The sequence below is a fragment of the Vibrio sp. B1-2 genome (genome assembly GCF_963888445.1).
GTDB classification, from domain to species: domain Bacteria; phylum Pseudomonadota; class Gammaproteobacteria; order Enterobacterales; family Vibrionaceae; genus Vibrio; species Vibrio anguillarum.
Genome location: NZ_CAWPJH010000042.1, coordinates 173,015 through 230,685 on the forward strand (window position 1 = coordinate 173,015; position 57,671 = coordinate 230,685).

Genomic DNA, 57,671 nt, shown 5'->3' on the forward strand with positions numbered 1-57,671 from the left:
CACCACTTGCCACTCTTCTTCTTCAATTCCAAAACCATTTTCGACACCCGCTGGTACCACAATTAATGAGCTCGGTTCCAGTAAGTAACGGTCAGTTCCACTCGTTAGCCAACCTTTTCCCTTCACCGTGTATAACAGCATATGCACGCTCTGATTTTTCCGATAAACAGAAAACATTTCGCGGCAGGTTGCAATTCCGCATTGCACAATGCCGCTTTGCTCCAATGCTAAGACGCGACTTTGGTCAATAAATTCTTGATGTGTTTTATCTGAGATGGAATACCGTTCTTGCTTGTCTGACATATGAGAGTTTGGCAAAAGTTATAGAGGTATTGAGAGAATACAAAAATTACGATTCGATTTACACTTGCCGCATATCAAAATGAGGTAATGCAGCATGTTTATGACTCCCTTTCATCAGCTAGACCGTCAATTTTGGCGCAAATTGATCGATATTGGCGTACCGGTATCCCTCCAGTCAATGCTGTTTTCACTGTTAGGTGTAGTGGATATTTTTATGGTCAGCCAATTAGGTGAATCCGCTACGGCGGCCGTTGGTGTTGGCAACCGAATATTTTTCTTTAATCTCATCGTTATTGTTGGCGCTAGCGGTGCAGTAAGCGTGTTAGCTTCGCAATATTTTGGTGCAGGTAACATCGAGGGCATAAAACGGACATTGGCTCAGTCTTGGATAGTGGCTCTGCTGTTTACACTCCCCTTTATGCTGCTCTATTTGTGGATACCTCAGTCTGTTGTTTCTTTAGTGGCCAATGATGCTCAATACGTCACACTAGCCACGGATTATTTATGGATCACAGCACTTAGCTTATTTTGTACCGCATTAGTAGTGCCACTAGAGAGCGCACTACGTTCTGTCGGCGTGGCAAAGTTGCCAACTCAAGTAAGCATTCTCGCCATCATTATTAACGCAGTCTTAAACGCTTTACTCATCTTTGGCCTGTTCGGCTTTCCAGAATTGGGGGTTGTGGGTGCAGCGATTGGCACAAGCATCTCACGCGGCTGCCAAACCATGCTGCTTTTTTGGCAAGTAAAGCGACATTACGCTCATCTATTGCCCAATCGCGAAAACTGGCAGCAAGCAAAAATGAAACACCATAGACAGCGCTATTTGAAAGTCGCAAGGCCAATGATTATTCACGATTCAGCATGGGCGGCTGGCATTTTGATTTACAACGTTATTGTCGGCCAGTTGGGCGTTTCTGAACTTGCGATTATCTCACTGCTTTCCCCCATTGAAAGTGTACTCATTTCCGCCTTTCTTGGATTTGCCGTGGCCGCCTCTATCTTGCTTGGACATGAAATTGGTGCACAGCGTTACGAACGTGCCGCGCAGACTTCTTGGTGGTATGTACTTACTAGCTGCGGGCTGGCGTTGCTGCTGGCATTGTTCTGCTTTTTGGCTGAACCTTGGATTTACGCTTTGATCGAAAAAAGTCCACTGCATGATACACAAATGGCCGTGAATGTTTGCTTAGTAATGGCGTTTGGGATGGTACTACGGGTATTTAATATGGTCGGTATCGGTGGCGTGTTAAAAAGTGGCGGCGATATTAACTACAGTATTTTCATTGACTTATTTGGCCAATGGGCGATTGGCATTCCGTTGGCTTATTACACAGGGTTGGTTCTTGGCTGGCCTTTGCATTGGGTTATGATGGTTATTATGCTTGAAGAGGCCGTCAAAATTATCCTTACAACACAACGGATCTATTCCAAACGTTGGATCAATAACTTGGTCAACGAGACAGAGCCTTCAACGCTCCAAGCATAGTTAAACCGAGTATAACTCTATGCTTGGAGCGAATGTAACCAACACAGTTGCTGATTAAGTAGGAAATGTCTTAGTGTTACGCCTTATATTTGAACTGAGCAATCTCACTATTTAGTGTCTCTGCTTGCCCAGAAAGGTCGGTAAGCACTCCATCAACATCATTCACTTGTCCAGAAACCGACAGTGAAGCATCGGCAATCGAAGTAATGCTACTGCTGATTTCATCCGTTACTGATTTTTGTTCTTCTGTCGCGGCAGCAATTTGCACATTCATGTCATTCAATTCGGTTAACATCGACATGATTTGAGCAAGCATATCCGTATTCAAATGGCAGGTTTCAACCCCTTTCACCACGGTTTTATTGGCCTTTTCAATTCCCTGCGACACACTGTTTATTTCATGTTGTAGCGAATCGATTTTTTTACGGATCTCTTCAGTAGAAGTCTGCGTGCGCCCTGCTAATGATCGCACTTCATCGGCAACGACCGCAAAACCACGCCCCTGCTCACCAGCACGTGCTGCTTCAATCGCCGCATTAAGGGCCAGTAAGTTGGTCTGCTCGGCGATAGCTTGGATAACATCAAGCACTTCAGCAATAGAATTACTTTCACTATGGAGCCGCTCAATAGCTTCCACCGCCATCCTCATCTCATCGCTCAACAAACTGATTTCATTTCCCAACGCTTCCCCGACGTCGACACTTTGTGACCCTGTATCATTAGCTGATTTCACATAATCGGCAGCTCGGCTAGCAAACTGCGCTACCTCGCCAATTGAAGCACTCATTTGATTTACCGCCGCCGCGACCGATTCTGTTCTCATACTCTGCTCGGCAACGGCGCCTCGCGTACTCTCCATATTGGAAGACATACGATGAGTGCTGCCGTTGAGTGACTCCGTCGCCCGCGCAAACTGCTCAATGGTTTTCTGTAAGCTGCTAAATAGCTGGTTAAAGGCAACCGCAACTTCCGCCATTTCATCTTTACCCTTTTCACTTAAACGCGCGGTTAAATCATTCTCCTGATTAATCCGATGCAGCTCTAACGACGCACTGCGGATAGGTTTGGATATACCACTTCCTACGACGTAAGAAATAAAGAGTGAAAGCACCACAAGAACAGCAATGCTAATCAACACAGTCTGCAGTACTGAACGCTCTAAAGTCGAGACATCTTGTAACGCCTCAGATTGATCGATTTCAGTTAATATGGCCCATTTTTGTCCCAAAACATCCAGAGGTGCGTAGGCCGAAAGTACTTCAACATTGCGATAGTCTTTGATGGTTTCTAGGCCTTGTCCACCCGCCAATGCCTGTCGTACCGCGTCGGTCTTGATGCGTTGACGTCCAATGGCCGAACCCTTGGTTTTGATTTGCTCAATGGTGGCAGGCTCAACACCAATATCAGTTAAGGTTTGAAAGTATTGCTCAGGATCTTCTAATAAAAACCGCGATTGGCTACGCAATAAACCATCTTGCCCCACAAGGTAAGTTTCTCCGCTTTTACCAAGCCCCGCATCATCCCAGCTACCGCCAAATGTCATGATGTTGTTGATCACATCGATCGGCATCTGAAAGATCAGCGTGCCTACCCGCTGCTGTTCTTTGAAAATTGGGGCCGAAATAAACGAAGCCGCTGCCTCATAGGAAGGATAATAAGGTGCAAAATCTTCGAGGTAGGATTGCCCCTCTTGCAAGTTTTTTGCCTTAGCAAATGCATGGCCTAGCCCCGAATTTTGATATGCGCCAGTTGATAAATTGGTCGCAAAATCCAGTTCTTTAAACACGGTATAAACCACGTTGCCTGACAAATCGACAAGGAAAATATCGTAATAGCCAAACGCTTCTAAAAATCGCCTAAATGAGGCGTGATAACGCCGGTGAGCTTCATCATAGCTGCTGCCCAATGAATCAAAATCCAAGTGATGTTTGGATCCAAGCTCGTTAGGGTTTACGCCGATGTAGCGAGCCTGCAGTGCTTTTCCCTGCTCTGAAAGCTGTGCAAATGCACCAAGTTCATTTGGCTGACTGCCATTGTTTTCCTGACGGTAAGTACGACCAAACTGATCACGATAATACCGTTCTAGCGCATCCATATCTTGGGGCGTTATACGGTGGGCAGGATAACGAGAGAACGAACGAGTAAAAGAATCCATTGCTTCTTGAGTCGATACCTCGGAAGACAAGGTCTCAATTTGCAGACGGATCTGTTTGAAATAGTTAGTTATTTCACTCTTTTTGATTTCGCGTACGGAGGTAAGTTGATTTGCGGCTCGGTCATAAAGTGCTTGGCTTGAGAGCTCTGATGCTCGCCACCCAACAAAACCACCGCTGATTACCACGCCAACTGAACACAAGATAGTACATGCCGCAATGATTTTCGTTGATATTTTCATAGTCAAACCCTACGCATATAAATGAACAACTTTTTGTAAAGCCATCGTCGCCCCCAGCCACTGGGTTTATATGAAATTTGTATTATGAGCTTTTCAAAGTGTAGGTCACGGTTTGGCTTTTGCGTAGAAAAACGACCGGATACATCCAAACAACTTGTTGAAGTTGCAGGTAGGCGGTAAGTGAGCTCATCCCCATGAGCACAAGTAAACTCTATGCTGGGGTGAGCAAACGTAGCCAGCATTGCTGCAGCTTCAAGTGCACAACGAAGGGAAAATAACCACCAGGTCGAGTTATAAACCTAAAACATTGATAATATTAACTTTAATCGATTAATCCATCACATTTTGCGGCGCAGATAAAATCGTTTTTGTGCAGTCCTTTGATGGAATGGCTCCACCAAGTCACGGTCACTTTGCCCCACTCTAATAACAAACTGGGGTGGTGGAATTCCGCTTCAGCTAATTGAGCAACTTGGTTAGAAAATGCCCATGCCAACTTGAAGTTTTTGAACACATACACTTTTTCCAACTGGGGGATGCCATCACGTACAACAATAGACCACCCCTCAAGTTCAGTGAGTAGTTGCTGCTGCTCGGGGATCGATAATGCTAGCGCATCAAGGCTACAAGCTTCACAACGTAATTCTTCAAGCATGGGTCTCTTCCTTGGGTTGAAATAAGGGGGCCAACAAGCCTACCTGCATGGCACTTTCTACCTGCTGTACAAGATTTTCTTGACTCAAATGGTACAGATCTCGTAGATCATCCAACACATAGTAAATGGGTTGCATTATATCAATACGATATGGCGTTCTCAGCACTTGTTGGATGTCAAATTTTTCACGTATGGCCGTTTGATTATCAAGGCTATACACGGTTTCAGCGGGGGAGGATAAAATACCTCCGCCATAGATTTTTACACCGTCACTTTCTTGCACTAAACCAAATTCGACCGTAAACCAATAGAGCCGCGCCAAATAAGCTCTCTGTTTTGGGCTCGCGTTAGCCCCAAGCTTGCCGTAAACCTGAGTAAATGATGCAAAATCAGGATGAGTAAGCATCGCGCAATGACCAAAAATCTCATGAAAAAAATCCGGTTCTTGCAAATAGTCAAACTCTTCACGGCTACGCAAAAACGTGGCAACTGGAAATTTTTTCTCTGCCAATAAGGCGAAAAATCGATCGAAATTAATTAAAGCGGGCACCGGCTCGACTTGCCATCCGGTTTCACGTTGCAAAATACGGTTGATATCGGGCAACTGAGGAACCTGATCTTTAGAGAGTTGCAGCATCGCTAACCCATCCAAATAGGCTTGGCATGCTCGCTGCTCAACGACGGTCTCTTGACGTGCGATCAGATCATACCAAATCCGATTCTCTTCGTTACTCCAGTCAATGAAACCTTTGCTATTTAATGGCTTAGAATGATACTGCGTCATACCACAACCTTTTAACAAACCGATTACATTAAGCCTATCGCCTCGTGAAAAGTCTGCCAATCTTAGGCTCGACATCTGACGACGCTCACGCGTAACAAATATTTTACATTTATGGTTTTTTTACTTAGATATCATGGATATGATTATGGCCAACCCGTTTGACTTTACGGCATTCGCCGACAACACTAAACAGTGCCAACAGATCAGAAAATAAACGGATATATACCCACTTGTAGGGAACGCGATTATGTTTGAAGAAAATTTGACGCCGCACACACCGCTTTGGGTCCCTAGCCAAGACCGCATCAAAGCGTCCAATTTAAACCAGTTTATTGAGCACATTAATATGCAAGGTGAGGCGATAGAAAGCTACTCACAACTGCATCTCTGGTCCGTTGCCGAGAGAAAACAATTTTGGTTAGAAGTGTGGCAATTTTGCGATGTGATCGGCTTTCGTGGTAACTGCATTTACGGTGAGGGGATTGCGAGATGGGACGACTTCACCGCCGCCAGAGACACAATTTGGTTTCCCCAAGCACAATTGAACTACGCGGAAAATCTGCTCTCTTATGCGTTTCAACAACCAGAAGGCATTGCCGTTTGGTTTAAAAATGAAAATGGGCAAAGCAAGAAGCTAACATGGCAGCAACTCAGTGATCAGGTTTCTATTATCCAGCAGTGGTTAAAACAAAATGGAGTTGAAAAAGGTGATGTTGTCGCCGGTTACTTACCCTATATGACCGAAACTTTAGTGGCTATGTTAGCGACTACTAGCTTAGGAGCCGTTTGGACATCAACCTCTCCTGATTTCGGAGTCGACAGCGTAGTAGAACGTTTCGGCCAAGTACAACCCAAAATTTTATTCTGCTGCAATGGGTATACGTTTAATGGCAAAACCCATCTCATGGAAGAAAAAAACGGTCAGATTGCCGATGCTATTTCGAGCCTACACAACATTTGTCAGATCGAATATTTACAGCAACGCTCACTCACGGCTGATTTTAACGACGCTTTTTCTGATTGGAATGCGATTCTCGCAAGTTACCTTCCACGTGGGCTACGCTATGAACGCATTGGCTTCAATGACCCACTGTTTATCTTGTACTCATCAGGTACGACAGGTAAACCCAAATGCATCGCCCATTCGGTTGGCGGTACGATTTTAAATCATCTCAAAGAGCATCAATTACACTGTGACATTCAACCGGGCGATCGTGTGTTTTATTACACCACTTGTGGGTGGATGATGTGGAACTGGCATGTTTCGGCGCTCGCTAGCGGTGCTACGTTGGTTATTTATGATGGTAGCCCAATGTATCCGCAACCGGGTGTATTGTGGGATTTGGCAGAAGAAGCCAACATCACTTTGTTCGGTACATCGGCCAAATATTTAGAGGCACTGCAAAAAACCGCGTATTCACCGAGCGATTACTGCCCTCTCTCCTCACTGAAAACATTATGTTCAACAGGTTCGGTTTTGTACCCAAAACAGTTTGATTATGTATACGCCAACATAAAAGCGGACTTACACCTCGCCTCTATCTCGGGTGGAACCGATATTTGTGGCTGCTTCGTGCTTGGCAACCCCATATCGCCGCTGTATCGAGGAGAATGCCAAGGCGCAGGCTTAGGACTTGATGTCGCCGTATTTAACGACCTTGGTCAACCCGTGATACAACAACGGGGAGAGTTAGTCTGCCGCAACAGTTTCCCTAATCAACCCATCGGGTTTTGGCATGACGATGGCCAACGTTATCACGATGCGTATTGGAGCAAGTTCTCTGGTGTATGGCACCACGGTGATGAAGTTGAGTGGACCGACAATGGGGGAATACGTTTTTATGGGCGCAGTGACACTACCTTAAACCCTGGAGGCGTGCGTATCGGTACGTCGGAAATTTATCAGCAAGTGAATAGCTTGCCTGAAATACAAGATTCGGTCGCAGTGGGTCAGAAAATCGATAATGATGAGCAGATCATCCTTTTTGTACAACTGACTCCACAGTGCGAACTCAACACCCTACTGGTGAACACCATCAAACAGCGCCTAAGAGAAAACTGCTCCCCTCGTCATGTTCCTGCGCAGATCCATTCCATCAGTGATGTGCCACGTACCAAATCCGGAAAACTGGTAGAACTCGCGGTGAAGCAAGTACTGCATGGCGAGACAGTCAAAAACTTAGGTGCAATTGCTAATCCTCATGTATTAGAAGAAATCCACGCGCTGTTTACATAAACATTATTCTTGAAATAAAGGCGATTGAACTTGATGTAGGCGCATAGCGGTAAATATTTCGGCAGCTTGTCAAATAACCCGCATCTTTTCGTGTAATTTGTCAGTATGTCAGTGATATGCTTTTGAAAAAGTTTGGAGGAACCGCCTTTATTTATGGATTATATTCACCTTTCAAGAATCAGTTTAAAACACTTAACAGCGCTACACGTCATGCTCAGTACCCGCAGCGTCACGCAGACAGCAGCCCAGCTCTGCATTAGCCCTTCAAGCATCAGTAAAAACTTGTCGCAATTGCGCATTCTCTTGGAAGATGAACTATTTTATCGTGACGGTACACATTTGATACCTACCCCTTTCGCGCTACAAATGGGCCCCACTGTCCATTCAATCCTCTCTAGCATGAATGGATTGCTGCATCACTCAAATTTCGAACCTCAACATTATCAGGGGAAATACCGCCTTGCGATGCGAGAAAGTGCCTTTGAGTTGTTTGCTCCTATTTTGACAAACGTAATAAAAAATCATGCACCGCAAGCTTCCTTTACTATCTACTCGAAAGATCACTATGGCTTCGATGCCCTGCAAAGCGGGCTGATTGATTTCGTCATTTTGCCACACGATATCAGCCAGCCCCCAACGCGAGATAAAGAACTCGTGTGGGAAGTGATTGCTCACGATGAAATGGTCTGCTTAATGCGTAGTGATCATGCTTTAGCCAATGAAGTACTCACTATCGATCACTACCTTGCTCAATCGCATATCGGCATCATGGACAAAGAGCTGGCTGAACCTTTTTTTGAACAGAATTTAGCTCAATCTCATCGAGCTCGTCATGTTCCGGTTGTTGTTGCTGACTTTGGTGCGGCCGCCATCTTATGCAAGCATACTGACTCACTCTTTACTTGCTCCAAACGCTGGGCGGAACAAGCGATGCAAGCTAGGGAGTTGCTCATCAAACCGTTACCTTTCAATTATGGGAAAGTGGCTTACAGCTTAGTGTGGAACAAGCCCAGTATGAACGACCAAGCTTTGAAATGGTTGTGTGATCAACTCAAAAAACCACACAGATGTTTGTGAATCAACATTGAAAATTTAGCTCAATGCTCAAAATAAAGTAGCTCAATGCTTAAAATAAAGAAGGCCAGCACTATTTTGCGCTGGCCTTCTTTATTTATCTTCTGATGTGTTTTTATTTTTGCTTAACCCTAGCCATGAGTTATCAGTCAACAAACAGAATTATTCGTGATCAATGCCTTATAGTCTTCTAGGGAGAGTGACTATCATGACACTTATCAACAAGCTAGAGCTTACGCAAGTTGGTCATTATGGAACAGTGAAATAATGTAAATAAGCCATTCTCAATCTGGAAAACCATCAACTTTATGATGTTATTTCCTACCAATGCCCATCACTACTGGCGCTAGACCTTTTGAATTTTTAACCTTAAACGCAACTGCGGTTTCCACTTGGCTAAAACCTGCGCTTTTCAGTTGTGTCTCAATTTGGTTTTGGCTAAGACCATAGTCAGGATCATCTTCTTCAACCAACCAGTCCCAATGAATAAAAATGCCATGCTCATCTAATAGAGAATGAATGATGGTAAATACTTCATTAAGATTCGGCACAAACGCGCACACAGATGACGCCACAACAAGATCGAATTGTTTGCGAAAGGCCGGATGTTGCGCGACTAGACCACGGGTCAGAAAATCCACCACGGGTTCAACGTTGACCAACTCTTTTTTATCCAACTCTTCAATCATGGCCTCAGAGCCATCGAGCGCGACAATATCTCTGGCATGGCGAGACATCATTTGGCTCAGCAAGCCCGTACCACACCCGAAATCAAGAACATGTTTACCTTCGAGAGTGACCCGTTTCTGCAATTGCTGAAACACATTTTGAGCAAAAAGCGTTGTGGATTCGTCCTGCTCCCACTGAGCCGCACACTCATCCCATTCGTTCGCCATCATGGCCTCCGTGTTACTTCTTGTATTGGGGAAATTTTCCCAAGAATAAACCAAAACTGTGTTACGTTCATAGAGTTACAGCTCAATCTTGACTAAGAAATGATGAACTGGCTTTGATTGGCGAGAAAACCGTCAGTTGGTAGAAGAACATCAGATAGGCAGTGGTACTAAAATTGTTTATGATCAACCCATTATTGTGCCTTAGAGAACGTTATGAACCTTTCTCAAATTGAAGCATTTTTCTCTGTCGCGGACACTGGCTCAGTCTCCGAAGCGGCGCGACAATTAGAATGTAACCGAACCAAACTCAGCATGGCGATTAAAGCGTTGGAGAAAGAGCTCGATACCGCTCTTTTTGTGCGCACCGGCAACAACCTGACTTTATCTGAAGCGGGGAAAGCAATTTATAAAGATTGTGAAAGTGTTTTGGTGACCATTGCGCGAATAAAACACACCTGTACGCAAATATCACGGGGCTTCAACGCCGAGATGTGGATTGCCCGTGATGATTCTCTTCCTGATGCCTTGTGGCAAGATTTTGCACACCAGCTGAATAATCGTTTTCCCGCGACCTCGTTTAACCTTGTATTGGCTTCAAGCGGCGACTTAGCCAACTTGATTGCCACTCATCAAGTCGATTTTGCTTTTGGCGTCGATTACGAAAGAATCAACGACCCGCGGATCACTTATCAACCTTTGGGTAAAATCCGGATGATGTCGGTGTGCAAAAGTGACCACCCGCTAACTAAAATTTCGCGAGTCACCGACGAAGAACTGCGCAGAGCAATGCAAGCCGTGATGGTCTATTTAAACGAAAAAGATAACCCCGAATTACAACCTTTCTCTCGTCGCTACATTGGCTTCTCCAGTTTCGATTACATGCTCAATACCATCTTGACTGAGAATGCATGGGGCGTATTGCCAGAACCTTTAATTCGCCACTTCCTACGTGAACAAAAACTAACGGTGATTAAGCACACCTACGGTCTCACTCAAGAAGATTACTGCATGTTTACGGCCACGGGCATGGCCGAACACCCTGGCATGAACTGGTTAGCCGATAAGTTGCGTGACTATTTGTTTGATTTTTAATTTTCGTTGTTTAGCTTTCAAGATGCCCACATTTCAAACAATCTAAAGCGAAGACAGTCAGCGTCAATTATCCTGACAGGCAAATGACAACATAACTATTTGTTTTAATTAAAAATAAACTTAACCCCCAATATTCAAGCCAACGACCAATGCACTTAGAGATTGTCAAAACCGTGCTTTAAGCCAAAATAACAGCATGTTTTCAACAGGTAGTCTTTTATGTGTGCTCGAACAAGAAATAATGAAAATCGCATTTTGACGATTTCGGCCCTTTTAGCTTCTGGCTTTGCTGGTGGCGGACTTGTGGTTGGTATGCTTGTCGGTTCACTGGTTATCGTGTTTGACGGTGTGTATTCACTGGTTAGTTTGCTGTTAACATTATTGTCGCTGGTGGCGTCACGCTACATTCGTAAACCTTCTGACTCAACTTTTCCCTTTGGACGCGCGGTGCTAGAACCTGCGGTTATTGCTATCAAAGCCAGCGTTATTTTGTTAGTCGTGAGTTATTCTTTGTACTCGGCTGTCATGGCATTGTTTAGCGGTGGTCGAGAAGTGGATGCTTCTATCGCAACTGTTTTTGGCACAGTGAACGTGATTGGTTGTGCGATTGCGTGGTGGTTCATGGTCAACAAGAGTAAACGTTACTCTTCTGGTTTGATTGACGCTGAAGTAAAACAGTGGCAAATGGACACGCTATTAAGCGTCGCGGTAACGGTCGGTTTCATTGCCGCTTGGTTGATGACCTTGTCTCCTTGGGCAAAATATGCCGTCTATGCCGACCCAATCATGATGCTATTAATGTCGTTTTACTTTATCAAAGTGCCTTATGACATGCTTAAATCGGCAACACGTGAATTGTTGATGATGTCACCAAGCAAAGAGATTTGTAAAACCGTGGATCAAGGTGTCATTGCCGTAGGTGAAGAATCAGAGCAAGATATCGAGTTGACTGCGGTGACTAAAGTCGGTCATGAGCTGTGGGTCAATGTCGATATTCGCCCTGATGAGAATGAAATGATTGCACTCGAAGATATCGAAAGTACTCGTCGCTCGCTACATAAGCGTTTATCAAAGCTGCCATTCGTACTGCAATTAACCATGAACGTAGCTCGTTAATCAGTCTCAATTAAACGGAAAAAGCCCTCTCGTTCCCGAGAGGGCTTTTTTATACATAGCAAAGCTGTTGCGATATCAGGCTATTGGCATTTTCTCTTGCACCGTCGATTGACGTTCTCTGGTCGCCCACCAACAAATTAAAGAACCCATCGTCACCATAATCACACCTTGCCAAAAGCTTACCCCAAGCGCTACACCTAAGATTAGCGATGAAAGCAAGGTTGAAATCACTGGCGTAAAATAAGAAAGAGTCGCCAATAGAACCATGTTGCCACGCAAGATTGCCACATTCCAAAGTGCATAACCGCTGCCCATCACCACACCCGTTAACGCTAAATTCAAGGTTGCTGGAACGGTAAACACTAAAGTGCTTTCGCTGCTAAGAAAATACTTAATCCAGAGGGCGATAGCAGTAGTCATAAAGAACAGGATAATGGCATTTTGTCCATTGGCTAACTGTTTGGTGATATTGCAATAAACAGCCCAAATAATCGCCCCGCCAAACGCCATGCTATAGGTTAAGGGATTAGTCGCAATATTGGCTGATATTTGCATCACCGAGAATCCACTATCACCAGTAATGGTCCAAGCAACCCCGACAAATGCGAGCGCAACGCTTGGATACACCAGAATATGGACGGGTTTACGGCTGAGAAATACCGCAAACAACACCGTCAAGGCTGGCCACAAATAGTTAATCACCGCCATCTCGAGCGCTTGATGGCGATCATTGGCCATACCTAACGCTAATGCTAAGCAGATTTCGTAGCTCACAAAAAGCGCGCCACCGATCAGAACATAACGCAGAGAGAAGTGTTTGAATTTAGGCACGCCCATGACAAGCATCAGAAATACTGAGCTCACAGTGTAAATCAGTGCCGCCCCACCAATTGGGCTAAATTGCTCGGTGACCGTTCTGATTAGCCCCATTAGACAGCTCCACAGCAAGATAGCCGCAACACCAAATAGTGTATGTTTATGCTGCTTCAATGATGCCCTTCCTTAACTGAACTATGCAGGTCAGATGTTCCATTCATTTCTTTTAATGAACGGAGCACTCTCGCTGGTGTGCCTCCGACTAGGCTATCAGCTGGTACATCCTGATTGACCACTGAATTTGCCGCGACAACCGAACGCGCACCAATCGTGACTCCTTGATTAATCACAACGTTGCCACCAATCCATACGTCATCTTCAACCGTAATCGGCTTACAAAATGTTTCCCACAAGCGGCGGCTGCGATAATCCAAAGCATGCGCTGGTGTATAAAACTGGGTGTTAGGGCCAATCAAAACATGATTACCAATCGTGATTTTAGCGCCATCAAGCATAGTGACATTCATGTTGATAAAGGTTTCATCACCAATGGAAATTGTTTCACCGAATTCACAATAGAAAGGAGGCTGCACCACACTTTGTTGGCCAATTTGACGATATAGCTGAGTTTGCAATTGATGGCGGGCTGTAGCATCGGCGCATTGGTTGATCTGCAACAGTAAATGTCCTGCTTTGCTACGAATAGCTTCCATTTCTGGGTCTGCACCGTCAAACACCATACCATTCATCATTTTTTCCATTTCGGTCATGAGCCGTTCCTCCTTATGCATCTAGTTTATTTAGACTACTTGGATAAACAAAAGAAAAAAGAGAAAAGCTCACTGTTTCACTTTCCTCTTTAATTTCAACCAACCTGTAACGCACAGGAAAAGACAAGATCAGAGCATATTGCTTTTTCCTAGTTTTATTGATTGAATGGCTTAAACAATCGACCAACTGTGAGTCATTGTGACACCTTTGCCTAACATTAAGCAGACAGAACAGTACTTTTCTAATGAATCGGCCGTCACTTTTTCAACGACATTAGGGTCAAGATCAACGCCTGATACGTCGAAATGGATATTGACTAGCGTAAAAATCCGCGGTGCGGTTTCACGGCGCTCAGCCGTCAATTTGGCGTTACATGCCGTGACCTGTTGATTGGCCGATTTTAAGCCATCAACCACATCCACAGAGCTACAACCTCCCGCAGCCATCAGAACCATCTCCATCGGGCTAGGCGCGGTTGCACCACCACTGCCATCCATCACCACCGAATGACCAGATTGGGATTGGCCCAAGAACTTGAAATTTTCGACCCACTTTACTTCAGCTTGCATTATTTTTGCTCTCTTCTCTGTGCGATGAAACTACAGGTTATCGGTTGGAAAAATCACGCCCGTTTGGCGGCGTATTTCTGTCAATAATTTGGAAACGGTGAGTGAGCGTAATTTGCATTGCTCATCTATTGTCTTGTTCTGTATCTGATCTGCAAATTTTTGTGCTTCGTAAAACATGCGGTTGGCGTGTTGCTCAATACTCAGATCTTGGGTTTGACCACCACGGTTAATTCTCGTGATGCGGTTGCAGGTAGAAATCATCTCAACATGCAGTGCGGCCTCTTCACCTTGAATTTCGCTCGGCAAATAGGAGTCACTGGTTTTTGAATGCATTAATAGCACATCAAAACCGTCATATCCTAAGATCACACTGCCGTTACCATCAACCCCCGTCTCCAGTAAATGCGCTTGGGCTTGCACCGATTTAGGCTCACCAAACAGTTCAATGGCTGAGCCCAAACAGTAATAACCAATATCCATGATCGAACCATTAGAGAACTCGGGCAAAAAGGTATTGGGCATCTCACCCTTGAGATATTTAGGGTAACGAGAGGAATACTGGCAGTAGCTGAGCACCGCTTTACGGATAGCGCCAATCTGCGATAGCTCTTGTTTGAGAACGGAAAAATTGGGCAAATGTGGGGTTATAAAGGCCTCGAATAATACTACGCCATGCTGTTTGGCAACTTGATACATCTGCTGTGCTAATGAGAAATCAGAAGCCAGCGGCTTCTCACAGATAACATGTTTGCCCGCTTGCATCATTTGAATCGACTGTGGACCATGCAGTACATTCGGGCTGGCGATGTACACGGCATCCACATTGTCACTCTCACCTAGGCTCTTAAGGTCAGTAAACAAAGCAGGAGCATCGTATTTTTCGGCAAATTGTTTCGCCCTGTCCAGCGAACGGGAATAAACCGCTACTAGCTGAAATTCCCCCGTTTTTAATGCCCCTTCGATAAATTGGTCAGTAATCCAGTTGGTTCCAATAACAGCTAAGCGAATCATCATCATATCCTTTCATTATTTTCACCTATTATCTGGAGTTACTCCGCAGGAAGCAATGTTAACCTCACCACTTATTATTTTCAGGTGGCCATTATTTTCAGGTAACAAAAATAAAGAAAACCCCACTAAGCTCTCGCTTAGTGGGGTTCCAGTTCTTACTCGCAGCAATCCAGCTACTGATAAGTGCTCCCTGCATCAATTCCTTGATAGTCTGCTAATTCCCTCAGCGCATTCCCTTTCATCGCCTTCCTAGCGGTGTCCTTAACTCCGTCGTCCCGACAGATTTGTGCACTTTTCCTTTGCACCGTCCATTAACTTTCCTTGATAACCATCCTAGTTATTCAGCATCCAGCTAATGTCTTTCGCTATCCTTGCCGATCATTCTTCCTGAATTATCGAATCTTCGTCCTGAAGATGACCTATCCTTGGGTCTTTCCTGTTCCGTGTCCGCTTCCTGCTGACAACTTCAGATTACGGATTTCACTTTTTTCAGCAATCCCCCACCTGTTGTTTTTTCTCTACCAGAAAGACACCGAATGAAAATTATCATTTAAATTCAAATAATTACAGAAATTCAATCTCTTTTTATTGCATAGCGAAACGTTAAAGTCTCACGATACGTGTAAGAGATCTCTCACAAACTTAATCCTATAATTGCCTATCGCCGCAGCTAAGATACCCGCACGAAATGAGATAGAGCTCTCACTCTAATACTGATTGGCACGGCTGAATTCTATTTAGAAATGAGAATTGCTCTAGACTAAGTGTGAGAAAACTAGGATATTAATGTCGATCTTAATCACACATCTCCCTCGCTACTGAGGAAATGCAAGAAAATCGTCAGAGGAACAACACATGATTTCGAAATGGGCACAGCGCTTTTACCAAATGGCAGAACTTGTTGGCTCTTGGAGTAAAGATCCCTCCACGCAAGTCGGCGCAGTGATCACGAAGCAAAATCGCATCGTTTCGGTTGGATTTAACGGTTACCCGCATGGTATTTCAGACAGTGCAGGCACCGATGATCGTGATATGAAATACCTCAAAACACTGCATGCTGAGGAAAATGCCATCCTATTCGCCAAGCGTGATTTGGATGGTTGCGAAATTTATGTGACACATTTTCCTTGCCCAAACTGTGCAGCAAAAATCATTCAAACTGGGATTTCCGCAGTACACTGCCCAGAGCAAACAGAAGACTTTTTATCCCGTTGGGGTGATAAGATCAAAGTCAGCCAAGATATGTTTTTACAAGCGGGTGTTAAAGTAAACTGGCTACCGCTCAGTGATTTGAAATAATTAATCAATGGCCAAAAAACCGCCCTGCCAAATTGGAAGGGCGGTTTTTTCTTTTAACGAGTTAGCGTGACAACTTTTACTGAAGCTGAATTTTCTTAATCATCCCAGCTTCAGCATGGCCGGGTATATTGCAGGCAAACTCAACATTATTATCACCATGGAAGTGCCATAACAGTTGTTTCGCTTTACCCGGTGCCACGGTGACGGCACTGCCGCCATCGTGTTTATGATTGCCCATTTGGCGCATCATTTCTCGGTGTTTTAGCTGCTCGGCGGCTGAACCAATCGAAAATTCGTGGTCAATTTTGCCCGTGTTCATGACAACAAATTGCACCACGTCATTCGGTTCGATGTTGACCTCTTTTTTGAAGGTGATTTTCATGTCATCCGAGAGTAAAACATGCACCACTTTATCGGGTTTTGCTCCTTTAGCAGGCATGCCGACTTCTGACATGTCATCCATCGCCATGTTCATCGTGTCTGTTTGCTTCATCACCATGCTGCCATGATCCATTTTGCTATGATCCATTTCAGCCATGACAGAAGAAGTGAACAACGCCAGTGAAAGTGTGATTAGTGTTTTTTTCATTTTGATTTTCCTTAAATTCATTCAGTTACTATTTATTTTCCGATTAGTGCTTAGCTTTTACTTTGCCAGCTGCACGCTATTTGAGTGTTGCGATTTCACGGTTTTTCCATAACTTGAATACCGCAGGTAGAACCAATAATGTGAGCAATAGTGCTGAAGCCATGCCTCCAATCATGGGGGCGGCAATGCGCTGCATTACCTCCGAACCAGTTCCCGTGCCATACATAATCGGGATCAGGCCAATAATAACTGTCAGTACCGTCATCATGACTGGGCGCACGCGCTGCCCTGCTCCTTCGCCAATAGCATTGATGAGATCTTGGCTGTCAATGACCGCACCATTTTCTTGCGCATCAATTTTTTTGTAGTGCCAAGCTTGGTTTAAATAAACCAGCATGATCACACCAATTTCTACCGCAACACCTGAAAGTGCAATAAAGCCCACCCCCACGGCGATTGAAAAGTTGTAGCCAAGGTAGTGCATCAACCACACGCCACCCACCATCGCCAGCGGTAATGTCGCCATAATGATCAACACTTCTCCGATTCGCCGGAAACTGAAATAGAGTAGCAACATAATGATTGCGATCGTGATCGGTGCGACAACACTTAAGCGTGCTTTTGCTCGCTCCATGTATTCATATTGACCAGACCATACGAGAGAATATCCCGCTGGCAGCTGTAATTGCTCCGCTACCGCTTGTTGCGCCTCTGCCACATATGAACCGAGATCGCGTCCATCAATATCGACAAAGACCCAGCCATTTGGCCGTGCGTTTTCGGTTTTGATCATCGGCGGGCCGTCTTCGTAGCGAATATCAGCCACATCGGCCAAGGCCAAACGTGCACCGTTTTGAGTCACCAAAGGTAAGTTTTGCAGCTTCACTACCGAATCACGGTAATCTTGCGGGTAACGTACATTGATCGGGTAACGCTCTAACCCCTCAATGGTTTCCCCTACATTCATGCCCCCCACTGCGGTTGAAACCACTTGTTGCACATCTTTAATGCTTAGCCCATAGCGCGCCGCTTGTAACCGATTGATGTCTATCGTTACATAACGTCCACCAGCCACACGTTCAGCATAAACCGATGCCGTGCCTTGAACGCGGTTAAGGATAGGTTCAAGTTGCGCACCGATGGTTTCAATCTGTTTGAGATCGGGACCCGCTATCTTGATACCAATCGGCGTTTTGATCCCTGTAGCTAACATATCGATGCGTGTTTTGATTGGCATCACCCACGCGTTGGTTAACCCCGGAAATTGCACTAAGCTGTCAAATTCCTTACGTAGCGATTCTGTGGTTACGCCTTCACGCCATTGATCGCGAGGTTTAAGTTGGATCACCGTTTCAATCATGGTTAAGGGCGCGGGATCGGTTGCGGTTTCTGCACGCCCCATTTTGCCCCACACGGTTTTGACCTCTGGTACGGTTTTGATGAGTTTATTGGTTTGCTGCAATAGCTCACGCGCCTTACCAATCGAGATCCCCGGATAGGTTGTCGGCATGTACATGAGATCGCCTTCATCTAATGGCGGAATAAACTCACTGCCTAATTTGCTCATTGGGTAATAAGCGGAAGCCATTAATGCCAAAGCCAATACAATCATGCTTTTGGGATAACGCAAACTCAGGTTGAGTAGTGGACGATAAAGTGCCACAAGCCCTTTATTGATAGGATTTTTGTGCTCGGAAATAATATTGCCACGCACAAAATAGCCCATAAGAACAGGGACGAGCGTGATCGCTAAACCTGCCGCAGCGGCCATGGCATAGGTTTTAGTGAACGCCAATGGCGAGAACATCTTGCCTTCTTGGCCTTCGAGTGCGAAGACGGGCACAAAACTTAACGTAATGATAAGTAGTGAGAAAAATAGTGGCGCACCGACTTCTTCAGCGGCTTTGCCAATCACCTGCCAGCGATTTTTGTCGGTCAGTGGGGTGCGTTCAATATGTTTATGCACATTTTCGATCATCACAATCGCCCCGTCGACCATAGCACCGATAGCAATGGCGATCCCCCCAAGTGACATGATGTTGGCATTGATACCTTGCCAGTGCATCACAATAAAAGCCGATAGAATGCCCACGGGCAAACTCAAAGCAATCACTAATGATGAGCGGATATGGAATAAAAACAGCGCACACACGACCGCAACGACAATGAACTCTTCTGCTAGCTTATGCCAAAGGTTTTCAACGGCTTGATTGATCAAGGTTGAACGATCATAAGTGGCAACAATTTCGACACCTTCCGGTAAGCTGCGTTGGAGATCAGTCAATTTCGCTTTGACGTCATCAATCACTTGGCTAGCATTTTCACCAAAACGCATCACGATCACACCTCCAACCGCTTCTCCTTCACCGTTAAACTCAGAAATACCACGACGCATTTGTGGGCCAAGGTTAATATCCGCCACATCACCTAACAATAATGGCGTTCCTTTGTCGGTCACTTTCAGTGGTAGCGCTTTAATGTCATCAATACTGGTCAGATAGCCACTGGTGCGTACCATGTGTTCGGCTTCCGCAACCTCAATCACTGACGCTCCCGACTCTTGGTTACCATTTTGGATCGCCGCATTGATTTGTTGCAAAGTCAGGTTATAAGCGCGTAGCTTTGCCGGATCAATTTGCACTTGATACTGCTTAACCATGCCGCCAACGGTAGCCACTTCGGAGACACCATTCACCGTTTGTAGCTCGTACTTCAAAAACCAATCTTGCAAACTGCGTAGCTGCGCAAGATCGTGTTGGCCGGTTTTATCTTGCAGTACATAACTGTAGATCCAGCCAACCCCTGTCGCATCCGGCCCCAAGGTTGGTTTGGCATTGGGTGGCAGTTTTGGCGTCACTTGACTTAGATATTCCAATACCCGCGAGCGAGCCCAATACATATCGGTTTTATCATCAAAGATGATGTAGACGTAGGAATCACCGAAGAATGAATAGCCACGGACCGTTTCTGCCCCCGGAACGGCAAGCATCGCCGTTGTGAGCGGGTAAGTGACCTGATCTTCCACTACCTGCGGCGCTTGGCCGGGATAGCTGGTTTTGATGATCACTTGCACATCTGAGAGATCCGGTAAAGCATCAACAGGTGTGTTCTTTACACTGTAAAGTCCGCCCAAAGTGAGAAACAGAGCCGCCACCAACACCAAAAAACGGTTATTGATCGACCAACGAATAATCGCACCAATCATTGTTGACCTCCTAACGTTTCTGCGGCGGTAATGTTCGTCTCACTACTTGCCTGCTCACTCGCTTCCAGTGCTTTTAGTACATATTCGTCACCCTGCTTTGCCACTAGAAATCGAACCCTTTGCCCTTCAGCAAATAAGCTGAGATCAAACTCCTCCTCAACCGTGAAGTTCATCTGCCCCGCTTGCCAGCCCCATTTGCTTACCGGTTTATAGTTAAGTGTGAGCATCCCAAAATCAGCCATAAGCGTACTGATGTCTCCCGTAAGCCAAGCTTCATTGGCAGCTTCCACCCCATTAATGCGTGATAAATCAGCGCTTTGGCTCGACTCTGAATCCAACAGAAAATGTGCCGACGTGACGACCGTGTCTTGCTCCGTTAACCCTTGTAAAACTTCAAGGCGCTCGCCTGCTTCGCGGCCAACTTCAACCCTTGCTGAACGGTATTTGCCATTTCTTTCAGCAAGTACGACGCGCGTCATGCCGCCCGAATGAATAACTGCTGATTTAGGAATGGTGAGCACCGCTTGTTGCGATACGGGCTGCAAAGCGATATTGGCGAACATGTTAGGCTTCAACTCGCCCTTCGGATTGAGAAATTTCAAACGCATACGCAGCGTTCGGGTTTTCGGATCCAAAATGGGATAGACGTAATCTATCTTCCCTTGCCACTCCTTGCCGGGAATAGCATCCAGTGTCATTGACGCTAAACTACCCGACGTAATCCAATGTGCTTGGCGCTCGAATACCTCAGCGTCAACCCACACTTCGTTTAAAGGGCCTGCGCTTATCACCGCTTGCGCTGGCGATAAGTATCCCCCTTCGCGAATATTCAAACTCGCAATCACCCCATCAGCAATGGCTTTGACCTCTATCGATTGAGTGGCTTTTCCTCGAGCGATAATCTGTTTGATCTGTGTACGATCAACCCCCAGTGAAACCAAACGCTCGGTTGCTCCTTTCAGTAAACTTTCACGGCTGGCTCGATGAGCATTTAACAGCTCCTCCTGCGCTTTAACCAACTCCGGAGAGTAGAGCGTAAATAAGACATCGCCTTTACGAACCTGCTCTCCAACCGCATTAATGTTCAGTTTTTCAACCCAACCAGCAACGCGAACGTTCGTTTGCCACAATAAACTGTCATCAAACGCAATGTAACCCACTGTCTCAATGCGTGGAGATAACTGCGCAAACACCACGGGTTCCGTTTTCACACCCAAGTTATTTTCGACCGCAGCACTGATGGTCACCGTGCCACTCTTCTCTTGTGCTTGCGTCGGCGATTCGGTGTACACAGGGATGAGGTCCATCCCCATCGGTGACTTACCCGGTTTATCGCGTTTATAGTTTGGGTCCATCGGCGCAACCCAGTACAGCGGTTCAGACATCGCATTGGTTGAGTTCATTGCCTCCATATCATGACCAGACAGGTATTGATTGATACTAAACCCCAGTAATCCACCTATCGCTAAGGAAAGTACGGCTATGTTTAATGGTTTCATTGAGTTCTCCTACTTTTCTACAGGCGTAAGTGTTTCTAAAGAGGTAAGTGAAGGGGCAATAGCTTGAAAATCGAACCCATTTAATAGATAAGCGAGGTTACTTTTGGTTAGGTTTAAATCGGTCATTAGGCGTACTTGCTCTAATTGCAGCGCTAGTTCATCGCTGGCGGCACTGACGACATCATTAAACTGGGAGGTATTGTTTTCATAGCCTCTCTCAACCGCTTGAGTGCGGGCTTTCGCTTGCGTTAATAAGGTGGTTTGATAGCGCGATAAACGCTGTTCGAGGTTCATTTTATCAACCAATAAGGCATTCACTTTGGCGTTCATCTGCGCCAATAGAACATCGCGCTGTGATTTAGCCGCGCCCACTTGATATTGCGCCGCAGCGTGGTTTCTATCTTGGCGGCTCCCCGTAAACAGCGGGATATCCATGGTGAGATAAGCACTAACCATATCGGCTGCGGGTCCGCCTTGCATGCTGTTTGCTTGACGATAGGCGTACATCACTTCCACACCAAACTGAGGTTGATAGGCCGTTTGTGCTATTTCGACTTGCGTTTGGTTGGTGTGAATTGCCGCTTCTGCCATGCCGACCATCGGGTGAGTGACCAATAAAGCATAGTGAGTGGTGCTGCCATTAATGGCAGCCAATTGCACTTCCAAACGGGACCAGTCCACTGACTCTTCAGCGGCTAACATAGGCTGTTCAACCAACCAAGCGCTACCTAACCATTCGGATAATTGCGACACAATGCGTTGCTGCATTTGTTGATTGGCTTGTAATTTTTCGTCCAACTTGGAAACTTGTAACTGCGCTTGCAGCAGATCTTGCGCTTCGCTTTTACCTAATGAATAGTTCGTTTCAATAAAACCAGCCAGCTCACGCATTAAGGTTTGGTTTGCCCGCACAATACGTTCAGCGCGTTGTTGGTAGCCTAACTCTAACCATAATTGAGTCATGCTGTTTGCCACTTCCAACTCACGTAAATCAACCTGAAGCGCAACGCCACTGGCTTGTTGCTTTGCTTTTTTCGCTTGTAATGCCAAGCTTGAACCCCGTTCAAACTGCTGCATTAAGCCCACAGAAATGTTAGTCATAGGATCTTCATCAAACTTAAAACTATCAATGGGCAAACCACCAAAGCCAACTTTGATCTTAGGATCCATCAGGGTTGAACTGGCCATTCCAGTTTCTTGTATTGCTTGAGATTGAGCAAAATATTGCTTGCGGACGGCATCATTCGCTAATGCAGCGTCAATCAGCTGAGCTAATTGTTTTGCATGCGAATCTGGCTGAGCCATCGCGGCTTGTGAGGCTGCATTCACCATCAAGGGGAATGACAAAACGCCCACTATACTGATCGACCAAGCGATCACAGAGAGTTTAAGGTTCACAATAAAATTCCATCTTTCATGCATCGCAAAAGGTTGAGATGCAACAGAGAGTCACGAACCTAGTTAAAGGCCGCACAAACACGCCATAGGCGTAATGAAAGAGAAATTAAACGATAGGGGGACGGTAAAGTGAGCGGGCGACCATCACAATGCCACGCGTTGCTTCTGCATTGATCAACAATAAAACCGCGTGAGGTGTGAAGGGTTGGTGTTCAGTGATAAAGAAAGCTAACGTGGTCATGCACATGACGCTGCAACAGGAATCAACACCTTGGTCGCTGTGATCGATACAATCGTTACTCATCGCTGATGAAGTCATGTCACTTGCATCGGAATCATGGTGAGCGGCGCTCATATTTGAGCAGTGTTGCGGCGGGTTTGCATCGTCAGTCACTGAATGGGATACAGCCGAAATCGGTGACATTGTGATCGCCATTAAAGGTGCGCTAGACACTAAGCTTGAAGCAAGCAGCGTCATCATCACCAACATGGAAACCCAAATTGTATGCAGCGAAAGTTGCATATCCAATATCACTATCTGACTGAAAACTCCCACAGACTAAAGCTTGCCCTAGGGGTAAGGTCAATTAATTTAAATTTCGAAAATCGATAAAAATAGCGATTAGGCTATCTTCTCAAGAGTTCGCCACTTGCAGATCGCTAAAAATATCAAAAAGTTGCTTGGATTTATAAGGTTTGGGCAAATACGCATCCATGCCCGCGTCAAAGCAGCTTTTAATATCCTCCTCCAAAACGCTGGCGGTTAAGGCGATAATGGGTAATTTTTCAACGCCTTGCTCTTTTTCCCATTCGCGGATTTTCTTAGTCGCGGTTAAGCCATCCATCACTGGCATCATGCAGTCCATTAACACCGCAGCAAAATGTCCCCCTTGGGTGATGGCATCTACCGCTTCTTGCCCGTTGTTGGCCACCACATAACCAATCCCTGCTTTTTCAAGGAAGAAGCTGGCGATTTTTTGGTTCATCAAATTGTCTTCAACGATCAAAATACGCTTATGATTGCACTCTAAGTAGTCTAACTGACTCTCCTCGACTGGCGTTAAAAGCGTTTCTGTATCGGCCACTAATGCTTTGAGGGCACGTTCAAAACGCGCCCCTAAAAAAGGCAACGTGATACTTGCCTGCGCAAGATGAATTGCGTCTTTGTTGACGAACAAGTGATGCTGCAGAACCACTATTTTTGCACTTGAAAAATGCTCACGTAGCGCAATGAGATCCGATTGCACGCTGTGGCTTAAGCTTTGGCAATATAAAATACATACGGCGCTAAGCCCACTCTTGACTGCTTGTTCAACATCACGTGCTTCATTGAGTTGAATCCCCCATTGAACGCATTCACGCCGAATAGCGGATGAGTAGTTAGACATATTGGTAATTAACAACGCCTGCGTGGCAAGAGGCTCAACTTGCGGCTGATCTTCGGCAACCTCAATCGGAACGACAAATTCAAAGCAGCTACCTAAGCCTTTAGTGGACTGTACATGAATGTCACCCTGCATCAGATCAACTAATTGACGGCAGATAGCCAACCCTAACCCAGTCCCACCAAAACGACGGGTAATACTGCTATCTTCTTGAATAAATGGATCAAAAATCGTGTTCAACATCTCTTTATCGATGCCACTTCCCGTATCGGATACAGCAAAACGTATCGAGGTTATATCGCCCGTTTCTAAGGTTAAACCCGTGTTGACATAACCATCTTTGGTAAATTTCACCGCATTGGACAACAAATTCATCAAGACCTGCTTCAGACGATATTCATCCGCGATGATAAAACGAGGTAATGCAGGGTCGAGATAAATATTAAGCTCGATATGCTGGCTCAACGCTTTCGCGTTCACCAAGTTCACCGTGTCGTATACCAATTCAGCGAGTTCAAAGCGATGCGGAGCAAGCTCCAAGTTGCCTGATTCAATTTTAGATAAATCGAGAATATCGTTAATCAAGATCAGCAACGCTTGCGAAGAGGTATCAATATCGGCCAGGATTTCACGCTCGTTCCCCGTAAACTCGCTGCGTGACAATATTTCAGTCATACCGATAATGCCATTAAGAGGCGTTCGGATCTCATGCGACATATTGGCTAAGAACGCGCTTTTGGCTCGATTAGCGGCAATTGCCGCTTCCTTTGTTTCCACCAAAGCACTCTCGTACTGTTGCTGTTTCTCAATAATATGGTTGAGATTGATTGTAAAACGGGAAAACTCATCTTTGCCATCAATCGGGATCTGTTCAATGCCGTTCTGCTTTTCACGCAATCGACTCATGGTATTGATGATCCGCTTGAGCTTTGACGAGATGCGAGATGAGGTACTTGCTCCTAGCACAAATAGCAGCGCCAACACGGCTAACAGCGATGCCGATATACTTAACATACCCATTTTTTCTTGCTGGAGACGCACATTCAGTTGAGCCGATAAGTGTTGGTTGACACTTTGCACCAGTTTATCTATCGCCAAGTAACGCTCTTCCACATTTTTGACATAAGAAGCTAGTGCTTGAGGATCGGCTTCATTACTAACGATTTTTTCGCGAATCAAAGCGGCTTGGATAAATTCAGGTTGCGTAAACGACAGCATCAGTTGTTCAAGTTGAGCACCGTTATCAATGATACGTTCGAAGTATTGTTGCTGGCGCTCAACAGCTTGAAAGTATTCTGTTTGTCGAGATTGAAACACCTCTTGATCCATGGTTAATTCTTTGATTAACCACGCCTCTTTTTGCACCCAAAATGCAAACCAATGCAGGTCGCTATACACCAGATCCAAGGTATGGATATCAACAGGCGCAAGAAAACTGTTGGTTTTTTGCAGATCGGCCATCACTTCATACAAAAGATTAAATACTTGGCGGCCTAATTCTAGGGTCTCGCTTTGTGAGGCCGACGGCAACTCATCCAACAAATGGTGAAGGTCAAGCACACGGTTTTCTATCAATGTACGGTTACTTTTACTCCCAAAATGACTATTTGTAGAACCTGTATCCAGCACAATTTTATCCAGCGATTCAGCTAGATCCTGCTTGAGCTGCGGCCGAGAGTCCTCGCTATTTTCGCTGCGCAGCTGCGCACTGAGCAAGGTATAAAAAAGGGCTGAACTGGTGGTGACCTGATTGATTGCTCCAATCTTTTGGTTCAACACATGGTATGTGTCTAAACGGCTTTCAAATGGGAGGAATAGACGCCATGCCACAGCCAGAATAACCAGTGTTGGTATGAGGCAGAGTAAGAACAAGCGTGCCTTAATTGAGAAGTGGGTAAGTATTACCATTGTTATCATCCTTGGAAGTAATACATCCTAGCCAATGGTTAAATAGTAGACGTTATTTTATGCGTCTGCGCTCTTATTAAGATAAAACCAGCGCAGTAACGAAAGCATTGCGTGTCACGATTCATCCAATAAGCGTGATGGTGAATTAACCGAAAACTCACCACATTTTAAGATAACAATTTGAATCTAATCTCATTTTTATGAAAAAGAAAAACCATTCCACATCAAATATTTGAAGCAGACCATTATCATCACAAAATAAGTCGCGACTTTAGAATTTGTCAATATCTCTAACCACCGCCAAAAACCACTCAATACGCTGATTTTTACCTAGTTTTCAGTAAAAAATGTCGTCATTATTTTTGCTAGCAGAATAACCATTCCACATTTACAATCCGGCCACATAAAAACAACAATAAACATCGACTTGTATCTCAGCACAGATGACCGTGCAAGATACGCGTTCACCAGCCCTACACTGTGAACATTACTGCTTAACATAACGTGAAAGGTCCCAAGTCAATATGAGCCCAGAGAAACATCTCTCAGACTGGCAAGCCAGCCAAACGATTGCTGAATCTATGTCTCCCCTCATCGGTCAGCTTTATCGCCAACAAGGTGTTGAAGTGGTTTTATTTGGAAAAACACTCATCAACGCTACCACCATTGATATCATCAAAGCACATCGCGTTGTCCGTCGCTACACGGGCGAGGCGCTTTCAACCCAGCAAACGATGTCGATTTTACAAAAGTTGACCACGCTTGCTCTGTCGCCATGTCGTGTCGACATTGGCCAACTTGCTCATCAATTTTGGCAACAACATGATGATGAACATGGCCTTGAGGATTACCTGCTAACGGCGCTTAATGGTGCGTTGAATGGTGAAACACTCAGTGAACCTAAGGATGTGGTGCTGTACGGTTTTGGTCGTATTGGTCGCTTGCTGACTCGTCTTTTGATAGAAAAAAGTGGCCCGGGCTATCCACTGCGCTTGCGAGCGATTGTCGTTCGTGGGGGTAAAGCAGGAGATTTAGAAAAACGGGCAAGCTTGCTACGCCGTGACTCAGTTCATGGCCAGTTTAACGGCAGCATCATCATCGATGAGGCTCGCAAGGCCATTATTGCCAACGGCAATTATATCCAAATCATCTACGCCAATAAGCCACAAGAGGTTGATTATTCACACTATGGTATTCATAACGCGTTAGTGGTCGACAATACCGGTGTCTGGCGTGATAGCGAAGGGCTTAGTCAACACTTGAACTGTCAAGGGGCAAGCAAGGTGCTGCTGACAGCACCCGGCAAAGGTGAGATTAAAAATATCGTGTTCGGCGTAAACCACGCCGATATTCAGCCCGAAGACACCATTATCTCAGCCGCCAGTTGCACCACCAACGCTATCACACCTGTATTGAAAGCGATTCATGATCAATATGGCGTACTTTCTGGCCATATCGAAACGGTGCACTCTTTTACCAATGACCAAAACCTTATCGACAATTTCCATTCAGGTGAACGACGTGGCCGCAGCGCATCGCTCAACATGGTGTTAACCTCAACGGGTGCCGCCAAAGCGGTTGCAAAAGCGTTACCTGAACTCGCGGGTAAGTTAACCGGTAATGCAATTCGTGTCCCCACGCCAAATGTGTCGATGGCCGTGGCTAACCTCAACTTAGCCAATGCAGTGAATAAGCAAGATCTCAACGCATATCTACGTGAAATGGCGCTTAGCTCGCCGCTTTCAGCGCAAATTGATTACACCGACTCAACAGAAATTGTCTCCAGTGATTTGGTTGGCTCTCGCCATGCTGGCGTAGTTGATGGCGCAGCGACGATCGCTCAAGATAACCGTTGCGTGCTCTACATTTGGTATGACAATGAATTTGGCTACAGCGGCCAAGTTGTACATTGTATGGAGCAGATGATGGGCGTTCGTTACCGAACTTTCCCAACTACCGCCCAGTAAACGGCTTAATATTATTTTTATCTCCACAACATAATAATAGTGAGTGTTTATCTCACCTCCCCCTGCTTGCCGCCTTTTGATATAAGGCGGCTTTTTTATGAAGCGATCAGTTCAATGAGACTTCAACGTCCGAAACTAATCTGCTCGAACACGCTAAGGCATAGCCTTGTTCAATCTCTTGTGCACTCAATGTTTCGGTGCTCAAACGCTCGACCATACCCACCTTCACTTTGCATTTGCACGATCCGCATATCCCACTTCGGCAAGCCGCAATCATTGGTACGTTACCTTTCTCTAACGCATCGAGCAGTAAACTGCCCTTTTTCACGGTCACGGATGATGCAAACGCTGGCGTGCTGACTGTCACCTCCTGAGGCTCAATCTCGTCTTGATCTGAGCTCTCTTGTTTGTGGTGGCTCACTTCGCTTTCATACACTGATGGAGTAAAACTCTCTTCAAAGAAGTGTGCCATATCAAAATTAAGCTGTTGTAGGTAGCTTTTAACATCTTGCATAAAACCAACGGGACCGCACAGATACACACTGCGCTCGGCAATATCAGGGCACAATCGGACCAACCAAGCCTGACTCAGCCGCCCTTGTTGATGCGAGCTGCCCTTCGTCTCTTTCAGCAGAAGTTTTAAATGAAACTGCGGATAACATTGTGCCAGTTGTTGCAGCTCTGCGTAATAAATGGTGTCGGAAACACTTTTGGCGACATGAATAAAATCGATCTCAATGTCGCCTTGTCGCAGCCATTGTTGCGCCATAGCCATCACAGGGGTAACACCACAACCCGCACTGATCAGTGTCACTTTTCGTTTCGGCGCGCAATCTACACTGTTAAATGCACCCTGCGGTTGTAGCACCGAGACTGTATCGCCAACACTCAATGCATCGACAATATGGTTTGAAACCTTTCCGCCTACTACTCGTTTAACCGTAAAGCGCAGAAAGTTTTGCTGTGGCATTGAACTGATGGAGTAAGCACGAAACGCCACGCCTTCTGGTAATTCAAAGCCTAAAGTTGCAAATTGACCCGGTTTAAAATGAAAGGCGCTCTCTTCTTTCGAGGCCAGTTCAAAACTGACGCTTTCCTCGGTTTCTGCCCATTTTTGGCGGCAACTTAATTCAAGCACATCTTGGTAAGCCCAAGCTGACATACCCATCCCTCATACAATACTTTTTTCAAATCATGCTTTATTCAAACATCTTAAGCGGCATTAGGCTCTGAACACGCAGAGCCTAATGCTGACGATTACGCAGCCAAAATTGTTTTTAAATCATTCTCAGCAGTAGTAATTCCTCGTAGATCGAACTCTTGTTGCAAAATCTTCATCAAGTTTTCGGTGAGGAATGCTGGTGCGGTTGGGCCGGTATAAATTCCTTTCACACCTAACGCGAGTAGCGTCAGTAGAATAACAATCGCCTTTTGTTCAAACCAAGAAAGAACCAATGTCAGTGGGAGATCATTCACACCACAATCAAACTCACTGGCCAGTGCGAGTGCCAGTTGAATCGCTGAATACGCATCGTTACATTGGCCAACATCTAATAGACGCGGTATGCCATTGATGTCACCAAACTGATTTTTATTGAAGCGGAATTTGCCACACGCCAACGTTAAAATGAGGCTATCTTCCGGCGCTTGCGTCGTGAAATCAGTGTAGTAACTGCGTTCAGATTTATCACCATCACAACCTCCTACAAGGAAGAAGTGTTTGATGTGGCCCTGTTTGACTTGTTCAATCACGGCTGGCGCGGCCGCCATCAATGCATTACGACCAAAACCAACCGTAATATGTTGCTCTATTTCATCGTGTTTAAAACCGGGCTGGGCTAACGCGCACTCGATCACTTCACTGAAATCGTCACCTTCAACGTGTGCCACACCCGGCCAGCCGACAATACTGCGGGTAAATAGGCGGTCGGCATACTGCCCTACATTCGGGTTGAGCAAGCAGTTTGATGTCATCACTATTGCACCGGGGAAGTTAGCAAACTCTTTTTGCTGATTTTGCCAAGCACTACCATAGTTGCCCACAAGATGCGGATATTTCTTTAGCTGCGGGTAAGCGTGAGCAGGCAACATCTCACCATTGGTATAGACATTAATGCCTTTACCCTGAGTCTGTTGCAGAATTTTTTCCAGATCATGCAAGTCATGGCCTGAAACCAAGATGCACTTACCCGCCACCGTTTTCACATTGACGCTCGTAGGTTCAGGGTGACCAAAGGTTTCGGTTTCACCCGTATCTAACATCTCCATAATGCGGTAATTGACCATACCAATTTGCATTGCCGTATCGAGTAACGCTTGCAGGTCAGTTGGATCAGTGCCAAGCCAAGCCATAATTTGGTGGTATTCAGCGTACACGGCTTGATCACTTTGGCCTAAAACGCGAGCATGTTCTAAGTAAGCCGCCGCACCCTTTAACCCATATAAACAAAGCAAACGCAAGCCAATCACATCTTCATGTAGGCTTTCACGCCCACGGTTAACGGCTGCTATCGGTGCGAATGCTAACAACGCTTCTTTGGTTTGTGGTAACTCAAATCTCGCAGCGGCCGACAACTCTGGCAATTCAAATCCGATAAGTACCGCAGCCGCTCTCACGTTTTCTTCCAAACGTTGACGGTACTGCGTGGAGTCTTGAACGAGTTCAAGGATACGTTCAGGATCGAAATTGACATTGGTTAACGTGGCAAAGAAGGCTCTGGGAGCCCATTGATCAATTTCTTGATCGATCACACCACACGCTCGACCTAAATTGGCCCAAAAAGAGACGCCCTGTAATGAATACACTAATACATCTTGTAAGTCTGAAACTTCAGCCGTTTTACCGCACATGCCTTGAGAGTAGGCACAACCTTTTGCCACAGGGGTTTGAATGGTTTGTTCACATTGAATACAGAACATTATTTTAGCTCCAGTTATTTGAGGCGTGTCGATCACGCTTATTATCCGAAGCCTTTAGGGCATAATACATGCCAACATATAACCACTTGTTTTTAAAAAGAATAAATAAAAAACCATACAACAACAATGTCAATTTGACTGCCAAAAAATAACAAACAAAGACACCAAGGTGTCAAAATGACTCAAAATTTGAACTACCTGTCAGAGTCCCAATATTATTGGGGGAATCAACGTCGTCCATACAACTCCAAAAATTAGAGACACAACATTCATGTTGGATTCATCTTGGCTGCGTTAACCTAGCTTCAATTCAGAAAGAGGTACAGGTTATGAATAGATTTATTGTGACTACATTTGCGCTGGTTGTAGGGTTTTTCGCGTTGATGCTGAGTTTGCTGCTCGCCATTCCTCTCGCTATTGCAGCGATCATCACTGGCAAACGTATAGAAAAGCAGCTCAAGCGCCACACCTTTACGTCAAAAAGCGGCTACGTTATTGAAGGTGAATATGAAGAAAAAACTCAAGCACACTATCGATGAAAACCCTATTCGCCCTCTTTCATTGGCACGGCGAAACTCATTAGAAGTGGGAGGCATTTCCTCCCGCTTTTTTGGTATTAGCTAAAGAGTCATGACGACACGGATGGCAAGCGCAATCAGTACTACGCCCGACAAACGGTCAATCAATACGGCACGCGCGCGCAGTTTATCGAGTAATATTGGGCTAGAAAGAATTAAGGTGATGAACGTATACCAAAGCCCATCCACTAAAAATGGTGTTAACACAATAATAGCTTTGCTACTCAGTTCGTTGCCGATGGCGACAAATTGACTGAATAACGCGATGAAAAATAGCGCGATTTTAGGACTAAGCAGAGAAATCAATAATCCCTCTTTAGCCGACTGCCACACACTGACCGTCTCACCCGATTCTAATTTAGCCGCCACGCCCCCTTTTGAACGTAATGCATTGATACCCAAATAGGCCAAATACAACGCGCCTGCATAGCCTACTGTCTTAAACAGTAAGGGGGATTGATGCAGTACAACCGCTAAGCCAATTAAGGTAATGAAGGCATAGACACCAATACCAAATGCGTGCGCCCACGCCGTTGCAAACCCATTTTTACGCCCACCAGCGAGGCTGTGTTTGGCCACCATAGCTAGGCTTGGCCCTGGCGACATCGCGCCTAAAATACAAATGGTAAATAGTGATAACCAAACGGTGAATGTCATGGATTTCTCGCTGTTGTTTCGGTGATTTAAGGTAATGACGATAACGAAATGACTCGCATAACGCTACCTGAATGTGGCGCTGCCCAAACGGCCTGATATTGCAGGTTAGCCGCTGCACCCAATGGGCATAGGCAAACTGAGATAGATGAATATTATTTCGCTTCAGCGTATGCTAACCGCCAGAACGATATTTGGGAACGGAAGCCGTGAATAAGTTAAAACAAGAGATCACCTTGCTGTCTGGTATTGGACAACTTTCCACCACTTTAATGGGAACAGGGTTATTTATGATCCCAGCGATTGCCGCTGGTATTGCAGGTGAGCTCTCACTGTGGGCATGGCTACTGCTGTTTGTGGCGATTTGCCCGATTGCACTGACGTTTGCCGCTCTGGGTAAGCGTTACCCTAACGCCGGCGGAACCGCCTACTTTGTCCGCCAAGCTTTTAACGCTAAGTTGGAACGCTCGGTTGCTTGGCTTTTTGTCAGCGTGATCCCTGTCGGCGTTCCGGCCGCTGTCGCATTGGCGGCAGGCTTTGCTCAACAACTCCTCCCTGCGCCACTGAACTCGGCGATGATGGCGCAAGTATTAACCGTACTGTTGCTGATTGCGGTCAATTTGGCGGGCACCAAATCTTCCGGGCAGTTACAAACCGTTATTGCGCTGAGCATTTTCGTATTAGTTGGTGCTTTTTTCTGGATAGGCGATGTTGGTGCTGCAGATTTAACCATGCCCGCACTCAGCACGGACAGTATTTGGCCGATTGGCGCCGCACTCGGAGTGATGTTCTGGTGTTTCGTCGGGATTGAAGCGTTCGCTCATATGGGAGAAGAGTTTAAAAACCCACAGCGCGATTTTCCAATCGCGATCATTGTCGGCTGCTTTGTGGCTGGAATCACCTATTGGGCATGCTCGGTGGTCATCCTTAAATTTGGTGCGTATGGCAGCGCAGAATTTGATAGCACCTCCATTCCTTGGCTGAGCGAACAAATTTTTGGTAGCAGTTTGGCAACGGTGATAAGCCTTATCGGCTTTTTTGCATGCTTTGCGAGCATCAATTTATACACACAAAGCTTATCTCGCATGGTGTGGGCACAAGCAAGGCAATATCGACCAGAAAGCGCAATCGCCAGAATTTCAATCCGCGGCGTCCCAGCCAATGCAACCATTGCTGTTGGAGTTGTATTAATGGCTTCTTGCCTGCTTGGTGAATGGTCTGGTCTTAATCTGGAATTTTTCCTAAAACTTGCGAATGGAATCTTTGTCTTAGTTTATTTGTTAGCGATGTTCGCCGCTTATAAATTGCTCAGTGGCATCAACAAACTGTTGGCGGCAATTTCGTTGATCCTCTGCACTGCGGTATTTATCTGCTTAGGCTGGTCAATGCTGTATGCTCTGACTATCTTCATTTTGCTCTCTTTACCTTGGCAACGTTTGGCAAGAAAAAGTCAGTCGAAGCAAGAGCTTTAACTTATCGCTTACCTTGCGGTATTGCCGTGACCACTTAAGTGGGCATCATTCTGCAAATAAAAATTTTGCCGAAATAAAAGGCTCTCAGTATAGAGAGCCTAAAAAATAGCAAGGAGAGGATATTAAATTTAAGTGCGGATGTGCTTAATCGCGCTGTTTAACTCATCGACATTACGTTGCAAATCAACAACGACAGGCCCGAGTTGATTGATGGCAACGTTCATATCACCCGAAAGGGCTTTAATATTACTAAGATTGCTGGAAATTTCGTCGCTCACAGCCAATTGTTCTTCTGTCGCAGCCGATATCGACGTATTCAATTTATGGATCTCAATCGCCGATCCTTGGATGGTACCAAGCGCTTCGTTCGCCACCGACATATTAGAGCGCGTTGACTGCATTTTATCAGCACTCACCCGGATCGTTTTGGTCGATTGTTCTGCTTTCTCTTGCAGCATCGAAATCATGCTTTCGATCTCACCCGTCGATTGTTGAGTTCGTTGGGCAAGTGAGCGTACTTCATCCGCTACCACCGCAAAACCGCGACCTTGCTCACCCGCACGAGCAGCCTCTATCGCCGCGTTCAACGCCAGTAGGTTGGTTTGTTCAGCAATCGCTTTAATCACATCAAGCACATTACCAACGTTATTAGACTCATTCGCAAGTTGCTGGATGATCTCGGATGTTTTGGTAAATTCACCCTCTAATTCACCGAATTCATGGGTCGTTTTATCAAAGACCTGTTTACTGGTACTGGCTTCTTTTTCCGCGCTGCCCGCATACTCTTCTGCCATGGTGGTGCTTTCCGCCACGCTAGAGAGCGCCGATGTCATCTCTTCCATCGCCGTCGCCGCCATTTCAAGTTCTTGATTTTGCTGATTCGCCACTTTGACGTTTTGTTTGGTGACATCGCTTATCGTTTCAGAGATGGCCGAAATGGTGTGGTTTACCTGGTTTATTTTGCTAATGGTGGTGGCATAACTACCAAGCACCTTATTAATGGTGCCGCCGATTATACCCAGTTCGTTGTGACTGTTATCGTCAACTCGCAAAGTCAAATCAGAATTTTTGTCTACTTGTTGTAGCAATTTAGCCATGGTATCAATCGGCTTCACTACTTTTCGGTTAACAATGGCATACCCAATAATGGCAATAATAAAAACACTAATTAAGGAGATATTTCCAACCAATACCGTACTTTTTACTTTCTGCGCCGCATCCATGAATTGTTTATTGGTTCGATTTTCTAATTCAATAAAGAACTTATCGATCGGAGCCATGATTTTGGCTTTCTCTTGATGGTATTCATTACTGTGTAAGAGAGAAATCGCCATATTACGGTCTGGCTCTTTTCTAACGGTGTAGTTGCCATTGCTATCAGGATAAAGCCCCTTAACCGCATTCATCGCTTTGACTTCCATGTTCACTAAGCCATCTGAATTAGCTTGAGCTTCTTTGAGCAAACTAAACTCTTGCTGAGTAAAACCAAGATCCGTCATCATTTGGTTGAGAGAGATATTCTTACCGTCTGCTTTAGGCTTTTGTCCATATTGCAGCACAAGGTCCCAATATATCGTGTGGTAGTTCTGCGGGCGAGGTTTCTTACCATTACGAATATCAAGAATATCCATGTACATTTTTTCGTATTTTTCATCGCCACTGACCACATAAGTCCGGCCTAACCGAGTTAAGTCATCAGAGCTTTGACGAAGCTCATCGGCCGCTTGGTAAGATTGATAACGAACTTGAGCCATATTATCAACTTGTTGCATCAGCCCATTGAGCTGCAATACCGTCACAACACTAATGACAATACCAATACCGATGACAGCAAACACGAGCTTCATGGTGTTGTTGATATTCATAAAAGTATCCTTCTTCATTTATCAACGAAATTATTTCTGTTTATTCATTATTATTATTGCTTTTAGCATAGGATGAGAATGGCCAAAATGTCGAATTTTACGCCACAATTATTGCATCAATTTTAAGCACCATCATACTTCAACTTATTTTTTCAGTCGGTACTGGCAACTGAGCCAATACCTCTTTAGCCGCTTCAAAATCAAAATCTTCAATCGCATGCATCAAACTTTTCTTTTGCTCGTCAGACCATAAATTGCATTGTTTAATTTGGTGGATCATATGAATCGCATCAGCATCGTAGTTTTCAACACATTGCACTAATTGTTGGTAGAGCAACGCAATATCACGGTGCTCTTGCTGCGGATGTAATTGTGTCTGCTCCCAATCTCTTAGCTCATCCAACAAAGTAGACATCAACTTTGATACCGTGTTGAGATCTTGAATGGCGGGTTTCGTATGTCGCTGCACAACCCCTTCCATCTCGTTGGCTAGCTGCGCAATAGGCTCAATCCCTAGATTAGCCGCTGAACCTTTTAGGGTGTGCATCACTCGCTCTGCCTCTTCCCACAGCCCCTTATCAATCAATTTAGGGAATGCGGCTATTTCTTGCTGCTGGCTGGCAAGGAAGTGATCCAATATTTCAAAGTATCGCTGCGCATTGCCACCAATTCGGAAAATCGCTTGCTCCACATCAATACCCGTCAATTCTGGGTAGCCAGTGCTCGGTTTCACTTGATTCGGTAATACCGTAGAGGGTACTGGCGTGGTTTCATCCGCCTTTAAATATTTGCGTAGTACGTGGTACAAGCGCTGTACATCAATTGGCTTCGCCACATGATCATTCATACCTGCATTTAAACAGTGCTCGACATCTGAAGACATCGCATTGGCGGTCATTGCAACAATCGGTAGCGTTTTCCACTCCTCATGTTGGCGGATCTCTTTCGTCGCACTGATACCATCCATAATGGGCATCTGCATATCCATCAGCACTAAATCAAAAGCTTCTTGCTGCAATTTCGTCAAAGCTTCTTGTCCATTATTAGCAAGAACAATGCTCAATTGAGTACTTTCTAACAGGCCGAAAGCCACCTCTTGGTTCACTTCGTTATCTTCTACCAAAAGCACTTTTTGCCCAATAAATGTTGGCCTTGTATCATGATCAAGATACTCATGGCTCTGCCTTAATTGCTCGATGCCGTAGCTGTCCATAATGGCATCAAGGAGATTTGATGGGTTCACAGGTTTCACAATCAAGGCATCGACTAATTTACTGTTTTCTCCCACCAAGGAAATTTCTCGGCCGTAAGCCGTAACGAGGAATCGTTTAGTGTTATCAAAAACACCCAATGGTTTCATTCTCTGCAGCAACTCTATGCCATTCATACCCGGCATATTCCAATCAATAAACAGCATATCAAAATGCGTATTGCGAATTTCATCTAGCGCCTCAAAACCGTTACTGACTGACTTCGCTTCAAAATGCATCGCATTGAGCAATGTCATTAAAATATTACGCGCCGAGTCATTATCATCGACTACCAACGCACGTTTGCCTGCTAGAGCGCTGAGTGGCTTAGCGATATCGCGCATTTTGGCTTCTTGCAGGCCACACTCAACCGTGAATTCAAAGGTGGATCCTGACCCTTCTTCACTGCGAACTTGAATGTCGCCACCCATCAATCCGACTAGCTGTTTACTGATGCTAAGCCCCAAGCCCGTGCCTCCATATTGGCGAGTAATGCTATTATCAGCTTGAGAAAATGCAGAGAATAGAGTGGCTACGTTAGATTCAGCAATGCCAATACCTGTATCAGAAACGGTAAACTTCAAGGTCACGTTGGCGTCGTTTTGCCCCACGACTCGTGCCGAAACGATGATCTCCCCTTGTTCGGTAAATTTCACCGCATTGCCACATAAGTTAACGAGAACTTGCCCCAAACGCAGCGGGTCACCCACCAAGCCCACAGGAATATGTGGGTCGATATCTAATAAAAACTCGATGTTTTTCTCTTGGGCTTTTAGCGAAATCAAGGTGGTGAGGTTATCCAATACCTCATCAAGGCTAAAATCAATGTGCTCAACATTCAGCTTGCCCGCCTCTATTTTGGAAAAATCCAAAATGTCGTTAATGATGCCAAGCAAGTTTTTCGCCGATTCATTAATCCGTGAAATGTATTTTTGTTGCGTAGGATTGAGCTCGGTATTGAGTGCTAGATGGGCCATGCCCAAAATGGCATTCATTGGTGTACGGATCTCGTGGCTCATGTTCGCAAGGAAATCGCCTTTGGCTTGGCTCATGGCATCCGCGGTCTCTTTAGCTTCTCTTAACTGCTCTTCCATCTGCTTGCGATCGGTTAAATCAAGCAAAATTCCGACAATTCCAGAGACTTCACCGCGATTATTTTGGAAAGAAGCTTCGTATACCAACATCTCTCTTTTGTGGTGTGAAGCGTCATAGAGAGACAATTCGTAATCTTGCGAAGACTGCTCCTCTCCAAGCCTTTTATGTACTTGGGCAAAAATGGTCGCCGTTTCATTTTGAAAGATATCTTGCGGCGATTTACCGATAATTTGCTCGGCAGACAGGCCAACTAAATCCATAAACTTAGCGTTAATGGTCAGATACGTACCCGAGGCCGACAAGCAATACATGGGGTTCGGCGTCGCATCGAGGATCTCTTGATTCAGTTGAGATTGTTCGAGTACTTTCTGCTCGGCTCGTCGCTGAATTTCAATGTTTTGGCTCAATTGAATACTGACCGATAAGTCATCCAACATTTGCGATAACCACTGAAATTGCAAACTCGACAACGACCCGATAGTACCCAGCTCTAGTAAAGCGACAGGATGCTGATTGACGTGCAGCGGCAAATAATACACTTCGTTAATGACTAACTTGCCACCGTTAAATTCAATGTGACAGTTGCCATCGAGTGCTTTCATCGCATAGGGCTGACCGCTGAGCAACACACTGAGCTGCGTCGATGATGGATCGGTGTATTCTCTGGCCGAATGCTCACCATAACCCACCCCAGCCACTCGTTTTAATACGCCCTCTTGATAGATGTACATGCCAACCATTTCCAAAGGAAATTGATGCAGTAAGAATTGCGTAACTTCATTACACAAACGGTCCGTAGAATCGTTTTTGCGCAGGATGATATTGAAATCTTTAAGCAAGGTATTTTGGCTAAGCTGCTCAGCGATATGATGAAACACCACATTCAAACTGTCGATAAAATGTTGCAGCTCTGCATAGGCGGTTTGAGTGATCGTAAAAGCGTAATCTTCCCGTTTGACTTGAGTCACAACCGTTTTGAGTAGCTGACTTAACGGATTGATGTAAAGACGCCACAGCAGAACAAAGGAGGCGATGATCACGCTGAGTAAAGTTAATACTAACGCCAAGTTTATCCATTCATAACGCAGCGCTTCGCTATCGGCACGTTGAATATTTTGCTCCATGCGTTGCATGATCGATTGATGCGCAGAACCAATCGCCTGCATAATTTTCGCCTTTTCCGCGAAGTATTGGTCACCATAGAGAATAGCCCGAGCCAATTCCAGATCCGGCTCACCTGTGTCGACAAATTCGCCTTGGCTATTCTTTTTCCATCCTTTGATGGCCATGAAGGCTTCTCTTTCGAGTGACACCAGTGAATCAGACAACGTAAGCGCATTTTTGAGCTCTAAAAACTCCACCGATTCAATGCCCGAAAGACGCATTCTATCGAGTAACGAAGGGTTGTCTGGTGCGCCACCCAGTGAGCGGGCAAGCAGTTTGTTTTGTGCAACGACATCCCAAAATTCGTACTCATTCCCTTTCGGTAAAGGCACAGAACCATTTCTGACGCTCAGCACATAATTAAAAAGGTTGAGCCACTTTTCATCGCCCGTCGAAGCGTAGGCTCGAGCAAATTTGGTTAAGTGATCTGAGCTCTGCTTCAACTCTTGCGACAGACGATAGAAACGGTAAAGTTCGTCGTTCAGTTGTCGGCTCTCAGTTCTCAGAGCGGCTACTTTGTCTGTGATACTAAACATCGCAATGGAACATAATCCCATAGCAATAAATAAGACGGTGAATAAAGTTCGGATGGATCGCATGTGAAGCGCCTTCTTAATAATTTTCTCACTCTACTAACGCTGAGATTAGCTATAGTTATTGATAAGTTTAGACTTAAACCCAACCTTCGCCGCTCAATTGCTATTTTTTATTAGGAAAGACTCATGCCCATCGAAAACTTGGACAATTGTACGGTGTTAATCGTCGATGATTCGCCAGATAACCTTGCATTTATGTCACAGGGGTTGGCTAACCGATATCATGTCAAGGCCGCTAAATCAGGCCCGATGGCACTCAGTATCTTAGACAAGTTTTCTATTGACCTAGTGTTGCTCGATATTGTGATGCCGGAAATGTCAGGTTTTGAAGTCATACAAAAGATCATGGCAAACCCTAATACCCAAGACATCCCTGTGATTTTTCTGACCGCAAAAGATAACCCTGAAGATCAAAAACTGGGGTTTGAGTTAGGTGCGGTTGACTATGTATACAAACCCGTAAGCGTACCGTTGCTAAGAGCTAGAGTAGATACTCACCTGCAAAACAAGATCTCAAAAGACATACTGAAAAACCAAAATGGCTACTTGGAAAAAGAGGTGATCAAACGTTCAAATGAATTGGATAAAATGCAAGACGCGGTCGTGTATGCTCTCGCCAGCCTCGCTGAAACCAGAGACCCAGATACTGGTAACCATATCCTGCGAACACAACATTACGTCAAAGCGTTAGCCGAGCAACTGGCTAAGCTGCCAAAATATCAACAAAAGCTAACGCCGAATGTTATTAATACCTACTTTAAAGCCGCCCCTTTACACGATATTGGTAAAGTGGGCATCGCCGACAACATACTATTAAAACCAGGAAAACTGGACAGTGATGAATTTGAGATCATGAAAGGCCATGCCAGCTTAGGGCTACGTGCGCTAGAAAAAGCGGAAAAGATGTCAGGCGCGAAAAATGACCTTATCGATATGGCGAAAGAGATCGCCCATGGGCACCATGAAAAATGGGATGGCTCTGGCTATCCTAACGGTTTACAAGGTGATGCTATACCACTCAGCGCACGGTTAATGGCTGTCGCTGATGTTTATGACGCTCTGATTTGCCGACGCATCTATAAGGAGCCGATGCCTCACGCCGATGCGAAAGGGATTATTTTGGACGGAAGAGGAAGCCATTTTGACCCAGAAGTCATTGATGCCTTCTTGGCAATAGAAGAGCGCTTTATTTCGATTGCCCATGAATACGCCGACGATTGATATCTTGGTAAGCAACGTATTATTAAACAAAAAGATAAACGTATGAAGGTAACCTTTCGCCCCGCAAGTGACAGCGATTATCAATTTGCTTTTGATCTAAAAAAAGTCGCAGAAATGGATGCTATTACGGCGATATTTGGCTGGGATGAAGAGTTGCAGCAAGTGCTGCATCGCCAAGAATGGCATTCTGGTCTACCAACGATCATCTGCGCTGATGGCCAACCGATTGGCACTTATTTACTGCAGAGCAAGCATGAAACGCTCTACTTCTCACGCTTTTTTATTCTGCCAGATTTTCAAAATAGAGGGGTGGGTAGCCAAGTGTTACAACTGGTCGTCAACCAAGCCAATCTGACTCAATACCCATGTAAGCTCTGTTATTTGCAAGGTAGCCCGGTCGGTGCTTTGTATCAGCGATTTGGGTTTACGCACTACCAAATGGACGATGAGTTTTCTCATATGCATTTCATTCCAACGCCCAAAGGCCAATAGCTCAGTACCCTTTGTGCTACCTTAAATTAAGGTTAGCGATCGGCAAACAGCCTACGCGGCGAGAAAATAAGCTTCATCATTAACGCCAGCCCACCTGTAGCACAACAAAATGGTTACATTTGTTTATTCATATTCATTACTTATTGAATAAAATGCGTGAGCAATCTCTGATTAATGTCGTTTCATTTATAGGGTAAATGGTTGTGTGAACAAGGTTTCATCTTTTTTTAACGTTACGTTAGACAATATTTTCATTAACACCTTTGGATAGGAAACAGATATGTTGTATTTGGAATTTTTATTCCTGCTATTAATGCTCTATATAGGCTCACGCTACGGTGGTATTGGCCTTGGTGTGGTTTCTGGTATTGGCTTGGTCATTGAAGTTTTTGTCTTCAAAATGCCACCCACATCACCACCGATCACCGTCATGTTGATCATTCTTGCTGTTGTCACCTGTGCTTCAATACTCGAAGCGGCTGGCGGATTGAAATACATGCTGCAAGTGGCAGAACGTTTACTGCGTAAGAACCCGAAAAATGTCACTTTGATTGCACCGTTCGTCACTTACGCAATGACGTTTATGCTGGGTACTGGCCATGCGGTGTATTCCATCATGCCAATCATTGGTGATGTGGCATTGAAAAATGGGATCCGTCCTGAACGTCCAATGGCTGCGTCTTCTGTTGCTTCGCAAATCGCGATTACCGCTTCCCCAATCTCAGCGGCCGTTGTCTACTACCTTGCTCAATTGTCGAATATTCAACACGAGATCACCTTGCTCTCTATTTTGCTGGTCACTGTACCTGCGACCTTATTCGGTACGCTGTTGATGTCTTTGTACAGCTTGCGCCGCGGGAAAGAACTAGATGATGATCCTGAGTATCAAGAACGTCTGCAAGATCCAGTGTGGAAAGAGAAAATCCTAAACACAACCGCAACAACGCTGAATGAAACGTTACCCGCGGCAGCGCGTAATTCTGTGTTGATTTTCATTGGTGCGATATTAACCATAGTCGTGCTAGCGATGGTGCCAGAAACACGCACTATTGTTGAAGGCAGTAAACCGATCAGTATGGCGGTGGTTATCCAGATGATGATGCTCTGCTTTGGCGGTATCATTTTACTGGCAACCAAAACCGACCCACGAGATGTACCAAACGGTGTGGTATTCAAATCAGGTATGGTGGCGGCAATTGCCATCTTCGGTATCGCTTGGATGTCGGATACCTATTTCCAATACGCGATGCCGCAGTTTAAATCAGGCATTGTTGAGATGGTTACCGACCATCACTGGACCTTCGCGCTTGCACTATTCATTGTTTCTGTTGTGGTGAACTCACAAGCCGCAGTAGCGGTAATGATGCTACCTGTAGGCCTCGGGCTAGGTTTAGAACCTGCGCTACTGGTGGGATTAATGCCCGCACTGTACGGATACTTCTTCATTCCAAACTATCCGTCAGATATTGCAACGGTCAACTTTGATACCACAGGAACCACCAAAATCGGTAAGTACTACTTCAACCACTCGTTCATGTCCGTCGGTTTAATTGGCGTCGTGAGTGCGTGCTGTTTAGGTTATGTGCTGAGCCAAATCATCATTGGTTAACCCACTGTAAATGCCCCAGACTGATACAGCGCTGGGGTGTGTTTACTGCTAAATAAAAAAGTGCACCCAACTGAGCCTGAAGCCGTTGGGTGCACTTTTTCTTTATTTAACTGCCCTTTTCTTTATTTAAACGTCATGCTTGATAATGTTGTTGTCCAATAAGAAGCCAACAATGTCAATCGACGCCATGCCATCAAAATTGAATTGGCTGGCAAGATCTTGCACCACAATGGTTTGATGTACGTTATTGTCCGTCAGAACTTCCAATTCCACATCCGTCGTGTTGGTCATCACTTTCGCTTCTATCTGATGAGAAGTGTGTAGCGAAACGAGCAGTTGATCCATGGGCAAATGTAAATCGGCCACAACATCAGTGAGATCGATCACATCACCTTCACCAGCGTTGAAATCAGTGATAGTGTCGGTTTGCTCATCAACAGTATCGAGCGTCCATTTAAATATGTCAGCGCCACTTCCCCCGGTTAAGATGTCGGCACCAAGCCCGCCAATCAAGGTATCATTTCCGCCACCACCCACTAAGGTGTCATCACCATCGCCACCTTCAAGGTGATCATGACCACTGCCTCCTAGCAACTGCGCCCCAACATTACCGGTGAGCAATTGCGCATCATCCCCGTTCGTTGATTGATCAATCGTGCTACCGTCAGGCAATACTTCAATCGCAATATCAATTGATGGAGAAGCTGCACGGCTACCATCCGTTTCTGTTGAGATAGCCGCTACCGACAGAGTGTGTTGCCCTAAATCGAGCCCGCTAACCTGTAATCCGTCGATAGCATCAGCGGAAACAATCCACACTCCGTTTTGCTCAGTCACACTGCCCGAGCTACTAGAAAGCGTAGCGCCACTTGGCAGACTGTCGATCTCCAATGACAACACTTCATGGCTATCCGTTAATGCCGCGATTAACCCCAGCAATGCAATACCTTGAGCGCTGATACTTTGGCTAACATACGTCTGCTTCATATAATTAAAGCTCGGATCAAGGGTTAATATCGGCGTATTGGCTTTGGGCGTCACCGCAATACTGACGGTTTCTGTCTCTTCTAACGCCATACCAGAAACATTGTCGGCATAAACACCACCATCATTGGCCTTAATTGTCAGATCAATATGGTCACTACCAATCGCGGTGGCATCAACAAAAACACCACTGGCGGGATCGCTGCTATTGAGTAGCGCATTAATATCCGATAACGTGCCTTGTAGGACGAGTTCTCCGGCCAAATTGGTGCTCTGCGTGACAGAACTTAACGCGGGGATCACGGCACTGAGCAAACCTTCGCTCACGCTCAAAATCACCGTCATGGGGTCGTTGGCATGTGAGCCTGCATAATCGACATCACTCACACTCAAGCCGGTAACTTTTTGCCCCGCCTCTTCATCAATCGTTGTGGTGACCGTAGCACTATCAATGGTGGGCGCATCATTGACCGCCTGAACATCAACTGAAACAGTAAACTCACGCGCAGGCCCCAAATGTTCAGTACCGTCCAGCCCTGTATCGACCGACTGTACTTTAATCGTCAGATCTCCCGCCCAAGTGTCCTTATGCCAATCACCAGAATTAAAAATCAGTTTATCTAAGCTTTGCGCATCGGCATTCAACAGCCATACGCCACCACCGATGTAAGCCCCCAGCGTGCCATCAGGCAATGCAATACTTGCTCCATCTGGCACCCCGGAAACTTCAATTCGCAACGTTTCTGGCGAGTTTTCACTATGGTTCGCACCGGCTGCAATGGAATCGGCTTTATCGATAATTTGCGCGTTGATATCAATTTCAATGTCAACGCCTTCATCGCCAGCGCCGTTAGTCACTGGTTCAACATCCACCACATCCCCAACGGGCGTAATATCCAATCTAAAGCTGCCGTTATGCTCTACAGGCACACCAAGCAAGGATTCTTGGGTAAAGACCTTGATGCCGATTTCCACTTCGCCACTAAAGTTCTTCGCAGGTTTCATCGCAATATCGGATAAATTGATCGAGGTTTGTGCTGGGTTGTTAATCTGAATGCTCCACTCACCACCACCATTATTTTTCACGGTATAGTCAGAAGAGAGAGAACTCACGACAAAATCCGTCGGCACCCCAGTAAGCTTGATCGACACAAATACCTCAGAGCCATCTGTATCGGTCAGATCAACGGTAAATTCAGAACCCGGTTTAGAAAGGACAATCCACTCATCTTCCAGACCGCTCACTTCAATATTGCTGCTACCACCACTGGAAATAATGACGTCGTCTACCACTGGCGTCACATCAAAACTTACTTGTGTAGTAAATGGTTTATCAGCATCAGTATTAGCCACACCCAACGCATTGGCATTGGTATCATCAAATTGCGTGATATCAGTCACTTTCCCCGCCACGGTAATGTTGACGGTATTATCATCATCGCCAGTCGGATAATTGGGTGCGGGTTTGAAATAAACATTGTCTAATGCCGCAGGTAGCTGAGGCTGACTAAAAGTGATACTGGTACCGAGATCATTGCCTTGCGCATCAACAAAGGTTCCGATATTGGTTCCTTGTAGGGTTAAGGTGACTTCGCTCAGCACCTCTTGTCCTTCCGTAGCGCTATTGCGAATATCAGCAAGGTCAATGTCGAGCGAAAGATGAATAATACCATCTTCATACCCGATGCCGTCATTGGTCGGAACGTCGGACGAGCTTGAAGTCGGCTGATGATTTGCATCTAACCCAAGCGAACCTTCCACAGTCAATGTCGCTTTAGGGTTAATGTTATCATCTTGCGGTTGATGCGTTCCGGGAACATCGGCTACCGGAGAAACTGCCACTGGGATTTGCGTACTGAGGGTTTTTTCATCACCAGAAGCCATGTCTGTCGTCACAAAAGTGATCGGCAAATTAAAGTCGCCAGCGTAATCTTCGGGCAGATGCAGATGCAGATTTTCTAACCCTGAAATCGAGCCATCGGTATTCACGGTACCTTTGTATACATACAAGCCATCAACGAAATCAAAATGACCACCAGATAAACTTGCGCCCGCTGGCAGGACACTTTGCGCGATAACAATACTGAGCTCATCTTCTACACCATCAAAACCTGAAGCGCTCACCATCAATTTATCTTGAATTTGCTGACCTAAATTAATGGCGTTATCTTCGATACCTAATACAATATCATCCGCATTGCCAACTAAAATAATGTCAGCCGCTACCGTGTTGTTGCCCGTAGCCGTGAGCGGAAATTGCAAGGTGATCTCTGATTGCACTTGTCGAACTACTTTGGCTTCAGAGCTATCTTCCCCTTGGTCATACACTTGGGCAAAAATGGTCACAGTGATGTCGTTATAACCATCACCATCAGGATCGTTACCACTACTCAATGTCAGGCCATTCGGTGCTTTTACACTGAAATTCTGCTCATCAACAATGGTCCATGAACCATCCCCATTATTAATTGCACCAGTAATCAGTAGTTGATCAAGTACCTGTGGCGTCATATTGCTAAAACGCACCACCAGTTGGTCAACCACTTCTAATGATTGGTAACCCTCTGTCGATTGAGTGTCTGCATTGTCAAAGCGTATAACGTTCGCATCAGGCTCGCCGCCGGCCGCATCATTAATCGTAAAGTAGATAGCACCAGAGGCATCCGCGACAACCTTGTTTATGACTGCGCCGTTCTCTTCAACACGCAGTTGTCCATCAGCTTCAACTATCGGCCTTACCGTGACATCAACAGAACCATGAATGACTTTCGAAGCAATACCTTCGCCAGAATTGATTGCATCGACGTATTCGTTGTCTTGCTCTTTAACCACAATCTCAGTGCTCAAGGTAAAATCAGTACTGGAGTGCTCTGGTGGCTGAACTTGAACGTAACCAATTGCCAGCACTTGCGCTGAGAAATCTTGCTCGCTCTGTCCCAGTGCGGGGGTCAAAATGAGCTTGCCATCACTATCTAAGGTCGTGACAACACCATCGACGTAAATAGTACTACCTGCTGGGAAGCCAGAAAGTGTAACAGAGGCAAAATATTCATCAGCATCAAGATGTTGTTCCTCTTCTGGCTGCCAATGAATATTAATGCGGCTGTCCTCGTTACCAAGCGAGTGTGATTGATAGTTGTCAACAACATCAATCACCGGTGCCACTTTAATGCGAATTTCCGACTCAATTTGACGCGTATGTCCATCATTTTCAGTAACGATGGTGGTCATTTTGATGTTGATGTTTTCGGTCGATGAATGAGATGGCTCCACTCGAATACCTGAATCAACCTGCGCTGAAGTTAGATTCGCCTGATAAATAGGTTGCTGCGCAGTATCGTAACCAACAAATACCAAGTTAATCACGCTACCAACACTGTCATACAGTTTGACACCATCTGGAATGTTCGATAGCAAAACGGTGATCGACTCAGAGCTGTCCGCTGGATTATCCGCAAGCTCACCGGATAACACACTAAAGCCAAAGCCAACGGATTGATTTTCATCAATCGTCGTTTCAATCACTTGCAGACCATTTTCACTAAATTCATTCCAAGTGTTAGTACTGTTTGAGTGAAAATCAATGGTTGGAATATCTGCTACGCCCTTAACTGAAACATTAACCGTCTTAACACCTAGCGAGATTTCATCTGTCACCGCACCCGTAGAAAGATTGACCATATCTTTAATAATCCCTTCAACAGAGAAGGTAAAATCAGCGTTGCTATGCAATGGGGGTAGCACTTCAACTTGGTCAAGATATTGTTCAGGAACTTCATAATAAGTATGACCATTGGCATCGGTTATTTGTGATATTTCGCTGGCTCCGGCTCCCAACCAAATCAGTGTGACACCTGTTTCTGAAAAATCAGAAAGACGCACATAGAGTGTTTCTGAACCATCAGAATCAACGGATCCGGCCATCGTAATGACTTCACTTAATAACAAGGGATCGTGATCTGTGGTGGGGTCAACGGTATTTTGCGTAGCGGCATTATCTTCAAAAACATTGATTCGATTGACAGAGAAGCTACCCATATCGGCAACAGGGCTAACATCTATCACGATTTCTTTCGTTTCTGATCGGGCGCTCTCTTTACCAAGGTGAGCGTTATTTTGCTCGGTCGTGATCGCTGTAATATCAAGTTTGATCTGACCACTGAAATTATCATTGGGGTCAACTTGTACTTGGTTAATGTTACTCGCGCTAACAAGATAATAGTGACCTGAAGCATCCGAGCTCATTACAACTGGCGTACCATCGGCATAAACTAGCTGCGCCTCACCTTCACCTTGAGTAAAGCGGATCTCATACAGGATTGTTTCGGGGGTACTGTTATCTTGTGTCTGCGCTAAAACATCGAGAGTAATATTGTCACTATCTTCTACTGCATCATAATGAAATTGGCTGCTTGAGGTCCAAGTCGCAATATCGGCCACACTTTCCACCTCAATGCGCAATTTCCCGTTCACATTATGATCATGCAGGCCATTATTCAAAACCTGCACAGTAATATTGAGTTGGAAGCCACCATTAGCGCTGGCATAGTGACGATCAGGCACAAAATACAAGTTTTCAATCTTAGCAACACTGCCTGTTAAGCTTTGCTCCACCGCATCTGCGGGCAAAACAAATCGTCCACTGACTAGCTCTAATTTGACATAAACATCCGAACTATTGAGATAGTAAAAATCGCCATGCGCGTTGCTGGCCGTGATTTTTACATCACCAATCGATTCATTGCGATCCAAATCATAAAGATTGATCTGCAAATCCACTTTAAGCGGTGAAGTATTTAAGCCGGATTGGTTATCTTGGCTATTAGTGATTTGATCGGGGTCGTTAAACAAAATAGTGACACCATCGCGTCCAGCGTCTTCAGCGCCAATAACATTAGCAACTGTGATAGTGGCATTTCTATCAAGAATATTGATGTTCAACTGTTCGGTTGAGGCATCGCCATCAAAGTCTTGCGCAGTGACATCGACAGTAAATGAAATGGTCGGATCATCACCATGTTCAAGGCTAGCAACTGGTTTAAATGTCGCGTTACCGTTAGGCGTTATCGTCAGTGTACCTAAATCGCGCTCAACACCATTTTTTATTTCGACAACCGTGACCGTTTTTGTGACGCCGTTAAGTTCAATTTCATTAGCTAAGCTTGCACCATTGCCATGCCTAAATTGAATATCACGACCCGCTTCATCAATGGCCACAAATTTAGTGATCGCACCATGATCTGCACCTTGAGTATCCGGTGAGGTATTGTTGTCTTGGCTAAATAAATTGACTGTTTTTATCGCCGTATTTTCAACACTAGTGATGCTTTTATCATGCAAAGTTGGAATATCATCAACAATCGATATTGGCAAACTCGCTGACGCTGAAACATCGCCATCTCTATCAGTTGCGGTAATCGGAAGATCTAAAATATAACTATTTTCACCATTACCCGTCAGGTGGTCGATGGCTTTAAGCAGTTCAAATTGGTAACTATCGGCCGAGCCATTTAACGTGAGACGAAAAACCACGTCCGTCGTATTCTTAATCACCGCCTCATAAACAGTGACACCATTACTGCTTGAAATTTGGATGATCTCTATCTCTTGACCACCAGACGTTAAATTCTCGACAGGCGTGGTGAGATCAGACACTTGATAACTGACAATACCATCGGCCCCGTCAATCACATCAAAGTGTCCAGCAATAATGGTGCTGTCTGAACGATCAGAACCAATCGTGGCTAAGTCATCTTCATCCACGCTCTGTTCGCTACCGGCGCGAATGCCGACAATCGTTGGCTTGTCATCCACAATAGTGACAGGCAGTAGAATATCGGCGGCATCGCCATCATAGTCCGTCGCCACCACTTTGAAATTCACCAGTCGCTCATCGCTGCCTGCGGCGTGATCAATCGGACCTTGCAAAGTAAAACGGTAACTGCCATCCGCATTGAGCACTAAGCTAAACACCGCATTGCCACTGGGTGTGGTGCTGGCTTGGTAGTGGTAGTTACCATTGGCATCGATTGTCGCCGCGCCCAAGATCACCGCTTCGCCTTGCGAGGTTAAGCCCGCAAGCGGGTTACTGCTGGTATCCAACTGATAGCTCACCACCTTCTCGGCGCTTTGAGTGGTAAACATTCCCTCAGCGAACAGCGGCTCTTTGCTACTGTCTGAGCCTGACGTTAAATCGTCTTCGTCAACGCTGAGCGCTTGCACGCCAGTGATGATTGGCTGATCATCATGGATGGTGACGGGCAGCAAAATGTTGGCGCTGTCGCCATCATAATCGGTTGTCACTACCTTGAAATTTACCAACAGCTCATCGCTCCCCTGCGCATGGTCAATCGGACCTTGCAGGATAAAACGATAGCTACCATCCGCATTGAGCACCAAACTAAACACCGCATTGCCGCTCGGTGCAGCGCTAGCTTGATAGTGGTAGTTGCCGTCGGCATCGATTGTCGCCGCGCCCAAACTCACCGCTTCACCTTGCGAAGTTAGGCCTGCAAGCGGGTTACTGCTAGTATCCAACTGATAGCTCACCACCTTATCCGCGCTTTGAGTGGTAAAGATTCCCTCTGCAAACAACGGCTCTTTGCTGCTGTCTGAGCCTGACGCTAAATCGTCTTCGTCAACGCTGAGCGCTTGCACACCCGCGATGATTGGCTGATCATCATGAATGGTGACAGGCAGCAGAATGTTGGCGCTGTCGCCATCATAGTCGGTTGCAACCACCTTGAAATTCACCAGTAGCTCATCGCTCCCCTGCGCATGGTCAATTGGCCCTTGTAAGGTAAAACGATAACTGCCATCTGCGTTAAGCACTAAGCTAAATACCGTCTGACCGCTTGGGGTAGTACTTGCTTGATAGAGGTAGTTACCGTTGGCGTCAACTGTCGCCGCGCCCAATACAACACTTTCACCTTGCGAGGTTAACCCAGCGATGGGGTTGATGCTGGTATCAAGCTGATAACTCACTACCGTATCGGCCCCTTGGGTGGTGGTGAAATAGCCTTCGGCGAACAACGGCTCTTTGCTGCGGTCTGAGCCTGACGCTAAATCGTCTTCGTCAACGCTGAGCGCATCCACACCAATGATTTCAGGTTTATCGTCAATAATGTTGATTGGTAAACGCACACTTTCAGAGCTATCACCATCATAATCGGTTGCCAATACTGAAAGGTTGAGTAATAACTCATCACTATTTACTGGATGATCCAGCGCGCCTTGTAACGTAAACTGGTAACGACCGTCTGGGTTTAATATCAACTCAAAAATAGGCTGGCCATTGGCGCTCGCCTGATAGGTATAAACCCCGTTCAATGACGAGGAAGAGGCCAATTGCACCGCGACACCAGCCGAGGTTAACCCCGCCAACGGATTAGCACTTAAATCCAACTGATAGCTTTCAATTTGATCAGAACCCAATTGGATATCAAACTGTCCTGAAACGGTAATCGTCTGTGAAGCACTGGCATCCGAGCCGATATTTGCCAAATTATCCTCATAAACGGACGTCGACGGTTCATCGGACATAACAGGGTTATTACCATCACCAATACTGATTGCGATAGAAATCGGCGAGCGAATAGGATTTCCACCCGCATCAGAACCGGTTACATCAAATTGAATCGCAATTTGATCATTGGCAAAAGAAACTAAGCCACCTCCCACGGAGGGAACATGGTCAATCGGTTGACTAATGGTCGTCACTATCTCTAAGTTGATGTCTTTACCGACAGACGTCGCCACTAAATCAATCCGTAGCACTTCACTGCCGTCAAGTTCACCGACAATATGGTTAGCCGTAGCATCATAACGAAAGCTTACTGATCGCCCAGCCGAAGTAATATCGCTATTCAGCTCTGACAATAGCGCAGCTAATGAAAGGGATTCAGGGACAAAAGAGGCGGCATCCAGTGGCAGATCTCCCGCCACGATTAAAACATTTGCCGTCACTGATTGTGGATACGAACTTAGTGAGAGCGAACCTTCAACTAATGCCGCTGATAATGATTCACCCCCAGCGGTAAAACGCAACGGACTCAAATTCGTTTCAGTCAATGATTGCTGAGCATCACGCCCTGCAGTTTCGAAAAACGTACTCGCCAATACTTCTGCAAAATTGTAATCAATGGTGATGAAGCCAGCATTTGCAGAGCCTTCACCACCTGCTCCGGCGGCGGTTGCTTCAAGTATTTGGGTCGGGTCTTGGCCATCTAAAATGGCTTGTTGGATGGCAGCAATATTATCTGCGTCAAAACTCACCTCGTCTAATAAGCTCAGATCAGCGTTGATCTCGCCTTCAATCGGAAATTGAACTAAGTCAACTGAGCTCTCAGAATCTGGTGACGCATTGCTAAAACAAGTAATACAATTCTGATCGACTACGGTAGCTTGGCCATTAAACAGTATCGTCACCGACGAATGATTCACTGTGATTAAGATTTCATCTTTATTTAATTGATCACCCGCGCTTACTTTACGCGCATTACCTTTGGCATCTGCTGCGATAACATCACCAACCACTTCTTGTACTAACGCAGGTTGAACAACCACATGTAAATCCATAGAGCCCCCAGATACTTCTTTAGCAAATCGATTCAGAAAACGAGCAATAGACAACTGTTATTTTAGTCGCAATTGATTATGCAAATTTATATTTATGTAAATTACATCACTGAGCATAATTGTGCGTTAAAGCATCACTAGCGTCAAAACAGAGTCTGGCTAGCGAAACGCCACATAAGAAAACCTATCGGCTTGTATATTAAGAAAAATATGAAATTAGAGACGTTTAGCAAAGAGATTGACAAGCAGATTACTGCACGTCATCTCATTTTTGAGACAGTTACTTAGGTTACGTTTAGGGATTAATTACTTATAGTAATCAACATCAAAGCAATACTGATTTTTACTGGTAATAACCTATGAGCACTGTCTGTAATGCACAATAATGACAGTTCACCGAGCAAATTTAGCGTTGCAAAAGAGATACTTTCGGCAAAGATAAACGCATTTATTCCTATTCTGGGTATTTTCTTGTTTGTGTTTACTTTCGCGATAGTTAAAAACTTTTATGACACTAACCGGCAGGCAACCCGCTTCGGTGAACAAGCCATTACACAACTGGAACATCACATCAATCAAACGTCGGATGAACTGAACCAGTTAAGTAAAAACATTTCAAAGCACTGCCAAAGAGAAGACATCATTGCTCTGAGGAGCTATGTATTTCGCTCGAAAATGGTCAAAGAAGTGGGCATGTACAACGCTCACGGGACTATTTTTTGCACCAGCAATGAAGGCCATACCACCATTCATTTGTACAAACATATTCTTGACAGGCTTAAACAATCTCCAACGAATACGACCATTTCATTAACAAAATCTCGCAGTAAAGAGCAAACATTTTTTGTCTATGCTTCACAGCCAGATATGAGCGGCCTCAATGCACTGATGCCTCCAGAACAGTTTATGAACCTAGTCGCTCCTAAACTTGCCAAATGGCACTACGGCTATCAGGTCAACGTGTTAAGCCAAAGTATTCGCAGTGATCAGGAAGAGATCGATTCTGCTCATACTAGCTTTCTCTTTAAATCCGAGCATTACCCACTCTCAATTCAGATCTACTTAAATAACGGATCTTATGCTTACCATTTTCTCGATAACTTATGGCTTGTCTTGCTTACAGCAAGTATTATCTCTTTGATTTATCTTGCTTATCACAACTATTACCTCAGCCGAAACACCTTAGAAGTCTCTTTGAGAGAGGCAATATCAAACCATCAGTTGGAACTCTATTTACAACCGATCGTCGATATTACCGAGAATAGAATTGTTGGTAGCGAAGCACTACTGCGCTGGAATGAACCCTCTCAAGGCTATATTTCACCCACCATTTTTATCCCGTTGTCAGAGCGTATTGGCGTGATTCACCAAATCACCTACCGTGTGTTGAAATTGGTGACAGAATGTGTGGAGCAGCACAAACATGCGTTGCACGATCAATACATCAGCATCAACATCAGCCGGTTATTGATCATTGATAATTACTTTATGGATTACATGAAACGCTACGCGGCAAAACACCCAGCTATTGTTCCACGACTTCTGCTAGAGATCACCGAGGACAACCATTTCAACGTGGACGAGTTGAAGTTAGCCATGGAAAACTTACAGCGACTGAAACAACTAGGCTTTAAAATCGCGATTGACGATTTTGGCACTGGCTACTCGGGCTTAAATTTTATCCACCAACATGACTTCCACACTCTCAAAATTGATCAAGTTTTTATTAAAAGCTTGCATCAAAATTCAGCCATTACTTCGGTGTTAGTGTCGATGATTAAACTAGCAAAGCAATTGAACATGCGGCTGATTGCTGAGGGCGTTGAGAACCAAGATCAGGTGAGAGAATTAGAGCTGTTGGGTGTACGTTACATCCAAGGTTTTTATTATTCTGAACCTATGTCTGTGGATGCTTTCTTCCAATTTACCCTGTCCGCCAAGCAGATCGCACACCGCTAATCACACGATCAATCGAACGGCGGTTTAAATTCAGTTACGACTTAAATTGAGCTTGCAGCGCACGGCTGACGGGTAACTTATCATGACCAATCAAGACGTACATTTTACCCGTGAACTCTTTTTTCACTTTATCTATCTTGGCAACATTCACTGCCGTTGAACGGTGAATTTGCCAAAACTGATTCGGGTCAAGCTGCTGCAGCAACTCTTTCAATGAACTGCGCAGTAAAAACTCCTGCACTCCAGAATCACTCTTTACGTATATGGATAAATATTTGTCTTCGGCTTTAGCGTACAACATATCCGCCACCGAAATCAGGTGAATATCTTCACCTTTTTGAACTTTTAACCAGCTTAAAAACGACGGCGATGCCTGTTGGCTTATATGCTGTATCTGCTGTAAAAGGGTTTGCAAATCAGGTAATTGTCGCTCAGAAGAATGCTCGGCTAATCTTAGCTGCAACTTAGTACAGCACTGCACTAAACGCGCTTCAGAAAGCGGTTTCAATAAATAATCCGCCGCATTGGCTTCAAAAGCTTGAATGGCATACTCATCATAGGCGGTGATAAATACAATCAGTGGTGGCTTTGCCAAACCAGCCAATTGCCTTGCGAGCGACATACCATCCATTTCTGGCATTCGAATATCAATAAAGGCCACCTCAGGCTGATGCTGCTTAATCATGGACAATGCCACGCGTCCATTTTCGGCTTGCGCGACAATATCGAGCTCTGGCCACACTTCTCCTAATGCACGGTTTAAATGATGCCGCAATAACGGTTCATCATCAGCAATAATAGCGGTCGCAGAGACAGTACTCATGTGGCACTTCCTTGTAGTTGGTCCAATAATAGCCGCTTTATTCTAATCGTTGCCGTCACGCCAGCATCATGATTTTGGGCGATAGTGAGACACGCATCATCAGCGAATAGGCCGCTTAAGCGCTGGCGAATATTATCCAACGCAATACCATGTCCTGCTGAAAGAGCACTCGGCTGTAATCCAATGCCACTGTCACAGACACTGACTTCAAACCACTCGTCATAAATTTCACTTTTGATGGTCACTTTCCCCCCCGCAGCTTTAGGCTCAATACCATGGCTAACAGCATTCTCAACCAAAGGTTGTAACAGCATCGGCGGCAAAGGAATGTCATCCGCTGCGCCAGGCATTGCAATCTCATAATCCAGCCGATCACCTAAACGAATTTTTTGAATACCCAAATACGCATCGACTAAATGTAACTCTTCACGTAGCGTTGTGGTGCGATTGCGGTTACTACGCAGCGACCCACGCAATAAGTCGGTTAGCTTTTCGAGCATCATTTGCGCTTTATAAGGCTCAGAGCCAATCAACACGCTGATATTGGCAAGCGTATTAAATAAGAAATGGGGTTCAATTTGACTTTGTAACTGCTGCAACTGGCTCAAAATCAAGGCTTTCTCTTGTTCAGATTGACGCCGTTTGGAGGCTTCCAGCGCTTTTTCAGCAATCAGCTTTTGTTCATGCGCGTAGAAGTAGAAAAAGCAAACGCCAGTAAAAACGAAACCGAGAAAAATCACCGGTTTCATTGCTGAAAAATGACTAAAATGCGCGTATTTACTAAGCCATAAATAAGCGTGTAACGTACCGAAAATCATCGACCCCGTGAGCGAAAAAACGTTCACTAAACGTGCGGACAACTGCGGTGCGAAGCGACTCAGTAAGTGAGCAATGGCCACTGCGCTGTAACCGTAGCCAAAGCTTATTGCTAAGTGCAACGTGATGTCACTGGGCCAAATGGCCTGAGTGGTAAAGGCGATCACCACACAAAACAGCGAAGTAAATAACAAGCTTTTGGCAAGATTTCGAATCTCAACTTTCTCGCACATTAGAATTTCCCTTTCATATTTAATAGAATCATATGCTTATCTGGTAAGTTTGCATATGTAGAGTCAGCAGGCCCAGTCATAAAACGTGCGGCCAGTTCGATTTCGATAGAGGCTGTACCCGAATCGTACACTGAGTAATTGAGCCATTGGGTAGCGATCACGCCGCCATCTTGCGGTGCAATCAGCACATCAAGTGTCGGCACTAAGCCTTGCAACCATTCAATACTCTGGCTCCACTGCCAATGACGCCAAGCTTGGCTATCTAACGAAGCATGCAACATCACATTATGCTGCACGAGATTCACGTGGTTATAGCCTTGTGCGTAAGACCAACCTAACGCTTGATTATGCTGATAACGAACCGAATCCGCGTTGGTCTGCGCTTGTTGCCACTGCTCTTTTCCCCAACTGCGACTGTCGAACCAATATTCTGCAATGACGCTTTGCCCATCACTTCCCGACCAGTTTAACCCCACCAGCGCCTGATAGCCTTGCGTTCGCGATTCAAGAGCCATTCGCGATTCAATCTCTTGTTGTTGAGAGTAAACTGCTTGAGCCAATGCGCTAGGCCGTTGGTACGCCAAATAATGACGCTGATAGAGCGCTGATGCATGCACTTCCCATGCGTCAGTGAGCACAGTAACAAACGAGCTACCCAGCACGCCGCGTCGAACGTCATCATAGTAAGCAATCGCCTGCCATTCGGCATTGCCCATCAACTGATAACGCCTTACGCCCGCCCCTTGTTGTTCGGTCATTTGTTGTAACTCGCTGCCTTGCTGCTCTGTCCAAGAGGAATCTGCATAAAAAATCGTCCATTCACCTTGCTGATCATAATAAGAAGCAGAGAGCGTTCCGGCCCCCTCTTCTACCTGAATACCGACCGGATTGCGGCGATAAGGCTGAA

At 45.4% G+C, this 57,671-nt stretch carries 37 protein-coding genes (2 of these 37 running past the window's edge); 13 read left to right on the forward strand and 24 right to left on the reverse strand.

The window, feature by feature from the left end; genetic code table 11:
- Positions 1–303 carry the 5' end (the start) of an AraC family transcriptional regulator gene (locus AACQ75_RS15520; RefSeq protein WP_029388320.1) on the reverse strand. Its footprint begins 540 nt before the window's first position, so 303 of the gene's 843 nt are visible here — the first part of the coding sequence; it begins with the start codon at positions 301–303; its stop codon lies off the left edge, out of view.
- Between the two features lie 94 nt (positions 304–397).
- Between AACQ75_RS15520 and AACQ75_RS15525 the strand changes: the two genes are divergently transcribed.
- Positions 398–1,792 carry an MATE family efflux transporter gene (locus AACQ75_RS15525; protein WP_170889002.1) on the forward strand — a complete coding sequence of 465 codons (1,395 nt, stop codon included), beginning with the start codon at positions 398–400 and terminating at the stop codon, positions 1,790–1,792.
- 76 nt (positions 1,793–1,868) lie between these two features.
- Here the strand turns inward: AACQ75_RS15525 and AACQ75_RS15530 are convergent, their stop codons facing one another.
- The 3 genes from AACQ75_RS15530 to phhA form a co-directional block, all read right to left on the reverse strand.
- On the reverse strand, positions 1,869–4,193 hold the full coding sequence (locus AACQ75_RS15530) for a methyl-accepting chemotaxis protein (protein ID WP_170889003.1): 2,325 nt from the start codon (positions 4,191–4,193) through the stop codon (positions 1,869–1,871).
- Between the two features lie 316 nt (positions 4,194–4,509).
- Positions 4,510–4,842 carry a 4a-hydroxytetrahydrobiopterin dehydratase gene (locus tag AACQ75_RS15535; protein WP_017049984.1) on the reverse strand — a complete coding sequence of 111 codons (333 nt, stop codon included), beginning with the start codon at positions 4,840–4,842 and terminating at the stop codon, positions 4,510–4,512.
- Positions 4,835–5,626, reverse strand: a complete 792-nt coding sequence (phhA, locus tag AACQ75_RS15540; RefSeq protein WP_170889004.1) for a phenylalanine 4-monooxygenase — start codon at positions 5,624–5,626, stop codon at positions 4,835–4,837. Before phhA ends, AACQ75_RS15535 begins: the two co-directional genes overlap by 8 nt.
- A gap of 262 nt (positions 5,627–5,888) precedes the next feature.
- Here phhA and AACQ75_RS15545 point away from each other — a divergent pair, with 262 nt between their 5' ends.
- Both AACQ75_RS15545 and AACQ75_RS15550 read left to right on the forward strand, forming a co-directional pair.
- A complete protein-coding gene (locus tag AACQ75_RS15545) occupies positions 5,889–7,862 on the forward strand; it encodes an acetoacetate--CoA ligase (protein ID WP_170889033.1) in 1,974 nt (657 codons plus the stop codon).
- A 132-nt stretch (positions 7,863–7,994) separates the two neighbouring features.
- Positions 7,995–8,939, forward strand: coding sequence for a LysR family transcriptional regulator (locus tag AACQ75_RS15550; protein ID WP_019280760.1), 945 nt, complete (start codon positions 7,995–7,997; stop codon positions 8,937–8,939).
- Positions 8,940–9,250: 311 nt separating this feature from the next.
- On the opposite strand, the gene AACQ75_RS15555 is transcribed toward AACQ75_RS15550, so the two are convergent.
- Entirely contained in the window at positions 9,251–9,832 is a 582-nt protein-coding gene (locus AACQ75_RS15555) for a class I SAM-dependent DNA methyltransferase (protein WP_249339370.1), read from the reverse strand.
- 213 nt (positions 9,833–10,045) lie between these two features.
- On the opposite strand from AACQ75_RS15555, the gene AACQ75_RS15560 reads away from it, so the two are divergent.
- Both AACQ75_RS15560 and AACQ75_RS15565 read left to right on the forward strand, forming a co-directional pair.
- Positions 10,046–10,924 (forward strand): LysR family transcriptional regulator, encoded by an 879-nt coding sequence (locus AACQ75_RS15560; protein WP_010319645.1) that lies wholly within the window; start codon positions 10,046–10,048, stop codon positions 10,922–10,924.
- Positions 10,925–11,143: 219 nt separating this feature from the next.
- Positions 11,144–12,040 carry a cation diffusion facilitator family transporter gene (locus AACQ75_RS15565; RefSeq protein ID WP_017043151.1) on the forward strand — a complete coding sequence of 299 codons (897 nt, stop codon included), beginning with the start codon at positions 11,144–11,146 and terminating at the stop codon, positions 12,038–12,040.
- Positions 12,041–12,115: 75 nt separating this feature from the next.
- Here the strand turns inward: AACQ75_RS15565 and yddG are convergent, their stop codons facing one another.
- The 4 genes from yddG to AACQ75_RS15585 all read right to left on the reverse strand — a co-directional run bounded on the left by yddG (position 12,116) and on the right by AACQ75_RS15585 (position 15,213).
- A complete protein-coding gene (gene yddG, locus AACQ75_RS15570) occupies positions 12,116–13,030 on the reverse strand; it encodes an aromatic amino acid DMT transporter YddG (RefSeq protein ID WP_170889006.1) in 915 nt (304 codons plus the stop codon).
- Positions 13,027–13,626, reverse strand: a complete 600-nt coding sequence (locus AACQ75_RS15575; RefSeq protein ID WP_026028176.1) for a sugar O-acetyltransferase — start codon at positions 13,624–13,626, stop codon at positions 13,027–13,029. Before AACQ75_RS15575 ends, yddG begins: the two co-directional genes overlap by 4 nt.
- A 171-nt stretch (positions 13,627–13,797) precedes the next feature.
- Complete coding sequence (locus tag AACQ75_RS15580) at positions 13,798–14,196, reverse strand: OsmC family protein (RefSeq protein ID WP_026028175.1); 399 nt, start codon at positions 14,194–14,196, stop codon at positions 13,798–13,800.
- Positions 14,197–14,226: 30 nt separating this feature from the next.
- The gene (locus tag AACQ75_RS15585) at positions 14,227–15,213 is read right to left on the reverse strand and encodes a Gfo/Idh/MocA family protein (protein ID WP_013868419.1); all 987 of its coding nucleotides are present in this window, start codon (positions 15,211–15,213) and stop codon (positions 14,227–14,229) included.
- A gap of 849 nt (positions 15,214–16,062) precedes the next feature.
- On the opposite strand from AACQ75_RS15585, the gene AACQ75_RS15590 reads away from it, so the two are divergent.
- Positions 16,063–16,506, forward strand: coding sequence for a dCMP deaminase family protein (locus AACQ75_RS15590; protein WP_010319355.1), 444 nt, complete (start codon positions 16,063–16,065; stop codon positions 16,504–16,506).
- Between the two features lie 76 nt (positions 16,507–16,582).
- Here the strand turns inward: AACQ75_RS15590 and copI are convergent, their stop codons facing one another.
- From copI to AACQ75_RS15620, 6 genes are all read right to left on the reverse strand, one after another.
- A complete protein-coding gene (gene copI, locus AACQ75_RS15595; protein ID WP_176428603.1) occupies positions 16,583–17,095 on the reverse strand; it encodes a copper-resistant cuproprotein CopI in 513 nt (170 codons plus the stop codon).
- Positions 17,096–17,171: 76 nt separating this feature from the next.
- Positions 17,172–20,300, reverse strand: coding sequence for an efflux RND transporter permease subunit (locus AACQ75_RS15600; protein WP_017049977.1), 3,129 nt, complete (start codon positions 20,298–20,300; stop codon positions 17,172–17,174).
- Positions 20,297–21,799 carry an efflux RND transporter periplasmic adaptor subunit gene (locus AACQ75_RS15605; RefSeq protein ID WP_170889007.1) on the reverse strand — a complete coding sequence of 501 codons (1,503 nt, stop codon included), beginning with the start codon at positions 21,797–21,799 and terminating at the stop codon, positions 20,297–20,299. Before AACQ75_RS15605 ends, AACQ75_RS15600 begins: the two co-directional genes overlap by 4 nt.
- A gap of 9 nt (positions 21,800–21,808) precedes the next feature.
- Positions 21,809–23,221 (reverse strand): TolC family protein, encoded by a 1,413-nt coding sequence (locus AACQ75_RS15610; protein ID WP_170889008.1) that lies wholly within the window; start codon positions 23,219–23,221, stop codon positions 21,809–21,811.
- Between the two features lie 82 nt (positions 23,222–23,303).
- Positions 23,304–23,720: a hypothetical protein gene (locus tag AACQ75_RS15615; protein WP_170889009.1), complete on the reverse strand. Its 417-nt coding sequence runs from the start codon at positions 23,718–23,720 to the stop codon at positions 23,304–23,306.
- A gap of 112 nt (positions 23,721–23,832) precedes the next feature.
- The gene (locus tag AACQ75_RS15620) at positions 23,833–26,499 is read right to left on the reverse strand and encodes an ATP-binding protein (protein WP_170889010.1); all 2,667 of its coding nucleotides are present in this window, start codon (positions 26,497–26,499) and stop codon (positions 23,833–23,835) included.
- Positions 26,500–27,014: 515 nt separating this feature from the next.
- On the opposite strand from AACQ75_RS15620, the gene AACQ75_RS15625 reads away from it, so the two are divergent.
- Entirely contained in the window at positions 27,015–28,457 is a 1,443-nt protein-coding gene (locus tag AACQ75_RS15625; RefSeq protein ID WP_170889011.1) for a glyceraldehyde-3-phosphate dehydrogenase, read from the forward strand.
- Between the two features lie 106 nt (positions 28,458–28,563).
- On the opposite strand, the gene AACQ75_RS15630 is transcribed toward AACQ75_RS15625, so the two are convergent.
- Positions 28,564–29,619, reverse strand: a complete 1,056-nt coding sequence (locus AACQ75_RS15630) for a hybrid-cluster NAD(P)-dependent oxidoreductase (protein ID WP_170889012.1) — start codon at positions 29,617–29,619, stop codon at positions 28,564–28,566.
- Between the two features lie 95 nt (positions 29,620–29,714).
- A complete protein-coding gene (hcp, locus tag AACQ75_RS15635) occupies positions 29,715–31,376 on the reverse strand; it encodes a hydroxylamine reductase (protein ID WP_017045073.1) in 1,662 nt (553 codons plus the stop codon).
- 329 nt (positions 31,377–31,705) lie between these two features.
- On the opposite strand from hcp, the gene AACQ75_RS15640 reads away from it, so the two are divergent.
- Positions 31,706–31,915: a hypothetical protein gene (locus AACQ75_RS15640; RefSeq protein ID WP_017045072.1), complete on the forward strand. Its 210-nt coding sequence runs from the start codon at positions 31,706–31,708 to the stop codon at positions 31,913–31,915.
- Positions 31,916–31,996: 81 nt separating this feature from the next.
- Here AACQ75_RS15640 and AACQ75_RS15645 read toward each other — a convergent pair whose 3' ends face one another.
- Positions 31,997–32,611 (reverse strand): LysE family translocator, encoded by a 615-nt coding sequence (locus tag AACQ75_RS15645; protein WP_013868407.1) that lies wholly within the window; start codon positions 32,609–32,611, stop codon positions 31,997–31,999.
- 191 nt (positions 32,612–32,802) lie between these two features.
- On the opposite strand from AACQ75_RS15645, the gene yjeH reads away from it, so the two are divergent.
- Entirely contained in the window at positions 32,803–34,080 is a 1,278-nt protein-coding gene (yjeH, locus tag AACQ75_RS15650) for an L-methionine/branched-chain amino acid transporter (RefSeq protein ID WP_170889013.1), read from the forward strand.
- Between the two features lie 128 nt (positions 34,081–34,208).
- Here yjeH and AACQ75_RS15655 read toward each other — a convergent pair whose 3' ends face one another.
- Both AACQ75_RS15655 and AACQ75_RS15660 read right to left on the reverse strand, forming a co-directional pair.
- Positions 34,209–35,945, reverse strand: a complete 1,737-nt coding sequence (locus tag AACQ75_RS15655) for a methyl-accepting chemotaxis protein (RefSeq protein WP_047688716.1) — start codon at positions 35,943–35,945, stop codon at positions 34,209–34,211.
- Positions 35,946–36,084: 139 nt separating this feature from the next.
- Positions 36,085–40,053 (reverse strand): response regulator, encoded by a 3,969-nt coding sequence (locus tag AACQ75_RS15660; protein WP_170889014.1) that lies wholly within the window; start codon positions 40,051–40,053, stop codon positions 36,085–36,087.
- Positions 40,054–40,176: 123 nt separating this feature from the next.
- Between AACQ75_RS15660 and AACQ75_RS15665 the strand changes: the two genes are divergently transcribed.
- The 3 genes from AACQ75_RS15665 (at position 40,177) to AACQ75_RS15675 (ending at position 43,372) form a co-directional block, all read left to right on the forward strand.
- Positions 40,177–41,271, forward strand: a complete 1,095-nt coding sequence (locus AACQ75_RS15665) for a response regulator (protein WP_013868403.1) — start codon at positions 40,177–40,179, stop codon at positions 41,269–41,271.
- A 42-nt stretch (positions 41,272–41,313) separates the two neighbouring features.
- Entirely contained in the window at positions 41,314–41,763 is a 450-nt protein-coding gene (locus tag AACQ75_RS15670) for a GNAT family N-acetyltransferase (protein WP_047688721.1), read from the forward strand.
- A gap of 280 nt (positions 41,764–42,043) precedes the next feature.
- Entirely contained in the window at positions 42,044–43,372 is a 1,329-nt protein-coding gene (locus AACQ75_RS15675; RefSeq protein ID WP_013868401.1) for an anaerobic C4-dicarboxylate transporter, read from the forward strand.
- 126 nt (positions 43,373–43,498) lie between these two features.
- Here the strand turns inward: AACQ75_RS15675 and AACQ75_RS15680 are convergent, their stop codons facing one another.
- Complete coding sequence (locus AACQ75_RS15680) at positions 43,499–52,933, reverse strand: retention module-containing protein (protein ID WP_170889015.1); 9,435 nt, start codon at positions 52,931–52,933, stop codon at positions 43,499–43,501.
- Between the two features lie 375 nt (positions 52,934–53,308).
- Between AACQ75_RS15680 and AACQ75_RS15685 the strand changes: the two genes are divergently transcribed.
- Positions 53,309–54,892 (forward strand): EAL domain-containing protein, encoded by a 1,584-nt coding sequence (locus AACQ75_RS15685; protein WP_170889016.1) that lies wholly within the window; start codon positions 53,309–53,311, stop codon positions 54,890–54,892.
- 34 nt (positions 54,893–54,926) lie between these two features.
- On the opposite strand, the gene AACQ75_RS15690 is transcribed toward AACQ75_RS15685, so the two are convergent.
- The 3 genes in view from AACQ75_RS15690 to AACQ75_RS15700 are tightly spaced (each overlapping or abutting the next) and all read right to left on the reverse strand, a layout consistent with a single transcriptional unit that may run on beyond the window.
- Positions 54,927–55,715 carry a LytR/AlgR family response regulator transcription factor gene (locus AACQ75_RS15690; protein WP_170889017.1) on the reverse strand — a complete coding sequence of 263 codons (789 nt, stop codon included), beginning with the start codon at positions 55,713–55,715 and terminating at the stop codon, positions 54,927–54,929.
- On the reverse strand, positions 55,712–56,764 hold the full coding sequence (locus AACQ75_RS15695) for a sensor histidine kinase (RefSeq protein WP_017042182.1): 1,053 nt from the start codon (positions 56,762–56,764) through the stop codon (positions 55,712–55,714). The genes AACQ75_RS15690 and AACQ75_RS15695 overlap by 4 nt, the downstream gene beginning before the upstream one ends.
- Positions 56,764–57,671, reverse strand: the 3' portion of a protein-coding gene (locus AACQ75_RS15700; RefSeq protein ID WP_170889018.1) for a hypothetical protein. The gene runs 394 nt beyond the window's last position; 908 of the gene's 1,302 nt are visible here — the last part of the coding sequence; its start codon lies off the right edge, out of view — the gene reads right to left on this strand; it ends in the stop codon at positions 56,764–56,766. The genes AACQ75_RS15695 and AACQ75_RS15700 overlap by 1 nt, the downstream gene beginning before the upstream one ends.

What these genes read in the sequence shown, in the direction of transcription:
- AACQ75_RS15525 (WP_170889002.1), top strand. Translation starts at nt 398, where the DNA reads ATGTTTATGACTCCCTTTCATCAGCTAGACCGTCAATTTTGGCGCAAA.
- AACQ75_RS15535 (WP_017049984.1), bottom strand. Translation starts at nt 4,842, where the DNA reads ATGCTTGAAGAATTACGTTGTGAAGCTTGTAGCCTTGATGCGCTAGCA.
- phhA (WP_170889004.1), bottom strand. Translation starts at nt 5,626, where the DNA reads ATGACGCAGTATCATTCTAAGCCATTAAATAGCAAAGGTTTCATTGAC.
- AACQ75_RS15555 (WP_249339370.1), bottom strand. Translation starts at nt 9,832, where the DNA reads ATGGCGAACGAATGGGATGAGTGTGCGGCTCAGTGGGAGCAGGACGAA.
- AACQ75_RS15560 (WP_010319645.1), top strand. Translation starts at nt 10,046, where the DNA reads ATGAACCTTTCTCAAATTGAAGCATTTTTCTCTGTCGCGGACACTGGC.
- AACQ75_RS15565 (WP_017043151.1), top strand. Translation starts at nt 11,144, where the DNA reads ATGTGTGCTCGAACAAGAAATAATGAAAATCGCATTTTGACGATTTCG.
- AACQ75_RS15575 (WP_026028176.1), bottom strand. Translation starts at nt 13,626, where the DNA reads ATGACCGAAATGGAAAAAATGATGAATGGTATGGTGTTTGACGGTGCA.
- AACQ75_RS15580 (WP_026028175.1), bottom strand. Translation starts at nt 14,196, where the DNA reads ATGCAAGCTGAAGTAAAGTGGGTCGAAAATTTCAAGTTCTTGGGCCAA.
- AACQ75_RS15585 (WP_013868419.1), bottom strand. Translation starts at nt 15,213, where the DNA reads ATGATGATGATTCGCTTAGCTGTTATTGGAACCAACTGGATTACTGAC.
- AACQ75_RS15590 (WP_010319355.1), top strand. Translation starts at nt 16,063, where the DNA reads ATGATTTCGAAATGGGCACAGCGCTTTTACCAAATGGCAGAACTTGTT.
- copI (WP_176428603.1), bottom strand. Translation starts at nt 17,095, where the DNA reads ATGAAAAAAACACTAATCACACTTTCACTGGCGTTGTTCACTTCTTCT.
- AACQ75_RS15600 (WP_017049977.1), bottom strand. Translation starts at nt 20,300, where the DNA reads ATGATTGGTGCGATTATTCGTTGGTCGATCAATAACCGTTTTTTGGTG.
- AACQ75_RS15605 (WP_170889007.1), bottom strand. Translation starts at nt 21,799, where the DNA reads ATGAAACCATTAAACATAGCCGTACTTTCCTTAGCGATAGGTGGATTA.
- AACQ75_RS15610 (WP_170889008.1), bottom strand. Translation starts at nt 23,221, where the DNA reads ATGCATGAAAGATGGAATTTTATTGTGAACCTTAAACTCTCTGTGATC.
- AACQ75_RS15615 (WP_170889009.1), bottom strand. Translation starts at nt 23,720, where the DNA reads ATGCAACTTTCGCTGCATACAATTTGGGTTTCCATGTTGGTGATGATG.
- AACQ75_RS15620 (WP_170889010.1), bottom strand. Translation starts at nt 26,499, where the DNA reads ATGATAACAATGGTAATACTTACCCACTTCTCAATTAAGGCACGCTTG.
- AACQ75_RS15625 (WP_170889011.1), top strand. Translation starts at nt 27,015, where the DNA reads ATGAGCCCAGAGAAACATCTCTCAGACTGGCAAGCCAGCCAAACGATT.
- AACQ75_RS15630 (WP_170889012.1), bottom strand. Translation starts at nt 29,619, where the DNA reads ATGTCAGCTTGGGCTTACCAAGATGTGCTTGAATTAAGTTGCCGCCAA.
- hcp (WP_017045073.1), bottom strand. Translation starts at nt 31,376, where the DNA reads ATGTTCTGTATTCAATGTGAACAAACCATTCAAACCCCTGTGGCAAAA.
- AACQ75_RS15640 (WP_017045072.1), top strand. Translation starts at nt 31,706, where the DNA reads ATGAATAGATTTATTGTGACTACATTTGCGCTGGTTGTAGGGTTTTTC.
- AACQ75_RS15645 (WP_013868407.1), bottom strand. Translation starts at nt 32,611, where the DNA reads ATGACATTCACCGTTTGGTTATCACTATTTACCATTTGTATTTTAGGC.
- AACQ75_RS15655 (WP_047688716.1), bottom strand. Translation starts at nt 35,945, where the DNA reads ATGAATATCAACAACACCATGAAGCTCGTGTTTGCTGTCATCGGTATT.
- AACQ75_RS15660 (WP_170889014.1), bottom strand. Translation starts at nt 40,053, where the DNA reads ATGCGATCCATCCGAACTTTATTCACCGTCTTATTTATTGCTATGGGA.
- AACQ75_RS15665 (WP_013868403.1), top strand. Translation starts at nt 40,177, where the DNA reads ATGCCCATCGAAAACTTGGACAATTGTACGGTGTTAATCGTCGATGAT.
- AACQ75_RS15670 (WP_047688721.1), top strand. Translation starts at nt 41,314, where the DNA reads ATGAAGGTAACCTTTCGCCCCGCAAGTGACAGCGATTATCAATTTGCT.
- AACQ75_RS15675 (WP_013868401.1), top strand. Translation starts at nt 42,044, where the DNA reads ATGTTGTATTTGGAATTTTTATTCCTGCTATTAATGCTCTATATAGGC.
- AACQ75_RS15680 (WP_170889015.1), bottom strand. Translation starts at nt 52,933, where the DNA reads ATGGATTTACATGTGGTTGTTCAACCTGCGTTAGTACAAGAAGTGGTT.
- AACQ75_RS15685 (WP_170889016.1), top strand. Translation starts at nt 53,309, where the DNA reads ATGCACAATAATGACAGTTCACCGAGCAAATTTAGCGTTGCAAAAGAG.
- AACQ75_RS15690 (WP_170889017.1), bottom strand. Translation starts at nt 55,715, where the DNA reads ATGAGTACTGTCTCTGCGACCGCTATTATTGCTGATGATGAACCGTTA.
- AACQ75_RS15695 (WP_017042182.1), bottom strand. Translation starts at nt 56,764, where the DNA reads ATGTGCGAGAAAGTTGAGATTCGAAATCTTGCCAAAAGCTTGTTATTT.